Origin of the sequence: Rhizobium lentis, assembly GCF_017352135.1 — a bacterium.
GTDB classification, from domain to species: domain Bacteria; phylum Pseudomonadota; class Alphaproteobacteria; order Rhizobiales; family Rhizobiaceae; genus Rhizobium; species Rhizobium lentis.
Genome location: NZ_CP071454.1, coordinates 2902970 through 2958963, shown reverse-complemented (window position 1 = coordinate 2958963; position 55994 = coordinate 2902970). Strand labels below are relative to the sequence as shown.

Genomic DNA, 55994 nt, shown 5'->3' with positions numbered 1-55994 from the left:
GGATATGGGCCGGCGGGTTCGGCGCGCCCCCGGTGAAGAGCGCCTTGAGCCTGCTCCACCGTTCGGGCGCGAAGTTCGACGCACGGCGAAGGGCTTCCGCCATTTGGGGCACGCAGAAATAATGGGTGACGCCGAAGTCGGGATTGCCCAGCCGCTCATTGGTCAGTTCGGGATCGAAGCCGGGCGAGACGATGAAGGTGCCGCCGCGCAGCATCGGCGGCCAGATCTGCGTGACGATGCCGATGACATGGAACATGGGGCTGTCGCAGAGGAACACGCAACCGGTGTCCACCTCGCCCAGAATATTGAAGTTCACCGCCGTCGCCAGCAAGAATTGCGAGGTCAGCATCGCACCCTTCGGCACGCCTGAGGTGCCGGAGGTATAGAGAATGATGCAGGTGTCGTGACCGGAGTGCGGCGTGCATCGCGGTCCCGGCTTCGCGACCGCGGCATCGGAGGCGAAATTGCGAAAGCTCTTCGCGCGGCAGCCGGGCGGCAGTTCCGGGATATCCTCGTCGGTATAGAGGATCGACGGCGTGCAGTCCCTCAGCAACTGCCCGAGTTCCTGCTGTGACAGGCGCCAGTTGAGCGGAACGAAGATCGCGCCGAGCCGCATCAGCGCCTGCTGCAGGATGACCTGATGCACGTTGTTGCGGGCAAGCACAGCCACCCGGTCACCCTTCACGATGCCTTCGGCGCCCAGCACGGTCACGGCGCGCTGGATATCCGTGTCAAGCTCCCGGTAGCTCCACTGCCGATTGCCGGCAAGATCGACGCAGGCCGTCGCCGCCGGCCGGAGGCGCGCGTGAAGCGCCACCGGATCGGGTGAAATGAAGTCCAGCATTTTTCCTCCTCCCTTTCTCCTCCTCGGGATTCAGCGAACCTTGCGGTCCTTGTCATAGGCCCCGAGGCCCGGCTTGTAGGATTTTTCGTCGATGAACTGCCGGATGCCCTCCTTGCGTCCCTCGTTGTCGAAGGAGTTTGCGGCCTCCTGGGCGCGGACGAGATAATCCTCCGCCTCGTCATAGGTCATCACGCCGACGCGGCGGATGGCGTCCTTGGTGGCTTTGAGCGCGACCGGGTTCTTTGCGCGCAGGATCTTCGCCACCTCGGTCACCCGATCCTTGAGCTGGGCAAGCGGCACACTTTCGTTGACGAGGCCCCACTCGGCAGCCGTCTTTCCGTCGATCGGCTCACCCAGCAGCGCATGATACATGGCCTTGCGGAAGGGCAGCAATTCCACGGCGACCTTGGTCGCTCCGCCGCCCGGCAGGATGCCCCAGTTGATTTCCGAGAGGCCGAACTTCGCTTCATCCGCCGCGAATGCGAGATCGCAGGCGAAGAGCGGACCGTAGCCGCCGCCGAAGCACCAGCCGTTGACCATGGCGATGGTCGGCTTCTGGTACCAGCGCAGCCGACGCCACCAGCCATAGCTTTCCCGCTGTGACCGGCGGACCCCCTTGAGCCCTTCGGCCTCCGTTTCCCGGAAATATTCCTTGAGATCCATGCCGGCCGTCCAGGCGGCCCCCTCCCCGGTCAGGACCAGCACGGCGACATCGGAACGGAACTCGAGTTCGTCGAGTACCTCCATCATCGCCCGGTTGAGCGTCGGGCTCATCGCATTGCGTTTGCCGGGACGGTTGAAGCGCACCCATGCGATGCCATCGATGACATCAAATGCGACAGTCTCGGTATCGTTGGCCATGTGGCCCTCCTTGGAAATGCATCAATCGGGTTGTTGCGGCGACGCGCGCCGCCGGACTTTCTTTCGGGCGGGCGCTGCCCCAGCCTGTCAGAGCGGGAAGTGGCCCGGCTGTGTCTCGACGGTGATCCAGCGCAATTCGGTGAACTCGGCGATACCCGCCTTGCCGCCGAAGCGCCCATACCCGGAGGCCTTAGTCCCGCCGAAAGGCATCTGCGCCTCGTCATGCACGGTCGGGCCATTCACATGGCAGATGCCCGAGCGGATGCGGCGCGCGACCGACAGCGCGCGGGACGTATCACGGCTGAAGACGGCGGCCGAGAGGCCGTATTCGCTGTCATTGGTCAGACGCACCGCGTCGTCCTCGTCCTTGGCGCGGAGTATGGCGACGACGGGGCCAAAGCTCTCCTCGGAATAGAGGCGCATGTCGGAGGTGACCTTGTCGACCACCTGCGCAGGCAAAAGCACGCCGTCGGCTGCACCTGCACCGGTGACGGTGGCTCCCTTGGAAACGGCGTCGGCGATCAGCGCTTCGACTTTTTCCACCGTGCGGGCATCGACCACGGCGCCCAGCGGAGCCTTGCCCTCGCGGGGATCGCCGGCCTTTAGCGCCTTGGCGCGTTCCGTGAACTTCACCACGAACTCCTCAGCCACTTCGGGCACGACGATGATGCGTTCGGTCGACATGCAGATCTGGCCCTGGTTGAAGAAGGCCCCGAAGATCGCGGCCTTTACCGCCTCGTCGACATCGGCATCCTTCAGCACGAGAAGGGGTGCCTTGCCGCCGAGTTCAAGCAGGACGGGTTTCAACTGCCGGGCGGCGCGTTCCGCGATGATGCGCCCGACATTGGTCGAGCCGGTGAAGTTGATCCGGCGGATATCGGGGTGATCGATCAAGGCGCCGACGATCTCGGCTGCGTCTTCCGGCGCATTGGTCACAAGGCTGACGACACCGGCCGGAAGACCGCCCTCCTCAAGCGCTTCGACGATCAGCGCATGGGTGCGCGGGCAGATTTCCGATGCCTTGAAGACGACGCTGTTGCCGCAGGCAAGCGGCGTAGCAACGGCGCGCACACCGAGAATAACCGGCGCGTTCCACGGCGCTATGCCGAGCACGACACCGGCCGGCTCGCGGATCGCCATGGACAGGCAGCCCGGCTTGTCGGAGGGGATCACTTCGCCGGAAACCTGCGTGGTGAGGGCCGCTGCCTCGCGCAGCATGGATGAAGCCAGCATGACGTTGAACCGTGCCCAGGCGACCGTCGCTCCGATTTCCGAGGCCATGGCGGCAACGACGGCGTCGCCCTTGGCCGCCAGCGCATCGGCCGCCTTCAAAAGGATGGCGCGGCGCGCATTGGGGCCGAGAGCCGCCCAGGCGGGGAACGCCGCCGCTGCCGCATCGGCCGCCGCAACGGCATCCGCGACGGTGGCTGCCACAGCCTCGCTCGCGACCTCACCCGTGACGGGATTGAGACGCCGGAAGGTCCGGCCGGTGGTGGCGGCGCGTTCCGCCCCAGCAATACGCATGGAAACAAAAGTCATCTGGCTCCTCCCAGAGCGACCCGGCAGCGGCTACTATCTGCCGGAGGGTTAACCGCTATCCGACATAGCGGATTGACTGCTATGTCGCATAGCATTATAGACATTGCAAGAGGACATCGTGAAGGACGACGAAATGCCACTGGAAATGCCGAAGCGAGAAGAGGACGTCGAGGCTTCGATCGGCCGGCTGGAGGATCTGGTCGGCTATCACCTGCGCCGTGCGTCGGTTTTCGACCTGCAGGGCGCCGTCTCGGCGCTGGAGCCGGCCAACACGCGGCCGGTGCCGATGAGCGTGCTTCTCAGCATCATCGAGATGCCCGGCATCAGCTCGGCCGATATCTGTCGTGCGCTCGGCATGCAGCGCGCCAATATCGTCCCGATCCTGGCCGATCTCGAGGAACGCGGGCTTTTCCTGCGTGAGGCGGATTCGTCCGACCAGCGAATCCAGCGCCTTTTCCCGACCCGCCGCGGCGAGGAGGAAGCCGCCCGATGGCTGGCGCTGATCGCCGACCATGAGCGCAACATGCTTTGCCGCCTGAGCGCGGCTGAACAGAAGGAGCTTCGCCGGCTTCTGGCGAAGATCTGGCAGGAGGATGGGCCGAAGCAGGGCTAGGCCGAAACCGCGGGGAGAGGCCCCGCTTTCTGGGAGGAAGTAATGCAAACCAATATTGACCACCGCTCCGGCGGGCGGCAAGCGCTTTCGCTTGCCTTTCTCGCGGCCGTCATCGAAGGCTTCGACCTCCAGGCCGCCGGCGTCGCCGTGCCCAAGCTCGCACCGGCTTTCGGGCTGACCCCACAACAAATCGGGTTCTTCTTTTCGGCCGCAACGTTCGGCCTGATCTTCGGGGCGCTTGCCGGCGGCCGCATTGCCGACGGATGGGGAAGGCGCACCGGTCTCGTGCTTTCGCTCGTGACCTTCGGCATCTTTTCCGTTGCAACGGCCTTCGTCTCCAGCTTCGAACAGCTCGTCGTCATGCGCTTCCTGACCGGTGTGGGTCTTGGGGGCGCCTTGCCGAACCTCGTGAACATTGCAGCGGAATCCACCGATCCGGCGCGGCGCGGGCGAGCCGTCGCGATCATGTATGCCGGCGTGCCGCTCGGCGGCGCTGTCGCAAGCGGGGTGGCCATGCTCGGCCTGCATGGCGACGACTGGCACTCGATCTTTGTCGTCGGCGGTGTCATGCCCTCATTCTCGCGCCGTTCATCCATACCCTGCTGCCGCCGCTGCGGGTGCTGAAAAACGACGTGAAAACCGTCTCGGGCGCCGTATCGCGCATCTTCGCGCCGCAGACGCTCATCACCACGACGGCGCTCTGGGTGTCGTTCTTCCTCGGGCTGCTGGTGGTCTACCTGCTCCTGAACTGGATGCCGCAACTCCTCGTCGCCCGCGGTCTTGCCCGCAACGAGGCTTCGTTCGTGCAGATCCTGTTTAATCTCGGCGGCGTGGTCGGCAGCCTCATCGGCGGACGCATGCTCGACCAGAAGAACCCGGTCATGCCGGTTGCCCTCGGCTTTGCCGCCGCAGCGGGAGCCCTCCTCATGCTCGGCCTGCTGCCGGCCAATCTCGGCCTGACGCTTGTCGCCGGGGCGCTGGTGGGCGGTGCCATTCTCTGCGTACAGGCCATTCTCTACGGCGTGGCGCCGCAATGCTACCCCTTCGAGATCCGCGGCACGGGCGTCGGCGTTGCGGTTGCGGTCGGACGGCTAGGCTCGATTGCAGGGCCCCTGCTCGCGGGCTTCCTCGTGGCCGGCGGCAGCACGCCCTCCGACGTGATGTTCGCTCTCGTGCCGATCACGCTGCTGGCCGGCCTGACGACGGTTCTGCTGCTGGTGCGCCGTGGGCGCAGCCTGCAGATGGCCTGAGGAAGAGGGCGCCGCATGCTCGACCTCTCGACGCTTCGGGCCATCGATGTTCACACCCACGCCGAGGAGCCCTGCGGCTGCCACGCCGACGACGGCTATGACGATCTGCAGGCTGCCATGGCGCGGTATTTCCGCGCGCCGTGGCAGCATCCCCCGACCATCGACGAGACGGCGGCCCATTACCGGGAGCAGAACATCGCTGCCGTGATCTTTCCCGTCGATGCCGAACGCGAGACCGGCTATCGGCGCTATGCCAACGAGGAGGTCGCGGAGGCGGCTCCCTCCATCCCGATATCCTGATCCCCTTCGCCTCGATCGATCCGGCCCGCGGCCGCATGGGCGCAAGGGAGGCGCGGCGCCTCGTCGCCGATTTCGGCATCCGGGGCTTCAAGTTTCATCCGACCATGCAGGGCTTCTATCCCAATGACCGGATGTGCTGGCCGCTCTACGAGGCGATTGCGGAGGCGGGCGTTCCGGCGCTCTTCCACACCGGCCAGACCGGCGTCGGGGCGGGCATGAGGGGCGGCAACGGAATGCGGCTGAAATATTCCAATCCGATGTATCTCGACGACGTGGCCATCGATTTCCCCGATATGCCGATCGTCATGGCCCATTCCTCTTTTCCCTGGCAGGAAGAGGCGCTCGCCGTCGCCGTGCATAAGCCCAATGTCTGGATCGAACTGTCGGGCTGGCGACCGCGTTATTTCCCACCGATCCTTGTCCAATACGCCAACACCCTGCTGAAGGAGCGAATGCTCTTCGGCTCCGACTGGCCGATGATTACACCGGAAGGCTGGCTCGAGGAGTTTGCCGGCCTTCCGATCCGGGACGCCGTCCGCCCGAAGATCCTCAAGGAAAATGCCATGCGGCTGCTCGGCCTGCCTTCTGCCGATGAGAGAAGAGAAAACCCATGATCCCCTTCGAAGCACCCGCCGAGACCATCCTCTTTTCGCTGCGGCATGTCGCCGGGGCCGGGCGAATTCCAGCCTGGGACGACGATCTCGTGCAGGAGGTTATCAGGCAGTTTTCCCGACTGGCCGAGGGTGTCGTCGCGCCCGCGGATGAGGCCGCCGATCGTGACGGTTGCCGGCTTGAGGATGGACGGGTGCATATGCCGGAAGGATTGGTCGCGGCCTATGCCGCGTTCGCCGAGCAGGGATGGCCAGGACTTTCCATTCCGGAAGAGGCCGGCGGCCAGGGCATGCCGGCTCCGGTTCTCGGGGCCGTGACGGAGATTTTCGCCGGGGCCAGCCATGCGCTGCAAATGATTGCCGGCCTCGTTCCCGGCGCGTCGCGAACGCTTGTCGATTATGGCACACCCGATCAGCAGGAGCGCTGGCTGCCGCGTCTCGCCTCGGGCGAGTGGCTGGCCACCATGGCGCTGACGGAACCCGGCGCCGGTTCCGACCTCTCGGGCATCCGGACTCGTGGCGAACACGGACCAGATGGCTGGCGCGTCTCGGGCGAGAAGATCTTTATTTCCGGCGGCGATCAGGATCTGACACCGCGTATCCTTCATCTCGTGCTCGCCCGCACGCAAGGTGCCGCGGGCAGCACACGCGGGCTTAGCCTGTTTCTCGTTCCCTCCCATGACGATGCCGGCGCAAGGCTGCCGGTGACGGTGACGCGGATCGAGGAGAAGATGGGCCTGCATGGCTCGCCGACCTGCCAGATGCTGTTCGATGACGCACCGGCCGAGCTTGTCGGCAATGAGGATGAAGGGCTGAAGGCCATGTTCACGATGATGAACCACGCACGCCTCGACGTTGCCCTGCAGGGGGTTGCCCATGCCACCCGCGCGGCGCGGATCGCAACCGAATATGCCCGGGGCCGGCGGCAGGGGAAAATCGCTGGCGAGGCCGGTCCGGTGACGCTCGCGAGCCACCCGGATGTGCGGCGGATGCTCGATGAGGCCGAAGCCATCGCCATTGCCGGACGCGCGCTTTGCCATGTCGCCCTGGTCGAGCTGGAGTTGCAGGAGGCGCCCGAACTCGTCGATTTCCTCACGCCCGTCTGCAAGTTCGCCTGCACCGAAGGCGGCGTCGCCGCCGCCAATCTCGCAATCCAGGTGCTAGGCGGATACGGCTATCTGCGGGAATACCGGGTCGAGCAGATCCTGCGCGATGCCCGCATCGCGGCGATCTACGAGGGCACGAGCGGTATCCATGCGCTTACGCTGGCGACGCGACTACTGCGCCACAACGGAGGGAGCGCCGCAGATGCCTTTGCGCGGTTTGTCCACTCTTCCGGTGCGGATTTCGAGCTTTCCGTATGGCAGGAAGCGCGCGGGCACATGCTCGCCGCCACGGATCCCGCGCCGGCGGCCGATGCCTTCATGCGGCTGACGGTGGAGACGGCATACGCGGCTATCTGGCGTCGCCTGTCTGCCGTCGCCGATCATGCCCCGGCCCCTGCCCGGCTCCGCGCGCTTGCGGCACGCCAGGCAATGTTCGGTCCGTCATCTCTGCGGCACAAGGCTGAAATCGTCTCAATAATCTTGAGGATGGACGAGCCGTCCCCGGGAGCCGCCCATCTGCACGAGCCTGCCCATATGAAAGAAAAAGAGTGGAGCTGAGCCGTTGGCTGACGCGCCTGGGGCTGCTTTCGCCTGGCTGTCGCTCGTTGCCTGTCGGGGGTGTTCTCTGGGGCAATCAACACACATGAACGTCAAACCGTTCGCAGAGTTCATTGCGGAGCGCACCTACCTCTTGGTCGACGAGTAAGGCAGTCTAGAATAATCGGGGACGTAGTACACAGAAGCGGCTGAGTTGAGGTATCCACTGCTGGATTTTGGTTGCATCGCCTTGAAGGGATCTTAACCGCCGACCCCGCCATTACACGATCTTGCAGTTGAAAGGATACGAACCCACGACCCTGTTATTACGATTTTCCTTGGTGGCCTGCCTGAAATGACTGATTGGGGGCCGTCGGCCGACCATCCGTTGCTAGAGCCTTTCCTGGTCAGATTGAAGCATTCTGCCGGAGCAGAAACGTAGGTTGTTCAGGACCTCTTGAATTCCCATTAAGGTTTCTCCTTCGATATGATTGACTTGAGCACTGAGAAAAGAAGCGGCGCATCGTGCTCAGGTAACAACTGCTCTCTTCCCTCGAATAACTCTAGGTTAAACTTAGCAACGCTGTACCGGCAGTAGGCAGTTTCAAATTTAGCAAAGAATAGAATATCCGAATAACAATATAGAAACGCGGGCTCTATTCTGTCTTTCTCGTGCAGCCGGTAAAGATAATCTAAAGAGCCGGGGCTCCCAGCAGATTGGGTCCCCTGCTCCGGCTGAGATGGGCGGTCGTCCTTGGCATTTTGGGCAATCATAAGGAGGATGCGCCGAAGCCCTTCGTCGTCGCGGAAATCGAGAATCGGTTGGTTTAGGGCCTTCTGCGCCAATATGATTGCTACACGGCTACCGGGGCAGAACCTGCTTTGAAAATCACCGGTATACTCTATCGACACCACGCAATACAAATATCCACGATGCAGCGGATGGCGCGTGATGTAGGCGTATAGAGCTTTGTCCGCCGCTTCGGTCGAAGCAGTATCCGATGGCGCTGCGCGGGGTGCCGACGCGAAGGCCAATGAGGCCAGCAATGTCACGGCCGCGAACGCCACACGAATTTTAGGCGATTCTTGGAATGCCCCTGTTGCCTTTAGCGGCAGCCATCGGTTGAGCAACCCTGGAAGAATCCCAACTACCGCCACCCCATACCCCACACGTGCGACGATCAGCGTATTTTTGTAATCCGATAGTTGTATATCTTGCAAGAACGATCTTATGTTGTCCTGAACGAGGTTCAAGCTGAGTGGTCAGCCAACTTGCTAGTCACATGGCCGCCTCCAAAACTTGGCGATGATGTTCCATCCAGGAGCGCTTTTGGTGTGACTGATGTGATGGACGGCCTCCGCTCCCTGTGAAGCTTCGTAAATGTGGACAATCACTGATCTTCTACCGTGGGCATCTGCGCTGCCTCCCGCTCTCTGGGAATTGCGGAACGTGTGGAGACGGCATGGCTGGATGTTGGGAGCCTGTGCCGGCTTGATCGCCTTCGGCGGCATATTCGTCTGGGCACATGTTGTCCAGCAGTCAGTCCGCAATATGATGAGAATGAGCTATGACGCGCTAGGTGTGGTGCAGGCGCTCGGTTTGCTGGTTGGACCACCTGCCGCCGCCATTGTTATCAGCAGGAGGTCAAGCCTGGCCGCTGGAATTTTGGTCGGGGTAGCCGTTGGATTCTGCGTCTACGTCGTCACTGCCACCATTGGAATTGGGATCTACGGCGAGTAGGTAGTTCTATTCGGCTGGGCTTTGATAGACTTCGGCCATGCTGGACGCCGCCAATCAAGCGCTGGATGAAGGATTCTCATTCATTCAACGCGCTATACCGTAGGGTGCGCTGAGCCTGCTCAGGTGTTGATGCAGACGATCTATGATGGCAATGCGCGTGCCGGCCCGCCTTTCCAGGAGCCCGATCGGCCGCAAAACCTGCGGTTCGCCAAACGGCACTGAGACGATCGGAACAGCGACGTCTCTCAACGCGATCCAGGGAACCACGGACACGCCGAGACCGTGAATGACGCAAGAAACCACTGAAGCGATCGTGTCTATCTCGGCTATCAAGTTTGGCACGATGCCAGTTTTTGCCAGCTCGGTCTCGATGATCTGAGCCAATCTGAACTTACTGTTGAACCTGACGTATGGCATCGATGACAGCATCTCAAGACCGGACATTTTGGGAGTGCCAGCGGGACCGATGACCAGGAGAGGCTCGTTGATAAACGGGTGCCACCTCAATGCTGAAGGAATTCCGGAGTATTCGGCGACCATCGCGCAATCCAGGCGGCCGGACATCACATCGTTCAGCAATTCGTCCGTATTGGCGACGTGAAGCTTGATCCTGAGGTCGGGATAGTCGGCCTTGAGGGCGACGATCGCCGAAGGCAGGAGCGAAAGCGCGCTCGAGCGAACCGAACCGATCGTGAAGGTCCCGCTCACGGCTCTGCCGGAGATAGCGTCGATAATATTGTCTGCATCACGGACCAGCGTTCGCGCTGCTTCCAGCATCTGCAGACCGTGGGCGTTGAGTGTGATCGGTCTGGTAGAGCGATCGAACAGTTCTCCCCTGACTTCCGATTCCAGCGCTTGTACTTGCTGACTGACTGCGGATGGGGTCAAGCCGACGGCCTCTGCAGCTTTCGCAAAAGTTCCATGTTCGGCTATTGCGATGAAGGTTTTGAGCTGCCGCGTGTCCACAACTACCCCCGCGAATTAAGTTATTCTGTTCATATAGAGCAGAATTATTCGCTTTATACAAGGAAACCTTATGTTAAGTTCTCCTCATGGAGACGCCAGGAGGAACTTTGGCGTATGGGAGGACCACAACGGTGCTAAAAGCAGCGCCGCGTCCTCGCGCATTCCACTTCGAGGTACGCATGGGAAGCCGAAACATCCTGGTCACTGGACCAGCCATCCACGAACAAGCCGTAAGACTGATTGCCGACAAAGGCTACCAGGTGTCTTACGTCCCCCCTTACACGAGCGAAGACGATCTGGTCCGCATTGTGACGGAACTTGATCCCGTTGGCGTCGTAGTTCGCATGGGCCGTTTCGGTGAGGCGGCGATCGAGGCCGCGCCTTCGCTGCGCGTCCTGTCGAAGCACGGGGTCGGCGTCGACAATATCGATGTGGACGCCGCGTCCCGCCGCGAGATACCCGTTATCGTCGCCGCTGGTGCGAATGCCCTTTCGGTCGCTGAACATGCGATTGCACTCCTCTTTGCCGTGGTGAAGCGGATAGTTCCGCTCGACAGTGGCCTGCGAGCCGGACGCTGGGAAAAGCCGGGCTTCTCTGGAAAGGAACTCGCTAGCATGACCGTCGGCCTCGTCGGTTTCGGAGCGATCGCCCGGCATACCGCCGCCTTCGCCAGGGGGTTCGGCTTGGAGGTGCAGGCGTTCGATCCCTTCGCCGACGAAGCGGCGTTTGCCGAGGCAGGCGTTCAACGCGTGGACGATGTCGATGACCTGATCGCATCGTCGGACATCTTGAGCCTGCACTGCCCTCTGACACCCGACACGCGCAACCTGCTGGATGACCGCCGTCTTGGCATGATGAAGCCGGGCTCGTTTGTCATCAACACCGCCCGGGGCGGCCTGATCGACGAGGACGCCCTCCTTCGCGCTGTCGAGAGCGGACAGATCGCCGGGGCCGGGCTGGACACGTTCCAGACGGAGCCGCCTGCAGAAAACCACCCCTTCTGGCAGAACCAGCGCATCGTCGTGACGCCTCACATAGGTGGCGTGACGCAGGAGGCGAATGTTCGTGTCGGCGTGGACGCGGTGGAAGGCATCTTCGCCATAGTGGAAGGACGTCCCCTTGGTCGCGAGAGGATCGTGAACCACCGGGCGCTGGCCAAGTCGCCCGCCTGACGCCTCGCCAATCCAACAGCATGAGGAGACAACATTGACCATAGGATTCAGGGTTCGAAACAGGGACAGGGTGATCGATCAGGAATGGATCGACAAGTTCAGGGAATTACCGGTTGCAAACATAAGCGACAGCATGCACCGCTTGTATGCCGGGGGCGCTCAACTTCGTCCCATGCATCGCGAGGGTAAACTCGTGGGCCGTGCGCTGACAGTGAAGGCCCCCCCTGGCGATAACCTCATGCTGCACAAAGCGATGGATATGGCCGTTGATGGCGACGTGATCGTGATGGATGCCGGCGGCGACGTTACGCACGCGTTGATGGGCGAAATGATGCTTGATTACGCTCATCGCCGTGGCGTTGTCGGTTTCGTTCTCAACGGTGCGATCCGCGATGCGGACGCGTTTCTCGAGATGAACATCCCATCCTATGCAATCGGCGTCACCCACCGTGGCCCCTATAAGAACGGACCGGGCGAGATCAACACGCCCATCGCCATTGGAGGAATGGTGATCATGCCTGGCGACCTGATCGTCGGCGACGCGGACGGCGTTGTCGTTGTCCCGATCGACGATGCCGCCGAAGTCTATGACAGGACGGTTGCCAAGCACGTGGCCGAGCAGAAGCAGATCGAGGCGATCAAGGCCGGTACGCACAACCCGACCTGGTTTAACGACGCACTGGCAAAAGGCGGCTGCGAGCTGCCATCCACCAATTGACATCCATGGTCGCTCTTCGGGAGGGGAGAGCCGACTTCAATCGCCGCGCCGGTGCAACGCACAGACATTAGATCCAGCTATCCATGGGAGGATGAAATGAATCAGTTAATCCGCAATACCGCATTGGCCACGACGCTTTTTCTTGCGGCAGGTGCTGCCCATGCAGAATGGCCCGCCGACCGTCCAATCGAGTTTATCGTCGCATTCGCTCCTGGCGGCGGTACGGATGTGATGAACCGGACGCTTGCTCCCTTCATCGAGAAGGAGTTGGGCGCGAAGATCACAGTTTTGAACCGACCGGGTGCGTCCGGTGAGATCGCCTACACTGCGATGACCCAGGCTCGCCCCGATGGTTACACCGTATCGTCGTTGAACACTCCGGGCTATCTGACGATGCAGATGGACCGCAAGGTTCGGTTCGATCCAAAGAAGCTATGCCTCGTAGCGCGTATCGTTGAAGACCCCGGCTCCTTCATCGTTCAAGCCAATTCGAAGTTCAACACGCTCAAGGACCTCGTCGCCTATGCGAAGGAGAACCCAGGGGCCGTGACTGTCGGCACGACCGGCCTCGGAACCGATGAGCATCTTGCCATGCTCCAATTGGAGAAGTCTGCAGGCATCGACCTGACTGCGGTCACCTTCAACGGGGCGAACGAGGCTCGTACCGCGCTTCTCGGCGGACACGTCGATACGATCGGCATCAACGTCGGCGAGTTCGTGGGCAGCGACCATTCCGCGTTCAAGAACCTCGGTCAGTTCGCGGAGGAGCGCGCCTCCATCGCGCCCGACCTTCCTACCGCCAAGGAGCAGGGCTTCGAAGTCCTGATGAGTTCTGAACGGGGCATCGCAATGAGCTGCGAGGTTCCCGAGGAAATTCGGACCAAGTTCTCGAGTGCGGTCAAAAAAGCTCTCGACAATCCTGAATTCCAGGCAAAGGCGAAGCAGATGTCGCTTGCCCTTTCTTACCGCTCATCCGAGGAGTGGAACAAGGAGCTTCCGGTACGTGGCGAGCGCCTGGGTGCGATCTGGAAACTGGCCAAGGAACAGAAGTAATGGCCGGCCCGAGCAAACTAGGCAGAAAAGGGGATCGTCCTGATCTGCTGACTGCCGCGTTGTTCGTGGGGTTCGGCGCGCTCGGCTTGTGGGCCGGGCGTGACCTGACCCTCGGCACCGCATCCGCCATGGGTCCGGGTTATCTGCCCCGGATTGTATGCTGGCTCCTGATCATCATCGGGGTGGTCATCGGCGGATTCGGAGCGATCCACGCGCGTGAAGATATCTCCAAGCCAAAGCTGTGGCCGCTGGTGATCATTCTCGCAGCCGTCGTCGGGTTCGCGTTCATCGCCGAGTTCTTTGGGTTCGTTGCGGCTTCCGTCTGGCTGCTTCTCGTGGGCAGTATCGCAGACCGCGAGTCCCGACTTCGGGAAGTCATTCTGCTCACCGCCGGGCTTACGGCGTTCGGCGCTCTGGTCTTCATCGTCGGCCTTGGCGTGCAGATGCCGATCTGGCCGTTCTGAGGAGGAAACACATGAACTTCGTTGACCTTCTCATGCTCGGCTTCAGCGAGGCTTTGACGCCTACGAACCTCGGCTTCTGTCTTCTCGGCGCTCTGCTCGGCACCCTGATCGGGGTCCTTCCCGGTATCGGGCCGACGGCGACGATCGCGGTCCTGCTGCCGATCACTTTCTACCTGCCGCCGCTCGCGGGCCTGATCATGCTGGCGGGCATCTACTACGGCGCTCAGTACGGCGGATCAACCACGGCGATCCTCGTCAATCTTCCAGGCGAGGCGTCGTCGGTCGTCACTGCCGTGGACGGCTATAAGATGGCCCAAAAAGGAAGAGCCGGATCGGCACTTGCCGTCGCGGCACTCGGTTCCTTCTTCGCGGGAACCGTCGCCACTTTCGGCATCGCGATCGCCGGACCAACGCTCTCATCCTTCGCCCTCTCTTTCGGCCCGGCGGAATACGTGTCGCTGATGCTGTTCGGGCTCCTCGCCGCAACAATCCTCGCGCGCGGGCCAGTCCTGAAGGCGATCGGCATGATCCTTCTCGGCTTGCTGCTTGGCATGGTCGGGATCGACGCCAGCTCCGGCGAAGAGCGCCTTACCTTCGGCGCTGTCGAACTTTTCGACGGCATCGACTTCGTGGTCATTGCCATCGGGCTGTTCGGCTTCGCGGAGATCATCGAGAACCTTGAAAATGTCGAAGCCCGCGGCGTCCTGGTCAGCAAGCTCAGCCGACTGTGGCCGACGCGAGAAGACTTCCGGCGCGCATGGCCGGCCGTGCTGAGGGGATCCGGCGTCGGCACGCTCCTTGGCGTGCTTCCGGGCGGTGGAGCAACGCTGGCCTCCTTCTGCGCCTACTCGGTCGAGAAAAAGGTGTCCAAGCGTCCCCTGGAGTTTGGCGAAGGTGCAGTTGAGGGTGTTGCCGGACCGGAAGCTGCCAACAATGCGGGCGCGCAGTCTTCATTTATCCCGCTTCTGACCTTGGGCATCCCATCGAACAACATGATGGCGATGATGTTGAGCGCCTTCATCATCCACGGCATTACCCCAGGGCCTACGGTGCTGGCAACCCAGCCGGAAATCTTCTGGGGTCTCGTTGCCAGCATGTGGATCGGCAACCTGATGCTCGTCGTGATCAACCTGCCCCTTATCGGGATCTGGGTGAAACTCCTGACCGTCCCCTACCGACTGCTGTACCCGGCAATCCTTCTCTTCTGCTGTGTCGGGGTCTACAGCATCAACAACCGCATTTTCGACGTGGCCCTGGCGGCCGGATTCGGACTGCTCGGTTATGCCTTCCGCAAGGCAAAGTGCGAGCCGGGTCCTCTGCTTCTGGGGTTCGTCCTGGGACCATTGTTGGAAACCAACATTCGCAGGGCTCTGACGATCTCCCACGGAAACCCCAGCGTCTTCGTGGAGCGGCCGATCAGCCTCGTCCTCCTGATAGCGACAGCCGGAGTACTTCTCCTGATGATCCTGCCGTCATTCCGCAGAACCCGCGAACAAGCCTTCCAGGAAGAAGAAGCCTGAAGCCGGTCTACGCTGAGCGACCGCTTGAACGCAGCCGCTGTTCTCTCCTCGAAACTCGGTGTGCTCCCCAATGTCTGATGCTACCAGCAATTCTCTTCGCATCGTTCTACTCGATCGCAAGACCTTGCCCGACGACATTCACGTCCGCGCGTTCTCCTTCGCGCACGAACTCATACAGTTCGACCAGACGGCTCCAGAGGAGGTGCCCGAACGCATCAAGGATGCCGACATTGTCATCACGAACAAGGCTCCCGTGCGAGGTCCGGCGATCGCATCCGCCCCCAGGCTCAAGCTGGTCGCGGTAGCAGCCACGGGAACCGACGTCGTCGACGTCGCCGCATGCGCGCAGCGTGGAGTAACGGTCTCGAACATCCGCAACTACGCGGTCAATACGGTTCCCGAGCACACCTTCGCTCTGATCCTCGCGCTTCGCCGGAGCCTTCTGGCCTATCGCAACTCGGTACGGGCTGGTCGCTGGCAGGAAGCAAACCAGTTCTGCTACTTCGACTACCCGATCAACGATCTCGCCGGCTCGACGCTGGGCATCATCGGCGACGGTGCCCTCGGGCGCTCGGTGGGCGACCTTGGCCGTGCTTTTGGGATGAAGGTTCTTTTTTCCGACTACAAGGGCACAAAGGGAATGGGACCGCTCTATACGCCTTTCGAGAAGGTACTCGAGGTCAGCGACATCATCACCTTGCACTCCCCCTTGATGCCTTCGACCCGCAACATGATCTCAACCGCAGAGTTCGCACAGATGGCCAAGCGGCCGCTCTTGATCAATACCGCGCGCGGCGGTCTGGTCGACGAGACCGCGCTGGAGCACGCATTGAGAAGTGGCCAGATCAGCGGCGCGGGCTTCGACGTCGTCACCACCGAGCCTCCTGCAGACGATCATCCGCTGATGCGTCTGCTCGATCTGCCGAACTTCATCCTGACGCCGCATGTGGCGTGGGCGAGCCGCGAGGCGGTCCAGTCGCTCATGGATCAGCTGATCGACAACGTCGAGGCGTTCGAGCGCGGCGCACCGACGAACATCGTTGCCGCTTGATCATGGTGGCCGTACCGGACACCAGAGGTTTTTGTCCGAACTGTTTCGCGCGGCTGTCGCTGCTGCCGATCCTTACGAAGCGATCAAGGCAATCTTCCGCAGCAGCCGAAAGGGCGCACACGGCTTAAGTCCGCTGTCGGCCCAGCGCCTATTCGTCGGTGTAGGTAGCGGGAAGTCGAGGGTGTCGCGTCATTGTCCCTCTTTTCGCAATTCCTCATCCTGCTTTGTCCCAGTTATCACGTCAATGAGGTCGTCTTAGATTGTCCCGGTCGGCTTCTGAAGGTCGCGACCTACAGCTGGTCAAGCTGGAATATACTGGAGGACCAAATGACTATTAGATTGCCCAGGGCCATCGAAGCATATTTCGACGCCGACCGCAGCGGGGAGCCGAATGCTGTTGCCGCCGCTTTCACCGAGAACGGCATTGTGAAGGATAAGGGCGAAATCCACACAGGCCGCGAGGCCATTCGCGAATGGATGGTCGAGGCAGGCCAGCTCTATACCTACACAATGGAGCCTTTCCTCATCAGTACAGAGAACGGCAAAACCCAAGTAACCGCCCATGTCGTCGGCACATTCCCAGGTAGCCCTATCGACCTGAGGTTCTTCTTCGTGCTCGCAGGCGACAAGGTCGCTGAACTGGAGATCACCGTATGACCCCGTTTCTCACATTGGAAGGTCGTCGGACCCTTATCACCGGCGGCACCTCGGGTGCCGGCGCTGCAACCGTGGCGCTGTTCAAGCAGCTTGGCGCTCGCGTGCTCACGACCGCACGCACCAAGCCGGCGGACTTCTCAGGCGCGGCGTTCGTTGAAGCCGACCTGACCACCACCGCGGGGGTTCAAGCGGTCGTCGATGCTGTGCATGCGGAGCTCGGCGGTCTCGATATCCTCGTGAACGTGCTGGGTGGCTCGTCGGCCCCTTCAGGTGGCTTTGCCGCGCTCACCGACGAGGAATGGGACAAGGAGTTCAACCTCAACTTCTTTCCGGCGGTCAGGCTGGATCGTGCTCTCATCCCCGGCATGATCGCTCAGGGAAGCGGCGTCGTCATCCATGTGACCTCGATCCAGAGAAACCTTCCGCTACCGCAGGCGACGACCGGCTATGCTTCGGCCAAGGGCGCCCTCAACACCTACAGCAAGAGCCTCTCCAAGGAGGTGTCGCCGAAGGGCGTGCGGGTGGTGCGGGTTTCCCCCGGCTGGATCGCCGATCCAGGATCGAATGGTCTGGCCCTGCGCATAGCCGAGGAAGCCGGCATCGACTACGACGCGGCGGTGCAAGTGATCATGAACTCGCTCGGCGGCATACCGCTCGGACGACCGGCCAAGCCGGAAGAGGTAGCCGACCTGATCGCCTTTCTTGCCTCTGACCGGGCGACGTCCATCACGGGAACCGAGCATGTGATCGACGGCGGGACTGTTCCGACCGCTTGAACAGACGCGGCTGTTCGGCCGTTATGGGCTCCGTTGAACAGGCATACCACCACCAATGCAGGTCAGGCGGGTGCATCCCACCCGCCGATCTGGGAATAGATCGCGTCACGAAGATGTCGCACGTCGTGGTTCAAGGCAGCGAGTTCTGCCGGTGTTTGGGTCGAAGCTGCAAGCAAGGTATCGCTTAGGCAGCCTGCCCTGTGCTGCAAGGCGCGACCTTGATCCGTCAGCGCCACCAAGACCTGCCTTTCGTTGCTGAGATTGCGTGTCCGCCGCACGAGCCCAGCGGCTTCCAGGCGCTTCAAAAGAGGCGTCAGCGTGCTGGAGTCCAGAGCAAGCTGGTCGGCGATGGATACCACGGTCCGCTCGTCCTGTGCCCAGAGAACGTTCAGGACGAGATACTGCGGATAGGTTAAGCCAAGCTCATCGAGCAAGGGCTTGTAGGCGCGCTGGATCGCGATGCCGGCGGTGTAAATCGCATAGCACAGCTGGTCGCGCAGTGGCGGGGGATCGTTACGGCGTTGGGTCATTTTGAACTCCTGTCGACATCCTTATAACCTCAATTATCACGAAAACCAATATCGCGATAAGAATCAACTTGACGCACATCACGAGATATGAAAGCTTAATGTTATCGCGATAATAGTTATCGCAACATAAGAGGAGAAAACCATGCCCCGCAAGACCATCACCACCATTGCCGCGATCGCAACTGCAGCCTCCCTTTCGGTCGCCTTGCCGGCAGTGGCCGCTGACGCGCTACCGCAAGATCAATCCGTCAAAAACGTCGTGCTGGTTCACGGCGCATTTGCGGACGGTTCCGGGTGGAAGGGTGTTTACGACAATCTGACGAAACGCGGTTATCGCGTCACCATCGTGCAAAATCCTCTGACATCGCTGGCTGACGATGTCGCTGCCACCCGGCGTGCACTTGAGCGGCAAGATGGCCCGGTCATTCTCGTTGGACATTCCTGGGGCGGCACCGTCATCACGGAAGCCGGGGTCGATGAAAAGGTCAAAGGCCTCATCTATGTCTCTGCTCTCTCGCCCGATGCCGGGGAGACGACGGCTCAGCAGTACGAGGGTTTTGCGCCCGCTTCCGAGTTCGTCATCGAAACCACGAAGGATGGTTTCGGCTACGTCAGCCCTGCCAAGTTCAAGTCGGGATTCGCCCATGACGTCAGCGACGCCGATGTCGCGTTCATGAGGGATGCGCAGGTTCCGATCAACATGGCGGCGTTCGGCACCAAACTTCAGAACGCAGCATGGCGCACCAAGCCCAGCTGGGCCGTTATCGCGACAGAGGACAAAGCATTCGATCAGGCCATGCTGATCCATATGGCAGAGCGCATCAATGCCAAGATCACCAAGGTGTCGGCGAGCCATGCCCTGTTCATGACGCAGCCGGCGGTCATCGCAGATACAATCGACCAGGCTGCAAAGTCTGTCTCGGGCAAAACGAAATGAACCATTCCAGCCTCGGCAGGATGGTCAATCATTCCTGCCGAGGCGTTGGATCCAATTGGCGTTCCAGGCTTTTGATGCGTACCAGGTTCGATGCGGCATCAGCTATTGTCGTCATCGCCTCGCGCTCCGCCTCGCTCAAGGTTCGCGGCATCACGTCGATGACACAGATGGAGCCGAGGACGAAGCCGAGCGGATCGCGAACCGGGGCGCCGGCATAGAAACGAAAGCCGAAGGGCTCGGATAGTGTCGGGTTCTGCGCGAGGCTTTCGCGCTTCGAAAGGTCCTCGAGCACAGTGAACTCATTGGCAATCAGCGTCTCGTTGCAGAACGCCCAATCCCGCGGCGTCGATACACCTTCAAAACCCACGCGGGACTTGAACCACTGCTCATTCTCTGTAATCAGCGTGAACATGGCAATGGGAGCGTTGGTCGCGTGCGCGGCAAGCCGAACCAGACGATCGAAGCCAAGTTCCGGCTCGCTACCGACCAGGCCCGACCGGTCTACTGCCGCCAGTCTCGCCTCCTCACTCCAGGGAATAGGAAAGGCAAGCGGTCGAGTTGGGCTATGGCCGGTTGCACGCAAGAATTCGACAAGCGATGCCGCCTCTGCCTGAACATTATCGGCCATCTTCATCCGGATGCGGTTGCCGCCCAGTGAAACTGGTTGAGCCGCGTTTCTCCTGGCCGCGCTGACGATGGTCGTGCTGGCAAATCGAGCATCCCTTTCAAGGGTCGCCAGCAACCTGCCACGCTCATCATGATCAGTGCTTTCAATGATGATAAGCATGGGCGGGATAGTCGTCAGCCAGCCCCTGATCGTTTCCAGATCTTCGGCCACATCAACAAGCAAACCCAATGCCGGAAGGCCGACTTCACGCCATTGATTTTCGCGGCCCTCGCCGGCGAAGATAATTGCGTGGGCCCGGACCACCGGCCTCTCAGGGATGGGATTTTGGATCAGCTCCAGTACCGCCTCGCGCGGAATCCGCCGGTGTCCGCCGGGCGTTTTCCAGGACGGCAGCTGGCCACTCTCAACCCATATCTGCGCGGTCCTGGTTGACACTCCCAGCAATTCCGCAGCCTTTGCCGTGGTCAAAACATCTTTCACATCACCGTCCACTTCTGCAGACGGTGATATAGAAAAAAATGATAAATTTGCAAGAAACAGCATAATTCGAGGCGTTTGGCCACAAGATGGATCGTTAGTTTAGTTAGGTGCTCCCGATCCCGCGATGCCGGCACCCGCCTCGTAATCCGAGCCGTGATGCGCGGCGGGAGGATTTACCCGGCCGTCGCCATCCTTGTTCACCAGGTGACCCAGCATTCCGTCGCCCGGCGGACAAAGACATGGCCCATGAAGATCGGCTGCGTCTTCATCGTCAGGTTCGGTAGTCGCTTGGCCAATATATTCAGCCCTTCCTCAAGCTCGGCCCGTCCCAACGCTTCGGCAACGCATTTGTGCGCACCGCCACCGAATGCGAGATGCGAAAGCACGAGGTCCGATCGAAAGATATCGAAGCTGTCCGGCCGTTCGAACACGCGCTCATCGCGCAAGGCCGACATGGATGAAAGGATCACCATCTGCCCGGCGGGCAAGGTCCAGCCATCGACGTCGATATCATCGGTCGAGATCCTGACGACGCCCGCAATGCCCGGCTCGAAGCGAAGCGACTCGGAAACCGCGGGCGATGCGAGAGCCGGATCCTCACAAACTGCCTCCCACTGCGCACGATTGGAAAGAAGATTCGCTGTCTGCGCCACCAGGGCGGCCCGCATGGACTCGGTGCCGCCGATGATGAGCTGGACAAGCTGGATAATCACTTCCACGCCCGAAATCCGTTGATCGGCATCTGCCACAGCGAGATAGTGTGAGAGGAAGTCGGTGGCTTGGCCTGCCCGTTTGCGGGCCAGTACAGTCGTTAGATAATCCTGAACTCGTTGGGCAGCGAGCTCAGCTTCGGCCATGGCCGCGGCTGTGGCGTTCGGCCGGAAAAACTCATTCATCTGATCCACATCCCGCATGAATACGGGGACGTCGCGATCGGGAACCCCGAGCATGCCAGCCAGCGCCAGGATCGGCAGCTTGGCGGCATATCCGCTCCCCAGTTCAACTGCGCCATCTCGATGGAAACCATCTATGAGCACTTCAGCTGCATCGCGAACATAGGAGCGAAAATCATCGATGACCTGGCTTGCGAGCGCCCTCGACATGGCGAAACGTCGACGCTCGTGATCATGGCCGTTCGCCGTAAGCATTCCATGCTGGAAGATGTCGAACAGCGCTCCCTGGGTAATTCCACCATGGGCCGGTATCGCAGTCTCGGTTGCACGCAGTCTCTTGTCCCGGGACAGGCGACTGACATCAGCATGCCGCAAGACGACAGTGCCCCCCGTTTCGAGGGTTGCGATCGGGTGAATGGCACGGCAGCGCTTGAAGGCCTCGTGCGCATCTCTTTCAATCTCTGCCGATGAGATCGTCGGCACGATGCGAGTCAACTTTTCCACGTCGACATCCTTTCTGTGTTGTCAGCCGCCGCCCAGTCATGCGCACGGGGTCGGCAAGTTCCCGCGCTTTGCAAACTCCGAAAGCAGGCAGGAGCAATGTGGCGGAGCCTTCTCCGCCACAGAGGAACCAGTTCGTAAGTGATTGCTTGATTTGGGGTTCAGCCTGCCGCAACCTGCTGCACTTCCGTCAGCCCGTGCTGCGCACGGATCAAATCGGCGGCCCGCTCTCCGATGACGACGCAAGGTGCCATCGTATTTCCGGTCGTGATCCGCGGCAGGACTGAGGCATCCGCGATCCGCAGCCCCTGTATGCCGTAAACCTTGAGCTCGTTGTCGACGACCGACATGCTGTCGCGACCCATTTTGGCGGTGCAAGCCTGATGCCAGTAAGTGACTGCCGACTTGCGAATGAAGTCGATCATTCCGGCTCGATCGCGCGTGCCGGGTGCTGCCTCCCTGCTCACCATTGGGGTGAAAGCCGCACTGTTGCCTATCTCTCGGCATAGCTCGACTGCAGCCAAGGCCGCGACCATGTCTTCCGGCTCACTCAAAGAATTTGGCTCGATGTAGATTGGGTCGTTTACCTCAGGACCGCAAAGGCGAAGCCGTCCGCGACTTTTTGGCTGCGCAAGCCCGGCAAACATTGTCCAGCCATGTTCCGGAGTTGCAATCTCCGCCTCGGCAGGCGCGGGAACGGGGAACTCAAGCTGGCATTGCAGAATATCGGGATGGCTGATGCGAGCATCGCTTTTCCAATAAAGCGTCGCCTCGCAGCCACCACCGCCAACATCCTGCGGCTCGCGATACGCCCAGGTGCAACCGAATGCGAGGTGGTCCTGGTGATTACGACCAACTCCGGGAAGATGCTGGACAACGGCAATGCCATGCGGGCGCAGTTCATCTTCATGACCAATGCCGGATTGCATCAAGACTTTCGGCGTATGTATGGCCCCGAGAGACAGGATCGTCTCATGGCGAGCACGAAACTGGCGGCGCCTCCCGCCGACCAGAGCTTCAACTCCGACGACTTTCCGCCCCGCGAACAGGAGCCGCGTCACAAGTGCATCCGTCAAAATCGTCAGATTCGGCTGTGTTATCACAGGACCGATGTAGGAACGGAAGACCGTCTCACGCTTGCCGCCCTTGATTCGCAACTCTGCGATGGCGGCGCCGCCAGCGCTCTCCATCATCTCACCGTTGGGGCTGTCAAAGACCGGAATTCCTGCCATGCCGGCGGCGTCGATAAGCGCCCGGGCGATCGGCTGCGGCGCGTCTGGCTGAGCGACATGAACGGGCCCTCCTTTTCCTCGACGGAGCGGATCAGGCGTTCCCTTCCAGTCTTCGATGCGACGATAGTAGTCGAGAACCGACTTGTAGCCCCAACGCTCGTCACCTGACTCGGCTGCGAAGTGGTCCCAGTCCTCCTTGTGGCCCCGTGCCCACACCATCACATTGATGCTCGACCCGCCACCGAGCCCCTTTCCCATGCTTAGCGGCAGGCGCCGGCCTTCGAGGCCGGGGGCCGGTTCTCCGATGAAGCCCCAGTCCCGCTCCGTTCCGAGATTGAGCGGCCAATGTGCAGGGTTCGAGACGCTTTCGGCCTGGTCATCGCCTCCGGCCTCGATCAGCAGGACGCGCGCCTGACCGTCTTGCGCCAGACGGGCAGCGACCACCGATCCGCTGGTACCGGCGCCGCAGACGATGAAATCGAAATCACTCTGTTCGCCTGAACGCTGTCCACCGCGGCTTCCGCGCTGGTCGGCGACATCTCCGTCAGAGAGCCTTGTCTGTTCCATTTCCGGGTACTCCTCTTAGCTGTGGCCCGGGCTAGCTACCGGCTTTCAGTTTCAATTACAACAAAAATATCAAATTTATCAATTTCGCTGGATCAAACTTTTGAGAGTGCCGAGTTGTTAGCCATTTGAGAGTTGATGATTGACAGGGTAACCGGGACAAAGAGGGATGAGGAATTTCGATAAGAGGGACAATGACGCGATCTGTACTAGCGGACCTGGATGCGGTTCTCAGCATTGCCCGCCACGGCTCCTTTCGGGCGGCGGCGCTGGAACTTGGAATGTCCACCACCGCAATGAGCAATGTGATTGGCAAGCTCGAACAGCGCTTGGGTATCCGCCTGTTTAACCGGACGACAAGAAGCGTCTCGCTTACCGAAGCAGGACAGAGTTTTGTGGAGCGGGTGGGTCCGGCGATGACGGACATCCATGATGCCATGCTGGCCGCACAGTCGCTGCAGGCGACACCTTCCGGCACCTTGCGTATCAACACCTTCGCATCGGCAGCGCGGGAGGTAATCGTGCCCCTTGTCCTGTCGTTCCTGCGGCGCCACCCCCAGGTGCATATCGATCTGGTGACGGAAGGGCGGCTGGTCGACATCGTCGCCGGCGGATTCGATATCGGCATAAGGCCGGCAGACCTCGTGCCAAGCGACATGATCGCCATCTCGCTTGGATTGCCGCGCCGACACGTGGTCGTCGCCTCGCCGGATTTCCTGCGCTCGCACGGCCGCCCCAACGTGCCGGCCGATCTCTATCGGTTCCGCTGTATTCGGGCGCGTCTGCCCAACCACGCCATGTTCCGCTGGCGCTTCGAGAAGGAGGGAACTGCCTTACAGATCGATGTCCAAGGGGCAATCACCCTCGACGAACCGAGCCTGGTCCGTATTGCCGCACAGAATGGGATCGGACTTGGATACGTGATGGAGGCGGATGTGCGCGAGGATATCTCTGCAGGTCGGCTGGTGTCGGTTCTCGATGACTGGACCCCGCCACTTGCGCCGCTCTGTCTCTATTACCCGGGCAGGAAAAACCCACCTGCAGCGTTCAGTGCCTTCATTCAGGCCGCAAGAGAGTTCGCGAGCTCAAACAGTTAACGGTAAGCGGTGTTTTCCTCCGACATTGACCAGGCGCGACAGGTCGTTCCCATAACTACCGGTGCGAGATGGATGGTATGATGCGCCAATTGCGATCGTTGGCAACAAACCCCGTATTACCCGGAAAGGGCCGCCAGCGGTCTGACTGCATCCCGAATGCAAGAGACAAAAGCGGCCAGTCCGCGGCGGTTTGCCGAAGTCCGCAATCCGCCCGAAGCGGCCGTATCCAATTCCCGCCTCGTGGCACACGCTCGCTCCTGCAACTCAACTCGGAAGGTATTCACCACTCCAGGTCTCACTTAGCGTCCGGTTGGCAATGAGCTCATCGACGTCCGTGTCGCTAAGGCCGAGCGCCTTCATAACTTCCCGTGTCGACGCACCGTATTTTTCCGCTGACATCCGAGCGTAGATTTCGCTGTGGGTTGGTCTAACCGCGTATGGATCGAGATGGGTGACCGTGTGGCCGCTCGGATGATCCGCATAAACCGAGAAGGAGTAGCTGCCGCGCTCCGTTCCAGGTGTGCCGTCGGCAGGCCAAGCGGTCGCGACGCGGATCGTCTCAATGTTCTCGCAGATCGCCGCGCCGATATCTGCGTTTTGAAAGCGTTCTATCCAGACCTTCGCTGATGCGGTGGCGAGGATGGCGCTCAGTCCATCACTGCGCTCGTGTTCCGTCATGTCGGCCACTGCCTCCAGCCCTTCTATGCTCCTGAAGCGCGACAGGTCCTTCTCGGAGGCGGCGAGCACGATCCAGCGATCCTCCGCTCTGTAGAGGTGATGAAGCGCGTCGTATCCGCGAGCGGCAGGCCCGGAAGGTTCGTCGAATGGCGCGCGGCCCTGATAGTCGAAGCAGAAGGGTATCTGCGCCAGTCCGCTCAACGCTGAGAGCGATGTCCGCGCGCGGCCGACCCTTCCAGTCATCTGTTTCTGATAGAGGGCGGCGGCCACGCCGAGCGCTGCACCGAACCCGCACATGACGTCGATCGTGCCGACATGGGCGTGTTCCTCCGGCGTCTCCATCGAGCCGCCGAACCTGAGCATAATGCCGGTCGCCGCCTGCACTAGGTCATCGTAACCGAGATAGTTGGTCCGCGGTCCCTTTCGAACGCCGCCGAAGCAGTCCAACTGGCAGAAGATGGCATCGGGATTGAGCTTCTTGAGACCCTCGGCATCCAAGCCTTTCGACTGCACCTGGCGGTCGGTGGCGTTCCAGACCACGACGTCGACTGAACGAACGAGGTCTTCGAACAGCTTGCGCCCGTCCGGGGACCCGATGTCGAGCAGCACCGACTTCTTGCCGCGCATATGGGTCATGCCGAAGATGACGGTGTTCCAGCAGTCGAACAGCGGGGTCGCCGGGTCGATCTTGATCACCTCGGCTCCGAAACGCGAGAGGTACGAAACTGAATGCGGGCCGGCGATGACGTTGCAGAGATCGAGAACCCTTATGCCTTCAAGCCAACCTGACTTCTTCACGCTTGCGGCGACGACTTTCGGAAGCGAGGAGGATATTGCGCGCAGGTTCGATATGGCCTCGTCGAAGTCGACCTTTCGCCGGGGCGTCGGCGTCAGCATGGCCTCGCCGCTCTCCTCAAGCCAGGCCATCGGACCTGGCTGGATCATCTTCCCATAGACCGGGTCTTCAACTTCGATCATCAGGCCCGCCATGTCGGCATGGTCGTCGCTGATCCACTCCTGCAGCCACCGATGCGGCGCACCTGGGAACTGCCCCTTGCCGAAGATGCGTTCCCACTCCTTTGCCGTCCGTGTGAGGAAGACGGCCTTCATCCGCTCGGAAATCCTGTCCGCCCAGAACTTGGGCAGGGGATAGACGCCGAGCGACACGTCCGACGACCACTCCGAAGCCGGGAGATAGGTGTCGGGCTCTTCCTGAAGCCCTTCGGCGACGAGTTCGTCGTAGATGCCGAGCGTCTGCAGGCATCGCTTGGCATGGAACTTGTGGCTCGGGCAGACGACATAGAAGCTGCGGCCGTCCTTGCAGGGATAGCTACGGTAGAAAGGGTCCAGGAATGCCTGCAGGTCGTCATATGTGACGTCCATCGGCAGCCCTTCGCTTCGGCGTCTTTCGATCTCCCTTTCGCGCTGGGTCTGATAGCGCAGCGGATAGTCCTCGATCTTGATCGAATTGTAGCACAGGCCTTCCATGACGGCGCTGGCGAGCGGGACTTCGATCTGGTCACCGCGCCCAGTCTTCACGCGAGCCTGGAGCGCGAGAGCCGCTGCGGACACGGCCAGCATCGTCCCGTAGGCGGAAGCGAGCGGCAGCGGCGAGAAGGAAGGGTTCACGCCCATCAGCACGCGGTTCAGCCCCATGTCGGTGAACACGCCGGAGGACGCCGCGATAACGGATTCGAAAGCCCGCCATTCGCGCCGCAGCTCGTCATTGGAGGCGAAGCCGGGGATCGAAACGGTGATGAGTTCAGGTCGGGCCTGTTGCAGGGCGGCGAAGTCGATGCCGAGGCGTTTCATGACGCCGGGGCGGAAGTTCTCAATGACGATATCGGCCTCGGCGATCAGCGCGAGCGCCTTTGCCAGACCGTCCTCGGATTTCAGGTCGAGTTCCACCAGCAGCTTGTTGCGGTTCAGCGTTGCGTTGGCAGGGCTGGCCCAAAGGGGACCGTTCGGCGGGTCTATGTGAATGACCGTCGCGCCGAGATCGCCAAGGATCATGGCGACGGCCGGACCCGCAATGTACTGTCCGAAATCCACGACCTTGACTCCGTGAAAGGGAAGAGCCTCGCGTTTCATTTTCTACCTCGGCGAATTCGGAATGATGTGATCAAGCACGGCGCGCGGAGCGGGCGTCTTCAATGATGAAGCGTGCCGCCTTTTCCGCGATCATGAGCGTTGGTGAATTGGTGTTTCCGCTGACGATCGTCGGCATGACGCTCGCGTCCACGACCCGGAGGCCATCGACGCCGAAAACGCGGAGCCGACTGTCCACGACCGCGGTCTTGTCTGAGGCGACCCCCATCTTGGCCGTGCCGGCCGGATGGAAGATGGTGCTTGCGATGTCCCCGGCGAGCTTGAGAAGCTCGGCGTCCTTCTCGTATTGCGGTCCCGGCTTCCACTCCTGCGGCCGATACTTTGCCAGCGCGGGTTGGGAGGCGATCCGTCTCACCTGGCGCAGGCTTGCCACCGCGACGTTGCGATCCTCGTCCGTGCTGAGATAGTTGGGCTTGATCACGGGAGCGTCCTCCATTCGGCTCGAACGGACACGCACCGAGCCCCGGCTCGTCGGATTGAGATTGCAGACGCTGGCGGTCAAGGCCGGGAAGCTGTGCAGAGGTTCGCCGAATGCATCCAGACTAAGGGGCTGGACATGATATTGAAGGTTGGCGTGCGGTCGGGATGGATCGGATTTCGTGAACGCGCCGAGTTGTGACGGCGACATGCTCATGGGGCCCGTTTGTTTCAGGGCATACTCCAAGCCGATCATCGCCTTTCCGACGAGGCTGTTTGCCATGGTGTTGAGCGTCCTGGTACCGTCGACCTTGTAGACCGTTCTGATCTGGAGATGGTCCTGGAGGTTCTCACCCACTCCCGCCATGTCACGCAGCACGGGGATGCCATGTCCCTGCAGAACGGCCGCGGGACCCAGACCCGAAAACTGCATGATCTTGGGAGTGTTGATCGCGCCCGCGGAAAGGATCACCTCGGCGCGCGCACTGAACTTCGTCGCGCGACCGTCGCGGACGATCTTCACCCCTCGGCAAGCGGGGCGACCGGATGCGCCTTTTTCGAAAATCAGCCCGTAGACATGAGTCTCGGTCACGATCTGAAGATTCTTGCGACCCCGCGCTGGTCTGAGGAATGCCTTTGAGGCGTTCCAGCGCCAACCGGAGCGCTGGTTCACCTCGAAGTAGCCGACACCCTCGTTGTCGCCGCTATTGAAGTCATCACTGCGTGGAATTCCCGCCTGGACCGCAGCCTCGGCAAAGGCTTCCAGGATGTCCCATCGGAGGCGCTGCTTTTCGATTCTCCACTCACCGCCATGGCCGTGCATGTCCGAGAAACGGCTGTTGCCTCCCGTGGCGGGATCGGCACCGAAGTCCATTCGATAATGATCCTCGTGTGCCTTGAAGTCTGGAACGACGTTCTCCCAAGACCAGGCATTGTCACCCGTCGCCATGGCCCAGGCGTCATAATCACGAGCCTGCCCGCGCATGTAGATCATGCCATTTATCGATGAGCATCCACCGAGAGTCTTGCCCCGGGGATAGCGGAGTGACCTTCCATTGAGGCCCGGATCGGCTTCAGTGCTGTAGAGCCAGTCGGTCCGAGGATTGCCGATACAGTAGAGGTATCCGACGGGTATGTGAATCCAGGGATAATTGTCCTTCTTCCCAGCTTCGAGAAGCAGGACCCGCTTGGAAGGATCGCGACTGAGGCGATTGGCTAGCAGGCAGCCGGCCGTACCCGCGCCAATAATGATGTAGTCGAATGTATCCTCAAGCATGATAGGGAAACCCAGATATCCACCGCCGAATAAGCGGCCTCCTCACGGGTCATATCTGCCACAAAACACGTTCACGCGGTATGTTGGAAAATCTCATGTCGCCATTACTTTTTTCGATGGTAATGTCCGAGGAGTTCATCGCCTACGGGAGTTTTTATGCGTGGTATGCCGCCTCTCAAAGCCCTCCGTGTATTCGAGGCATGTATCCGGTTGGGAACGTTCACAGCGGCTGCGCGCGAACTCAACGTCGGCCAGCCCGCGATCAGCCATCAGATTCAAGCATTGGAAAACGACCTGGGCTTGACGCTGTTCGAGCGGAATGGCGGGGTTATCAATCCAACCGCCGAGGCACTTGCGTATCATGCCAGAATCGCGTCCGCCCTGACCGACATCGCCATGGCTACACGTTCGTTGCGAGAGCGCGCCAGCGGCCCCAGCCTGACACTCGGCACCTATCCCGGTCTGGCCATGTTCTGGCTGATGCCGAAGCTCGCGAACCTGCGGAGTAGCGACAGCGAGCTGTCCGTCAGGGTCGTGACCGCCGAGCGTGACGAGCACATCTCATTGGACAGCGTCGACTGTGCGATCCTCTTTGGAGACGGCCGGTGGAATGGGATGGAGGCCAGAATGCTGATCCCCGAAGTGGTGGTGCCAGTCGCGGCTCCGTCGGTCGCCGCGAAGCTCGCCTCCCTCTCAAGAGAGGACATCTTCGGACAGGGGCCTCTGATCCACCTCGAGGACCCGGAAAGGCGATGGTTCAACTGGGATGATTGGAAGTCGCACCGCGCTCGAAATGCGACAGTGGCCTCTGCCGGCATCAACGTGTCCAATCACGGCATAGCCATCCACGAGGCGCTCATGGGTCATGGCGTCACACTCGGATGGCGGGGTGTTATCGATGACTTGGTGTCGAATGGCTTGCTTGTCGAAATGGACGACGAGCCGCTGACATCCGAGCGCGGCTACTATCTTGTCGGACCGGGGGACTTTATCAAATCGCGCCTCGGGACCGAGCTTCTGACGGCGCTTACTGCCGAAGTTTCTCTAGTTTCGCCGAAATAGCACGGGGCTTCTGCCGCCTGGAATAGGGCGGGACGTAGGACCGGCCGAAACCTCGTTGACGTCTCCTATTGGCGCAAAGCGGTCATATTGCTGCTCTTGATGGGAGCCGAACCTCCCCGTCATTCTTCGTCCGAAGCAGCTTCGCATTCGCCCAATCGACACCAAAAATGCGGTGGCGTTAAACCGAGCTTACGACGCCATAACGAAATAGACTCCGGGCCGTATCGATGATGGTTTCCTCCTGGCGTCGAGGACGCCATCCCAGCACTCGCATAGCCTTCTCGCTGGTGCTCCGGCGAACGGGCGCGCTTGCTACCTTTTCCATCTCCGGTGTTTGCACAATCGAAGCGAGTTCGCCCAACTTCTCCCTGAGGGTCTTCGCGATATCGAAGAGCGTGACGACGTCGCCGCTCACAGCGATGAAGCGCTGTCCCCTAGCCGCCTGCGCCGTCATCGCAAGAATGTGGAGGTCCGCCAGGTCGCGGACATCGACCGTGCCGAAGCTCAAGCCAGGCAGGGGCGGAGCGCCTTCGAGTAACCGTTTGATGAAGGCGATCGAAGCAGAAATGTGCGGCCCCAGAACCGGCCCGAAAATGCCCACCGGGTTGACGACCGACATTTCCAGAGAGCCGCCTTCCCTGTCGATGAAGTCCCAGGCGGCTCGCTCGGCAAGGACCTTGGATTTGATATAGGGCTGCACATCTGGTCCGTTCGGGTCCGTCCAGTCCTCCTCGTCAAAGACTGTGTCGTAGTTGGTGTGGCCGTATCCGATGGCTGCAAAGGAAGAGGTCAATACGACACGCTTCACGCCGGCGTCTCTGGCGGCGCGCAAAACGCGCAACGTACCGTCACGCGCCGGAACGATCAGTTCATCCTCGTTATCGGGAGCTTGCTGTGGAAACGGCGAAGCCACATGCAGTACATAGTCGCATCCGCTAACGGCAGCGGCCCAGCCATGATCAACAGTCAGATCGGTCTGGCTGAAAGAAAGCTCCTGGTCGGATTCGGCACCACCATTGCGCACCATCGACCGAACTTCGGCTTCGCGCCGGGCGCTCCGTATTGTGGTACGAACCTGATGACCTTCCTTCAGAAGCTTTGCGGCGACGTGGCTGCCGACAAAACCAGAACCACCTGTGACCAAAATCTTGCTCATTACATCACTCTGATTGTTTGCTTTACCGCAACATCGAGCTGTTATATGGAATTATCAAGTAGGATGGATTTTCGGACCCAGTATGAAAAATCAGACCATTGAGCCACGTGTCTACGACGAAGACGAATGCGCCGGATGTACAGGCCCGGAGCCGATCGATATCCTGCGCTTCCAGCGAGCCATTCGCGCCATCACGGGCAAGTGGAAGATCGAAATCGTCTGCATCCTGGTCGAAGGGCCGCTCCGGTTCGGCGAATTGCGCCGACGGCTACCGGGGGTAACCCAGCATATGCTGACTGAACAGCTGCGAGATCTCGCCAACAACGGCATCGTGATCCGCAACGCCTTCGCGGAGATTCCGCCGCGTGTGGAATATGAGCTGTCGCAGGCCGGCATCGACCTGATGCCGATGCTCCGCGAGATGCGCGACTGGATGCTCAAATATGAGCATCAATTGACAGCCCCCTGACCGGCTACCGGGAGGAGGCTGGCGGTCGCAGAGCCGCAGCAGACCCTCATTCGTCGAAGGGGGCGTTCAGGACGAGATCCACGACCGAGGGAGCTTCGTAGCCCTGAACGAAGCGTTCGCCGAAATCCCGCGCGAAGTTGTCATATGTCGTCTCTGGATTCCTCTCGATAATGCAGCAAAAGCACTTCGTCATCTTTCGCTTCATTCCCAGTCTGGGAAACTCCGAAACGATCCTCGCCATCTCGGCAGGGGGAAGAGCGTCGTAGCGCCAACCGATGACATCGAGGCCGATTCCAGCGGTGCAGAGCGCGACCTCCGGTTCCTTGTACAGACCGATCGAAGGCGTCGAGTTGAGAGCGACGCTGTCCCAGATCAGTTGCGCGCGACGACCATCGACACCGCTTTGAGTCGCGAATGTTCGCGCAAGATCCGCTCCTTTCACCTCAAAACGGCGGGGTCCGGCGAACCTTTCGTTCAGCGTGATGTCGTGGAGCAGTGTCCCGACGGCAACGACTTCCGCATCGTGGCCGATGCTATCGATCTGCCCAAGCCGCGCCGCGAACAGCCAGGAACGGATTACGTGGTTGAACAGATAGGGCTCGCAGTTTTCACGCGCGTAGTCGATCGCCTTGTTTACGAGCGGTGTGTTGGGAACGGACACGCCGGCAAGCATCCGACTGGCAGTCTCAGTCATGGTCTACTCCGGTTCTTGCTGGATGGGGCCGCCCGCTGGATGGCGAGCGGCGGCTGCAGGTCACTTCCGATCCGGGATGGTCAGCACCTTCTCGTCGGTATTGACGACGAACACCGCCAGCAGTTTAGACGGCTCATTGTCACTGGCATTTGCACTGACTCCGTGGTGGTCGCCCGGCAATTCCGTGAAGCTCTCGCCGGCCTTGAAGCTCCGAACCGGCCCTCCGTTGATCTGGCTCTTCACGGCGCCTTCCAGGACCGTCGCATAGATGATCGCCGACTTCGCATGCGTGTGTGCCGGAGAGTAGCCGCCGGGACCATATTCGACGAGAACGCCCCGAATGCTTTTGCCGGGCACATCTGGCAGCGCATGCTCGTAGACAAGCGTAATCTTTGCGTTCTTGGCGCCTTGCACATCATCGGCGAATGCAGGCACAGCGTAGCCGGCAGCCAAGAGCAATGGGAAAAGATAGTATTTCATCGGATATCCTTGAAGTTGCAAGCGTCAGGTGGGTCGGTGGCCGTGCAGCCAGTCGTCGAGCGAGATGCGACCGAGTCTCGCTTCGCCAAGCGGCACCAGCGACGTCTCCACGACGGTGCCGCCGAAATATCGCGCTTGCGGTTCGCTCACGACGCGTCGGCCGTCGCCGATCGCCTCGAGATAGCGCGCAATGATCCGGTCGAAAGGCGCCCGGTCGGGGCCCGCGATATCGAAATGCTTGCCACGCGGAGCGCCGGTAGCCGTTTCTGCCATGATAGCTGCCACATCGTCCGCGGCAATCGGCTGGAACAGACCGTCCGGCAGGCGGACGGTTCCATCGACAACACTGGTATCGGCGATGGCGCCGAGGAATTCCATGAACTGGGTGGCGCGCACGATGCTGAAGGGAATGCCCGAGCCTTCGACAAGCTTCTCCTGTGCCACCTTAGCCTGGAAATAGCCATTGTCGGGCATGCGGTCTGTGCCGACGATCGACAGAGCCACATGGTGGCGCACACCAGCCGCGCGTTCAGCCGCCAGCAGATTCCGGCCTGAGGTTTCGAAGAAGGTGAGCACCGCCTGTGGTTCGAACGAGGGCGAGTTGGCAACATCGACCACCACCTCCGCGCCGGCAAGGGCTTCCGAGAGCCCTTCGCCGGTGAGCATGTTGACACCCGTGCTGGGCGAGGCGGCGAACACTTCGTGACCCGTTTGGCGCAGCAGAGTGACGGTGCGCGACCCGATCAGTCCGCTGCCGCCGATAACGACGATTTTCATGAACTTGTCTCCATTGAAACGCTGGCGAGAGGCCGGCGTCCCGGACGCCGGCCTCCACTGACTCAAGCCTTCACAAAGGCCAGGAGATCGGGATTCACCACATCGGCATGGGTCGTGCACATGCCGTGGGGGAACTTCTCGTAGACCTTCAGCGTGCTGTTCTTCAGCAGCTTTGCCGACATAAACGCGGAGTCCGCGATCGGCACGATCTGATCGTCGTCACCATGCATAACCAGGGTAGGTACGGTGATGATCTTCAGGTCTTCCGTGAAATCGGTCTCGGAGAAGGCCCTGATGCCGTCATAATGCGCCTTGGCGCCGCCCATCATGCCCTGTCGCCACCAATTGTTGATGACGGCCTGGATCGGCTGCGCGCCAGGCCGGTTGAAGCTGTAGAAAGGACCCGACGGCAGATCGACGTAGAATTTGGAACGGTTGTCGGCCAGCGCCTTGCGCAGTCCGTCGAAGACATCGATCGGCAAGCCGCCGGGATTGGCTGCCGTTTTCACCATGATCGGGGGGACCGCACCGATAATGATCAGCTTGGCGACCCTGCCTTGCGGCTGCCCGTGCTGGGCCACGTAATGCGTCGCCTCGCCGCCGCCGGTGGAGTGGCCGATATGCACGACATTCCTGAGGTCGAGATGCTCGACGACCGCTGCTGCGTCGGCGGCATAATGGTCCATGTCATGGCCCTCGCTCACCTGTGCCGAGCGCCCGTGCCCGCGCCGGTCGTGCGCCACGACGCGATAACCGTGCTGCAGGAAGAACAGCATCTGCGTGTCCCAGTCATCGGACGATAGCGGCCAGCCATGGTGGAACATGATGGGCTGGGCGGTCTTCGGACCCCAGTCCTTGTAGAAGATCTCGACGCCATCGCGTGTGGTGACGGTGGCCATGCTTTGGTTCCCTTCAAAGATTGAGTTTTGGGCTGGGGTTGATTGGGCTGCGGCCGGCGAGCTCGGCAATAGGGCCAGCGTCGTCGCTCCGAGCCCAAGGGCAAGCAGGTCGCGTCGGCCGGGATCGGCCAGTTCATGTGATTTGGTTTCTGTCATCGATTATCCCCGTATCCGTTCATGGCGGACGATTGTTATTCGGCTTGCGCCGATGGATGGGTGATCGTTTTGGTTCACAATTGGCGGCTAAAATGCCAGTGAATCCACAATCAATTTTCGGGAATCCCTTCAAATCTCACCAGTAAAATTCGTCTTAACTTAATTGTATCTACATATTTCTCCTTATATCCGCAAAGCAGAGAATCTTTATTATATGTATACTCAGCATACCCTGTGCTACATCTGCATCCTTGAGTATTTTTTACAAAGCGGCAAGTAGGATGGATATTGTGACTTGGTCTGGAGAACCAAACCATTGGCGAGTAGACCAGTGGTCTCGCCATGCGATTTCTCGAAACAGCTCCTCGCACCCGCGGCCTCGCCGCTCCGTTTCGCTCACGGCAGAGCCATCCCTGTCAATCTGCTCTGAGATCCGCCAGAGGCGCGCGGCAAGCTCGGTATCTGCCGCTCAAGGCTTCACGCCCGGCTGGCTGGGATCACCAGTGTGCAAGGCCGCCACGTCGCAATCCTCGCAATAGACTCCGCCCATGGCGTTCATCATTGGGCTTGTAGCGCACCAGACGCTGGTCGCAGCGCCCTGATGGACGGTCTTCATGCCGCGGGCGGGGTCGATCCGCGGACGCCCATGGCTGCCGATGGCATCGAAGCCGGCGATCTCCTCCGCGCTCTTCGTCGCATCGACGGGTGCAAGGCGACAGGCTTTGCAATGATCCGTCTCTCGGATAATTTGAATCGATGAAAAGACCCTACTTTATGGAAGCGTTGAGCCGGATAAATCTTCTGGAAACCTTGGCTCCATTCGATCCCCATGTGGCGGGTACGCCGCCACTCGGCCTCGATCTGCCCACCAGCGATATAGACGTCCTCTGCTATGCTCCAGATCCACAGCTATTCACCCGAACCGTTTGGGACGCCTATTCCACGTGCGATGAATTTTCTGTCCGGCAGTGGACCGGTAGAGAAAGGCCGATCATCGCCGCGTTTGCAGCCGCTGATTGGACGTTCGAACTGTTTGGTCAAGCTCTGCCGGTGCCCGAGCAGCACGGCTGGAAGCATTTTCAGGTCGAGCATAGGCTCCTTGGTATCGGCGGAAGCCGCTTCCGCGCGGCCGTCATGCAGCTTCGAGACGGCGGCATGAAAACCGAGCCCGCATTTGCAGCTACGCTCGGCCTCGAGACGAGCGATCCTTATGAGGCGCTGTTCGAGATGGCGGGTTGGCCTGACGAGGCTTTGGCCGCCTTGCTGCAGGAGCGTGGATTCTAGACGGCGCGGGAGTCCCTGGCTGCGCTGTTCCGCAGCCCTATAGTCGACGGCCGCCGTCGCGTCCGCGTCGACAGCAGCCGAGATAGCGATTCAGGTTTCTTAGGCAATGCATGCTCTCCAATGTCAGGCTGGAACCAAGCCACGCACCATACGGAACATCATAGGAAATGACCGGGGTCCATCGGGCAAGCCAACCAGATATCCGGCACGAACATGCTTTTCGATCGAACCGCGGGCGTCGTCTGAAAGTGCCATCAATACGCTTGTGGTGCTGCCTGGGCCGTCGGTGAAGGTAGCCCAATAATCCGCGAAGGACGCATACTCGCAATCCACGACAACGGGAATCTCGGTCACGTCGACGAGGCCGATCTTCCGCCACAACGTCGCCTGACCATCAGGCCAGAAGAGCTGGCGCCCCGCCCGCATGGATCTCAGCCTTGCGAAGTCGCTCTCAAGCACGGCGCCGGTGTTGATGACTAGGTCGAAGGCGGGCATGCCACCAAAGAACTGGGTAACGGCGGACGCGACAACGCCGCCTGGACGGGTCACCCGCTTCATCTCGGCAACTACCTGTTCGATTTCCGGAATAACGTCGAGGGCCAGGGTGGAAACTGCCGCATCGAAAGAGTTGGCGTCGAACCGCAGTTGCCGGACATCGCCGTGTTCATATGCGATATTGGGGTGGGATCGTCGACGGCGGGCTCCTTCCAGGTATCCTTCCGATGCGTCAACACCGATCACATGCGCTCCCGCCTCGGCCAGGGCTTTCGACAAGACACCCGTCCCACATGCCACATCGAGCACGCGACTGCCCGGAGCAATATTGGCACGGGTGAGAAATGGGCTTGCCAGATGTTCGCTCCAGCGCCCTATGAATGACTCGTAGACGTCGGGATCAGCCCAATTATATCGCAGTTCCGCGCTTTCCATGGCTCGCCATCCTCCCCTCGATCAAGAATGGACCGTAGCACGGCCATTTAGGTCACCCCTATCGCCGTCACACCGGGCAATTCAGCGGAACCTTATTAACGCTTCTCAAGAAAACATGACATAGCGGAAACCCCTGAAATCATACTGGCCTTCCCGTCGACCGGTGCTCCGAGGTCCCGCTTGTCGGTTTGACTAATGTGATTGCGCTGCCCGCCGACGGTGGCGGATAGCGTGTCATCACCGGCACCAGCGCGCTGGAAGCGATATCGTCATAGGTTACGCCAGCGGGGGCCCAGGTCATGCCGAACTCCGTGAATGCGGCGGCTGCGCACTGAGGCTCCAACGAACACGATCAGCGCAGGCAGCATCGGATTGGCCGTCGAGATGCCAGGTGCAAGCTGCCGTCCGAGAACAGCGAGACGACAAAAGAATATTTCCCCTGGTTCGGTCAAAGCGCGTGTGTCGTTTGCAACCGGCAAGGTTCAATCAACGATTCCGGGGCTCGACGATCCCTGCAATCAACGATCCCTGGCTTCAATGCGAAACTGCTGCGGTCCCAGAGATCGGCCGTCGCGGGCCGCAAGCTGAAGCTTCTGCAAGGGCTGCCGGTTCAGGCTGTCGACGACCGCGTAATTGAGTTCTCCGGGCTCAAAGCAATGCTCCTCCCCCCATTGCCAGAGGGCGACCAGCACTACGCTCAGCTCGTAGCCTTTCGGTGTCAGAAGATAGAGATGGCTGAGCGCGGAGTCAGGGTCCGGCTCTATCGTAAAGATCCCCTCCTCCACGAGCTTTCGCAGGCGAACCGACAAGATGTTCTTCGCAAGCCCGAGGCTCTTCTGAAATTCTGAAAATCGCCGAAGCCCTTTGAAAGCCTCCCGGACGATGAGGAGCGACCACCAGTCCCCGACTGCCTGCAGAGAACGCGCGATCCCGCACTGGGCGTTTGCCATATCCGTTCGCTTGCCCCTCATTTTCCGCCTTTCGTCTGAATTATGGTTGCAAAGTTAAACCGAATGGAGATAGAAGTCGATAGGTTTCAAAGTTAAACCTTTATGATCATCACGAACCGGAGGGTCTTGACGTGACCGACCTATTGGATCTCGCAATTCAAGCGCATGGCGGCCTGCAACGCTGGCAGCAGATCGAGCGATTGCGCGCACATATCAAGGTTGGCGGTGCGGTCTGGCATGTGAAGGGCTGGCCGGATGTCTATGCCGACATCCGCACCTCGGTCTCCGCCCGCCATCCGCGTACCGAATTCAGTCCCTTCCTGGAGAAAGGGCAGCATTGCGTCTGGGAGCCGGAGCGAACGGCTGTTGTCGCTGATACGGGCGAAGTCATCGAGCAACGCCTCGCGCCGCGCTCGTTCTTCGAAGGACATACGATCCCGACGCCCTGGGACCGGCAGCATCTGATCTATTTCACCGGCTATGCCATGTGGACCTATCTGACGACGCCGTTCCTCTTCAAGCTTCCCGGTTTTGGGACGGAAGAGATCGAGCCGTGGCAGGAGGAAGATGAAATCTGGCGGCGGCTGAAGGTAACTTTCCCCTCGACAGTCCCCAGCCATTCCACCGTCCAGACCTTCTATTTCAATCTGGATGGCCTGTTGCGGCGCCACGACTACAGCGTCGATATCATGGGCGGCACCAGCAGCGCCAACTATGCAAGCGACCACAAAAGTTTCGGCGGTTTGACGATTCCGACGAAGCGCAGGGTCTACGCGACCGGTCCGGACAACCGGCCGATCCTCGACCGCGTCGCGGTCTCGATCGATCTGCTCGAGGTCGGCATCGAGCCGTAGCCGCTGCACCGGCAGCCGCCTGAATTGGGCGGAGCCATCATGCCTCGTCAGAGCGAATGCCTCGATTTGCGGTCAGGCATGGATGCACTCATCCACAAGGGGTATTACACTCTGGCGCGGTCAACTTTCATGGCGCTACTCGTCTGGCCTTCCCGGTAGCGCCACCCGAGCCCGCAACACTACTGTCCGGCAAACACCACCTCGTCCCAAGGTGGGCGCGCCGGGAAAACCTCATCGAGAAATGTCAGAAATGCTTTGACATTCGGATTGGCGCGGCGGCTCTCCGGCCAGAGCGCCATCATGCTGGAGCGGTCGACGGCGAAGGCGGCGAGGATCGGCACGAGTTCGCCGCGTTTCACATATGGCGCGGCGATGTAGGTTGGAGAGATGCCGACGCCGCCGCCGGCGACGAGGACAGCGGCGACACCATCGCTTGTGTCCACCGTAATCCCAATCTCTGGCGTGGCCTCGAAGACTCGTTTTCCTGATGCAAAGGGCCAGCGAAGTGTCTGGCCCGAGCTCTGGAAGCGAAAATTGACGCAGTCATGCCCCGCCAGTTCGTCAGGATGCCGGGGCGTACCCCGTCGTCTCAGATACTCGGGCGAAGCAAAGGCGCAAAGGCGATGCGACGCAAGCCGTCGGGACTTCAAACGGGAGTCGGCCAGTGCTCCAACCCGAATGGCGACATCTATACCCTCCTCGATCATGTCCACGAACTGATCTCCCAGGCGCAGATCGATTGCGAGTTTCGGATGGCGTGCGCGCAAGCGAGGAAGCGCCGGGCCGAGTATATGCACGCCGACCGGCAGTGGTGCGGATATCCGGAGAATGCCCGACGGTTCGGCGCGGGCGGCCATCGCGGCCTGCTCGATATCCTCGGCCTGCCGCAACAGACGCAGCGCCCGATCGTGCAGATCGCGGCCCTCCGGCGTAAGCGTCAGAGAGCGCGTGGTACGGAGGAACAGGACAATGCCGAGCTGCTGCTCGAGCCGCTGGACGCTCTTGCTGACGGCCGACGGTGACACCGCCAGCGCGCGGGCTGCCGCCGTGTAGCTTCCAAGCGATGCGGCCCGCGCAAATGCAATCAGGCCCGTGAGACGTTCTATACCGATTTGTGCCATGATGGCATGAGTAAAGCGAATATCGGGCCAATTATCAATCGAGGGAGTTGGAATTACTTTCTGGCCATCGGCGCAATCGAGCGCCTCCAAAACGGAGCCAGAGCGATGGGCGCTCAATCGAACATCTCGGATACCCTTTCAGGCAAAACCATACTCATCGTCGGCGGCACCTCCGGCATCGGCCTCGCCGCAGCCACTCAAGCCAAGTCGTTCGGCGCAAAGGTCATCGTGGTCGGATCTGATGCCGGACGGGCAAAAGAAGCCGCAGAACAACATGGCCTCAGTGGCTGGAGGGCGGCTGATGTGACCAAGCGCACGGCCATCGAATCCGCGCTCGCTGATATCGACCATGTCGATCACCTCGTCTTGCTGGCCGGAAGCTTCGTCGTCGGCAAGGTGGTGGAAGCCGACGTCGACCATCTGCGCCGCGCGTTCGAAGAGCGCGTCTGGGCGGCGATATATACTCTTCGGTCGCTTGGAGACCGCCTCGCCGCCGACGGTTCGGTGACATTCATCTCCGGAGCACTCAGCGACCGGCCGAACGCCTATGGGACCGCCGTTCTCGCTGCCGCTTCGGCCGCGATGGAAGCATTGGCACGCGGCCTTGCGTTGGAACTCGCGCCGCGCCGGGTGAACACCCTTTCGCCGGGTCCGATCGATACTCCACTGCTCGGCAAGGCACTTGGCGACAATCGTGACGCCTTTGTCGAGGGCCTCAGGGCAACATTGCCATTACATCGTCTCGGGAGCGCTGAGGAAGCCGGGGCGGCAGTCCTGTTCTTGATGGCGAATGGCTGGATGAACGGCGCGACGCTCAACCTCGACGGTGGATCGCGGCTGGTCTGAAGGCTTTTTAGCTTTGCGAGCCAGAACTCTCTGAAATTTGTCGCTCGGGTTTTCGAACCCTTCAAGAAGGAATTCACTGAATGTCGACTGACCCAATCAAGACAGCCCTCACCTTTTTCGGCCACTGGAATACCGGCCACATCGACGAGGCGATCGCCATGCTTTCCGAAGAAGTGCTGTATGACAACGTACCGTTCCCCAATATCATCGGGCGCGAGAACGTCCGAAAGTTTCACCGGGATTTCGGAATTGGAACGACATTCACGGTTGATTGGACGGTGACACAGATCGCGGCGGCCGGAAATGTCGTCCTTAACGAACGGCTTGATGTGTTCCTGCATGAGGGCGGTGGAAAAATCATACTTCCGGTCATGGGGACGCTGACGGTCGTGGAGGGAGCGATCACCGTATGGCGCGACTATTTCGATCCCTCTGATTTCGATCGGCAGTTGGCTCTCATCGGGAAATAACTCGATGGAATATATTGGCTGCTTAGGGACGACAACGTCTCAGCATCAGGGCGACACCGGCAGAATTAGCTGAACAACGGTGAAATCATTTTCTCGTCGAAAAAGCAGTGAGCCGTTGTGCGCTTTCGCGACCTCGGACGCGATTGTCAGGCCCAATCCCGAGCCGCGGGATCTGGGCCCTTTTTCGAACGGAGCAAGCAGCGATTGTGGATCTGTATCGAAACCGTCTCCGTCGTCACGGATGATGATGCTCACGCCTCCTGCAAGCGGTTTGACCTCCACTTCCAGCTTGGAGGTCGCTCCGTGAGCCAAGGCATTATTGATGAGGTTGGAGATTGCCTCCCGGAGGCTGACTGGATCGACGGAAAGCACGATATCGGGGCTCGTCGGCTTGAAGCTGACGTCGATCTCTCTCGACATCGAAAGTGGCACCGCTTTCGACATTACAAGCTTGACAAACTCGTTGATATCCACCGGCTCAAGTCGGGCCGCATCGATGCGGTGGAGGATCATGGCATGATCGAGCAATTGCCCGGTGAGGCGCCCCAGTTCGTTGTTCCTGTCCCTTATCCGTGAGATTGAGTCCTTTACTGCAGCATCTGACTTCGCATGTGAAAGCATCTCGACCTGTGCGTCGAGTGCAGCGAGCGGTGTGCGCATCTGATGTGCGGCATCTCCGATGAACCTCTGGAACATCGCGATTCGCTCGGACAGTCGGCGCATGAACTCGTCGATGGACTGGACGAGGTTGCGTATCTCGACCGGAGGCTCGGCATGAATGGGTGACAGATCGTCAGGATCGCGCGACTGGATCTCGTGCTCGATCTGCATGAGCGGTTTCAAGGCGAATCGCAGCGAGAGCGTGGTCGCCGACACGGCGAGCAAGAACATCACACCGATCACAACGAGCGCCTCGTATGTCAGCCTACGGGCGAGGCCGGTGCGAGCATGTATCGTCTGTGCGACCGTGATCTCTGCCCAGCCGGTAACGGCGGGATTTTCGATTTTCTTCGAAATGGTGGCCATGCGCACGGGCTGATCCGCATAGACGCCATCCTCGAAGACCAACTCTTTCTGCGTCTGCTGAGGCAACGCCGTGTGGGAAAGGTCCTCACTCCCTGCAACGACAATACCCCGTGGGTCGACAATGCGATAGAAGACAAGATCGTAGGCAGCAAGGGATGAGATGGCCGAGGCCGGAGGGTCCAGCGTCACGACACCGCCTTGCACAAAGACGTTTTCTGCAAACTGGACTGCACCGCTTCCAAGCAGCCGGTCATAGGCCTCTTGCGCTGCGGTATTGGCAGCATAGGACGCCATGCAGCCTAAAATGATAGCTCCCCCAGCAAGAACAGCTGCAACGAGCCCGAGTATCCTGACCCTGATCGATCGGCTGAATTCACGTAGAGACAATTTGATACCCAAGGCCGCGCAACGTTCGGATCTCCACGGAAGAGCCACTGAGCTTTCGCCTTATCCTGGCGACAAATTGCTCGACGGCGTTGGAGCTGGGATCCTGATCGAAATTGAAAAGCTGATCGACCAATTCTTCCTTGGAGAAAATTCTCTCCGGCCTTGAAGCGAGTATTTCAAGAACGGTCAACTCCCTTCGTGTGAGGCTGAGCGGCTGGCCATCAACCGCTGCCACTCGCGCCTTGCGGTCCACCACAAGAGCGCCGAAAGAAATGCGATTATCCGCCAGCCCGTCGTTGCGTCTCATCAAGGCTCGCGCTCTCGCTTCCAGTTCTCCATAGTCGAACGGTTTGGTCAAATAGTCATCGGCACCCAGATCGAGAGCGCTGATCTTCTCGTTGACTTCGGAGCGTGCCGTCAGCACGAGAACCGGCGTTTTCACGCGGCGGGAGCGAATGTTGCGCAGAACCTCGAGCCCGTCGCAGCCAGGCAATGTCAGGTCGAGAATAACCAGATCGTAGGTCTGAACATTCAGGAGATCGATGGCATTGGCTCCATCGGCTTCCAGATCCACGGCGTGCCCCGCATTTTCCAAACGGATAGAGATCGCTTTCGCAATGTCTTCGGTATCCTCCACGATTAAAACTCGCACGCTCCCACGCCTCCCCGCCGACTGAGTCAGACAAGAGTCAGAATAGCTTGCTAGCCTCCAAATCGCACTAGAGGAGTTGCAGACTATATCTTGGGAGGATTGATGGACACGCTATCCACTGGCGTGACGCCGGCACCTTTGCTGCGCGTCGAAGGCGTCACGATACAATATAAAACACCTGACGCGTTGATCACCGCGACCCGCCGCGTGAGCTTCGATGTACACAATTCCGACCGCTTCATTCTTCTTGGCCCTTCGGGCTGCGGCAAATCCACTCTGTTGAAGGCGATCGGTGGCTATCTTCCTGTAACGGAAGGTAAAATCACGATCAAGGACCGTCAGGTTGCCGAGCCCGGTCCAGACCGCATGATGGTCTTTCAGGAGTTCGACCAACTGCTTCCGTGGAAGACGGTTCTCGAAAACGTCATGTTCGCGCTCACCGCGTCGGGTCGCCTTTCGGGTGCCGAAGCGCGTGACCGTGCAGAGTCTTACATCGAAAAGGTGGGGCTGGCGAAGTTCATGAACAGCTACCCGCACATGCTTTCTGGCGGGATGAAGCAGCGCGTGGCAATTGCACGCGGAATGGCTATGGAGCCCGATGTCCTTCTCATGGACGAGCCTTTCGCCGCTCTCGATGCGCTGACGCGCCGCAGGATGCAGGACGAGCTTCTGCGTCTGTGGGACGATACCAAATTCACCGTGCTTTTTGTCACGCACTCGATCGAAGAAGCGATCCGCGTCGGTACACGCATTCTGCTGCTGTCGCCCCATCCTGGCGAAGTCAAGGCCGAGCTCAACAGCATCGGGCCGGATCAACTCGGAACTGCCAGACAGGCGGAACTCGAGAGCCGCATCAACGACATGCTGTTCGCATCACACTGACGGGGTGACCAAAATGACCGATCTTTTCACATTCAGACCGGAATTCATAAACGACGTGAATTCCGGCAATGCTCCGATTGTCGCCAAGCCTGTCAGTGCGTTCGAACGCGTCTATCGCCTCGGTTTTCTGCGAAAAGCCTTCATTCTCCTGGTTCTGGCCGTCATGTGGGAAATCTATGGCCGCTGGCTTGCCAATCCCCTTCTGTTCCCGACATTCGGGCAGACGGTTGAAGCCTTTGTCTCCAATATCGTCAACGGCGTCATTCCCGATCGTATGATCGTATCGCTCAGAACGCTGGTCACCGGTTACGGCATCGGTATCGTTCTCGCCGCATTGCTGACCACCCTTGCAATTGGATCACGGCTGGGTGCGGACCTGCTCGAGACATTGACCTCGATGTTCAATCCGCTCCCGGCGATTGCGCTTCTGCCTCTGGCACTTATCTGGTTCGGCCTTGGTTCCGGCAGCGTCATCTTCGTTCTGGTTCACTCGGTCCTGTGGGCAATTGCACTCAACACCCATGCCGGATTCCGCTCCGTCTCGCCCACACTCAAGATGGTCGGCCAGAACTACCACCTCAAGCGCCTCAAGCTTGTCCGACTCATCCTTATTCCCGCAGCCTTTCCCGCCATTCTAACCGGCTTGAAGGTGGGCTGGGCGTTCGCCTGGCGCACCTTGATCGCAGCGGAACTGGTTTTTGGTGTGTCGTCCGGTTCAGGTGGACTTGGCTGGTTCATTTACGAAAACCGCAATCAGCTTGAAACGGCAAATGTGTTCGCGGGCCTGTTCACCGTCATTCTGATCGGCCTTTTTGTAGAAAATATCATCTTTGCGGCCATCGAGCGTAAGACGGTTCGCCGCTGGGGCATGCAACACTAATCGGCAAATGAAGAATTCATGTTCACAAGGAGGAGGAATACATGAAACTGAAACAAGGATTTTTTGGTCTTGTTGTCGCTGGCTTGCTCGCGACGACTGCGCATGCAGAGGTCAACGAAGTGAGGATTTCCAAGGGCTTCGGCATTCTCTATCTGCCCTTGATCGTCATGGAGAATCAGAAACTTCTCGAGAAGCATGCCAGGGAAGCCGGTCTTGGCGACGTCAAGGTTTCCTGGCTCTCGCTTGATGGCGGCAATGTCATCAACGACGCCATGATGGCCGGTACCTTGGATTTTGCCGGAACGGGTGCTCCGGGCTTCGTTACGCTGTGGTCCAAGGCGAAAGGCATCCCCAACGTCGAAGTCGTTGGCGTTTCGGGCATGAGCTCCACGTCGCTGTGGCTCAACACGAACAAGTCCGAGATCAAGTCGCTGAAAGACTTTAAGACTAGCGATAAGATCGCACTTCCAGGCATCAAGACATCGCTTGCCGCCGTCGTGCTGCAGATGATCGTCGCGAAGGAGTTCGGCGAAGAGAACTACGCGAAGCTCGATCCTCTCACGGTCAGCCTTCCTCATCCCGAAGCATTGGCCGCTCTCGTCAGTGGGAAAACCGAAATCAACGCCCACTTTACGTCCCCTCCCTTCCAGTACATCGAAGCCAAGTCGCCAAACGTTCACCGGGTGCTGAGCTCGACGGATTATCTCGGCAACATTACACTCGACGTCACCTTCGCACCGAAGAAGTTTGTCGATGCCAATCCCAAGATGACGCAGGCCTTCATCGATGCACTCGATGAAGCCAACGGCCTGATTGCCAAGGACAAGAAGCAGGCGGCGGAAATCTTCTCCAAAAGCTCCAAGGTCAAGGTCGAGCCCGCGGATGCGCAGGAGATGATCGAGGACAAGGACGCGAAGTTTGATACGACCCCGAACGGGATCATGAATTTTGCCGATTTCATGCACCGTGCCGGCCTGATCAAGAACGTGCCAAGCAAGTGGAGCGATATGTTCGTGCCACAGCTTGCGGCTCGCAAAGGCAGCTAAGGTTCTCCCAGCGAGGGTCGAGACATTCCGATGTCTTGGCTTTCGTCAACTTTCTCAGTGCGTTTGGTAGGATTGTCGCAAATGACATCGGCGGCAATCGCATCGAAACTCGGTCCGCGCCGCCGGCAAGTTGGGCGGAAAACGTACCCCCAAACCTCCGTCATTCCAGGCCTTGAGCCTGGAATCCATGGACACAGCCGATGTGGCCAGCGTGGGTCCTCGGGTCAAGCCCGAGGACGACGGAGGGTCGGTGGACCGGTATCCGAGTATGCGCGCTGAAGAAGCGCGCGCTTTTCACTCCCATCTCAGCGGAAGCCGCCGCTCTCCACCAGCCGCCCGCCGCCCGTCACCGGACGTTCAAGAACCGTCGGCCTTCCGTGGATCCTCATTTCCGTGGCGTCCACTTCGACGCCGGCGGTCACAAAGAGGGATTACGGCTCGATGGAGGTGGAGGTCGACTGGGCATTACTTCTTACGATTTGTTGACTCACCCGCGCTTGACCAATAATTTGGGGAGTTGGTCGTGGGGCTTGTCCTCAAATGACGGATCATTCTCTTCAGCGTCACCTTGCCGCCATCGTCGTTGCCGATGTGGTGGGATATTCACGCCTGATGGAGGCTGATGAAGTCGCAACGCTTGAAAACCTCAGGGAACTCCGTTCTGGCGTTATCGAGCCGGCTGTGATGCGTCACAAGGGTCGCATCTTCAAGGTCGTGGGCGACGGCTTCCTGATCGAATTTGCTAGCGCGGTGGACGCGGTCGCAGCAGCGTTGGAAATGCAACGGGCCACCACTGCCGTTGAGGCTTCCGGAGACCGGCGCCTGCTTTTGCGCGTGGGCGTCAATCTCGGAGATGTCATCGACGAGGCTTCGGACGTCCTCGGCGACGGGGTCAATGTCGCAGCGCGCCTCCAGACGCAGGCCGCGCCGGGAGGTATCTGCATATCAGCCAGCGTTCACGGCGAGATCGTCGGTAAGATCGCCGACCAGTTCTTCGATGCAGGCGAACGCTACCTGAAGAACCTGACCCGCCCAGTCCACGTGTGGCATTGGCCGGATGCGCTGCCGAGCATATTGCCGCTGCCGGAAAATCCCTCGATCGCTGTATTGCCGTTCACGAATATGAGTGGGAATGAAGCTGACGAGCCTTTCGTCGACGGATTGACCGAAGACCTGATCACCGACCTTTCCCGCACGGCTGGCCTGTTCGTCATCGCGCGCAATTCCGTGTACGGCTACAAGGGCAAGCCGGTCGACGTACGGCTCGTCGCCCAGGAACTCGGCGTCCGCTACGTCCTCGAGGGGAGCGCCAGACGCGCAATGGGCCGTGTCCGCATCAATGCTCAATTGGTCGACGCGCTTGGCGGCCAGCACCTGTGGGCCGAACGGTTTGACAGGACGTTGGAAGATGTTTTCGAGTTGCAGGATGAGGTCAACGCCAAGATTGTCGAAGCTCTCGTCGGCCGGCTGACCATTCCGACGCCGCGCAATCGGCCGAAGAACTTCGAGGCCTACGATCTGTGTGTGCGCGCCCGTCTGCTGACGGAAGAGTCGCCGCAAACCGAGCGTGAGGCCTATATTCTGCTCCAACGCGCGGTCAAGCTCGAGCCATCATATGCCGAGGCGCTCGGTCTGCTCGCCTATAACCGTTGGCTTGCCTGGACTCATTTCGGCGAGCCCGAAGATCCTAACCGTCGGATGGCGGTGACATCAGCGCAGAAGGCGGTCGACCTCGATCCCAACGATGCCGGATGCCGTTACGTTCTGGGGACCATTTTGGCTTACGAGCGGCGGTGGGAGGAATCCGAGGCCGCCTTCGCCATGGCCCTGAAACTCGACCCCAACCACGCCGACACCTGGGCCGCCATGTCTGATATGTCCGTGCTGGACGGCAGGATTGCCGACGGACTGGCGCAGATCGAAAAAGCGCTCCGGCTCAATCCTTATCCGGCCTGCTGGTATCTTTGTCACCTGGGGCAGGCGCAATACGCTGCGCGTGACTATGAGGCGGCAACCGCTACACTGCGCAGGAAAGAAACGTATCGTACCAACTCACGCAAATTCCTGGCTGCTGCGCTTGCGCAGTTGGGCCACGGTGAGGAGGCGAGGCGAGAAGCAGAATTGTTCCTGATCGCCCACCCTCATTTCACGATCGGTCATTGGCTCAGCTCCCAGCCGCTGCGCGACGCATCGGTACGAGACCACTTTGTCGACGGCTTCCGAAAGGCTGGCCTGCCGGAGACGTGACGGCGCGCGGGGACAATCCCCACGCGTTCGAGACTTGATCAACGGATATGCGCTGCGCGGGATCGCTGAAGCTGCCATGGCGTTTTCATCAACCGCGTTCGACCAGTTTGCGGATAGCCGTCTCAAAGGTCGTCGTGCCCTTGCGCGATCGGGCCTCGCCGCCTTCGAACTCGATCCAGCCTTCGTTGAAGCCGTCAAGCATGCGCATACGGGGTCGGGGGTTCTGCATGCCCTGGCTCAAAAATAGCGCTTCCCATGTCTCTCTTGGAACCGGCTCAGCACGGACCGTCCTGCCGAGCACGGCAGAGAAGGCCTCCGCCATCTGCAGCGGCGTGATGCGGAAAGGGCCCTCGAGCTCGACGATGCGTTGACCGGTCCAATCCTCCTGCAGCATTTCAGCCGCAACGGCGCCGACATCGCGCACGCAAACCATTTGCACGGGTTTGGCGAGCGGCTGCAGGAAACTTGGCATGATGCCGCTCTCCCTTGCAGGCGCGATGTCCCAGGCTGAATTCTCCATGAACCAGCCGGCGCGCAGGAAGGCTACCGGCATCGGAAGTGTCGACAGAGCCTGCTCGACGAGGCCGAGCTGGCTCAACAGGTTCTCCTCCTTTGCCTGAGCGCCGATCGTCGAAAGGCAGACCACCTTCTTCGGTGCCGCCCTTGTGAGCGCCGTCGTCAGTGCTTGGATGATTGCCTTTACCTCCGGGAAACCCGGCGCAGGATCGAAGCTTGGCGGCAGAAGCAGGAAGACGCCCTCGGCGCCTTCGAAGGCTAGGGCGAGGTCCGGCGCGTCCGTCATGTCGGCAATGGCGATTTCCGCACCGCGACCCCGCCAGGCGCCTGCTTTTTCCGCGTTGCGCAGGACTGCCCGGACAGGAAGCCCCTGATCTATCAAATTCGCGCCGACCACGGCGCCGACTTGGCCTGTTATTCCAGTCACAGCAAACATTCTCGGCCTCCTATTGGCAGCGGCCTGCGCCGCGATGAATGAAAGATGCGGCAAAATCGCTTTTGACTGAATTGCCCTTTTGTCAGATATTTCATGACAAAATATCAGGAATTGGATGATGTTCGACGGACGTTTGCTGAATGGGGTCAGCGTGCTGGCCGCCGTGGTTGAGAGCGGCAGTTTTGCGCGGGCGGGCGAGGCGCTGGGGCTGACAGCTTCTGGTGTCAGCCGGGCGGTGGCGCGGCTTGAGAGCCGTATCGGCGTACGCCTGCTCGAGCGGACGACGCGTTCCCTGAGGCTCACCGATGAGGGCGCGCGCTTCTACCAACAGGTCGTGCCGCTCCTTGGCGGTATCGAAGAAGCCGTTGCCTATGCGGCCGGTACGACGCAGACGGTGCGTGGGAGGCTACGGATCAATGTCGATCCCTATTTTTCGCGGCTGATCCTCGGTCCGAAGCTCGGCACGTTTCTTCACCGCTATCCCGATCTTCAGATCGAGGTGGTCACAAGGAACGAGATCGGCGATCTTGCCGCCGACGGCATGGATGTGGCGGTGCGCTTTGGCGAAATCCCGGCGAAGAGCTCGCTGATTGCCCGGCAGCTTTTTCGCACGAGGGTGATCACGGTTGCCGCGCCGTCCTATCTTGCGAGGCACGGCACGCCGAAGCTGCCTGCCGACCTAACCGATCATACCTGCATCCAATATCAGGACCCTTTGACGGGGAGGCCTTTCAAATGGGAGTTGCGACGCGGAAAGAAGGTGGTGCCGATCGAAACTCGTGGCCGCGTCCTCGTCAATGATGCAGGCACTGCGCTTGCCACCTGTCTCGCCGGAATCGGCATCGCCCAGGTCTTCTCGCTCGGCATGAAGCCCTATCTCGACTGCGGTCAGTTGGTCGATCTCTATCCGGATTGGCCCGATGAGACCTTTCCACTGCACTGCTTCCACACCTCCCGCCATCATGTGCCTGCCAAGGTTCGCGCCTTTATTGATTTCTGCGTCGAAATCGCCGGCTAGATGTCTCTGCCTGCCTTTTTCCTTACGATCAGCGATCGCAGACAGAAGTACAAGGTCCTCGGGAGCTGTGTGGCGACGTTGCTCGGTCCGGAGCTTGCGCACATGCTAGCTGATTATCCCGACATCAGTGTTGAGGTCGTGATCGACTATGGGCTGACCGACATTATCGTAGAGCGTTTCGATGCATTCTCGGTCCTGCTGAGCCCCAAACCCATGGCCATAGCCGATGATGCCGACGTGGGTCCTCGGGTCAAGCCCGAGGTCGACGGTGGGGTGGGTGGACCAATATCCGAGTATGCGCGCGCTCAAGAAGCGCGCGCTTATCACTCAGCTCTTAGCGGAAACCGCCGCTGGCGACCAGTCGTTCGCCGGTCAGCCAGCGGGCATCGTCGGAGGCGAGGAAGACGGCAATGTCGGCGATGTCGTCCGGCTGGCCGATGCGGCCGAGCGGCGTCTGGGCGGCGATGCTCTGTTCGAGCTCAGAGCCGATGACGCCGGCCGAGTGGGTTCCCTCGGTCTCGACCATGCCGGGCAGAATGGCGTTGACGCGGATCTTGCGCGGGGCGAGCTCCTTGGCGAGCACGCTGTTGATGCCCTCGACGGCGCCCTTGGTGCCGGTGTAGACGGCCGAGTTCGGAAGACCCAGGCTGGTGACCACCGAGGAAATGTTGATGACGCTGCCGCCCTCGCCGAGGTGCCTGGTCGCAGCCTGGGTGGTCAGGAGAACGCCGAGAACATTGACGTCGAACATCCGGCGGTAGTGTTCCTCGGTCACCTCGCCGATCGGGGAGAATTCATAGACGCCGGAATTGTTGACCAGCACGTCGAGCTTGCCGAATTCCTTGACCGCGGCATCGACCACGCCCTTGGCCTGCTCGGCCTTGGAAACATCGCCCTGCACCGCGATGGCCTTGCCGCCGGCCGCGCCGATCGCCTCGACCACGGCGTCGGCTCCCGCCTTGCTCGAGGCGTAATTGACCACCACTTGCGCACCTTCAGCCGCCATCGCCTTGGCAATCGCAGCACCGATGCCCTTGGAGGCTCCCGTCACCACTGCGACCTTCCCTGTGAGCTTAGCCATGTCTTGTTCCTTCTGAACCGGACGGCCGCCGGAATTGGCGACCTTGTTCCGTAGTTCAGAAATTCGGAACTGTTGATCTCGATGTCAAGTAGCCCTATATAAATTTCATGCGACCGCTTTTTCACCCAGCCCTGGAGGACATCAAGCCCGAGGCGATCCTCTATGCGCTGTCCGATCCGGAGCGCGTCGCGATCTTCGCCAAGCTCGCCGGCACCGCCTGCGGCGGCACCTGTTCGGCGCTCGCCGATCTCGGCGACCGCGTCATCCCAAAATCGTCGCTGTCGAACCATTTCAAGGTGCTGCGCGAATCCGGCCTGATCCGCAGCGAACGCCAGGGCGTGGAGATGCGCAACCAGACCCGCTGTCCGGAGCTGGACGAACGCTTCCCCGGGCTGGTCAGGGCTATTCTGATGGCCTACGGCCAGTTTCCCGGTGAGCTGAAGACGGGTTGATGCTCTTGGAAGATAGGCGTCACCGACGGAGGCTGGGTCCTCGGGTCAAGCCCGAGGACGACGGAGGGTGGGGGGCGCTCTGCGGCAATAGGGTGAGATTCGGCAAACCTGATGCAATCACACTTTCTGATCTCGCTGCCTGACTTCGTCATTCACGCTACCCAATGCCCATCCGCTGCGCCGACGGCAGCGTTTGGCAAGAACGCCAACCCACTCTCCGTCATCCCAGGGCTTGACCCTGGGATCCATACTCGCGACTTGCCGACGCATGTTGGGAGGACAGTTAGTTATAAGGTTTTGGCGGAAACTTATAACTGGCAACCACATGGTCAAAATAAGTTATAAGGTTTTGGCAGAACCTTATAACAGGCGTGTGAGGTGAGTGACGCCACTGCGCCTGCAGCGACGCCCCATCTGCGACCGATTAAAATACTCCGTCGGCTCGGGAACAACAGGCTTCGTTGATCGTAAGTATTATGGGCCGTGCGGAGGTGCTTACAACGCAGCCATGCACTTCGATACTCTGTGCGGCCCACTCCAGTCAAAGCCAGGGCGCTTCCATATGTTTGGAAGCGCCCACGCCATTGCCCAGTTCCGATCGGATCGCGATGGGAGCGGCAGCTCAGAGGGAATGTCTGGACAGATGGATCCTCATTGGCGCTGTGCCGTGGGCCCCCTCATCCGACCCTTCGGGCCACCTTCTCCCCGCTGGGGAGAAGAGGGAAAATGCCGTCCCTCCTTCGACTCCATTGTATGGAGTGCCTTGCACAGCGGCTTCATTTGGGCAAGGCAGGCCCGACTTGCTCCCTCTTCTCCCCTCGGGGAGCAACCATGTTTCATTTTTGCTGGTATTGTGGCGTCCATTCGGTTTTTCGAGAGAGGACGGTGTTGGCGAGAACGATGAGTTTGCGGGCGACGGCTATGACGGCGCACAGGTGATCCTTTCCGTTCTGACGCAAGCGGGCGTAGAAAGAGGCGAGATCCGGATTGTGCCGGGTTGCCGTAAACGCGCACATGAACAGGCTCTTTCGCAGGCGTTCGCGACCACCCTGGATGCGGCGTCTGCCATGATATTTACCGCTATCGTCGTCATAGGGTGCGACGCCGGCAAGGGCGGCGATTTCGCCGCGGCCAGCATTGCCGAGCTCGGGCAGCCGAATGATCAGGCACAGGGCGCTGCGCAGCCCGATGCCTTTGATAGAGGTCAGCAGATCGAGCCGTTGCGAAAGGTCACAATCGTCGCGAACCGTCTTTTCGAGCCGCAGCAGATGGGCCTTTCGGCAGGTTTCCAGGCGGGCGACCTCGCGCGCATGACGGCGCTTGATCGCCTCCGACAAGGCGGTCTCGGCAAAGGTCTTGACCAGGGCGATCTGCTGCTCGATCTGTTCCAGATAGGTCAGTTCGGCGGCCAGTTTGTCGAAGCGTGCGTCCGGCAGCGCCGGCAACTGCTCGAGGCTTGCCGTGAAGAGCGCAATCAGCACGGCATCGAGGCGATCGTTCTTGGCTCGCTTGAGCCGGCTCTTGGCGAAGAAGCGCAATTGCGCCGGCTGCAGACGCGCCGCCGGCCGCTTGCCGGCCCGCAGATGCGCCAGCAGCCGCCATTCATAGCCGCCGGAGGCTTCAAAGCCGATGCGGCTGACGTCATGCTCTCGAAGAAAGGCGTCAAGCGCCTTCAGGCCAGCAGCGTCATAAGTGACCCTCAGCCTTGCCTTACCGGGATGGAGGGCAATGTCGAGATGGCTTTTGCCGACATCGATTCCGGCACAAATCATGCTATTATCGGTCATCTTCGTCGTCCCTGTCTTGGATACGAACCCCAAGGTTCCTGCAACCACACGGGCCAGATGAAGAGCCGGTTGCGATCCTGCTCCCCACAGCCCAAAACGGCTAAGAAGGTGACGATCCGACAACCAGCTGCCGGGCGGGCGGCCACCCGCCCGGCAAGCACCAGTATCCTACATTTTGCTCATCCAAGAAGGTGGCCCGAAGGGTCGGATGAGGGGGCCGCACGGCACAGCATTCCATAGGGCGATCTGGTCAAAGCTAGGGTACATCGCGCCAGTTCGAAGCGCGCGTCCACACCCCCTCGCCTCCATCACCCTGCCTTCGCCTTCCGCAGCGCGATCAACCCGCGTCGCAGCCACAGCAGTTGCTGCGGCGACATCTGGCGCAGATGGTCGTAGTCCATCACCGCGACGTTATAGACGGTGCTGCGCACCTGCGGTCCGTCCTCGCAGCGCAGAAGGACGGCCTGCAGTTCCATCATGCGGTTGCTGGCCTTGCGGGCGCGGTCGGCGAGGCTTTCGGTCACCTCGCCTTCATGACCCTTGACGGCAAAGAGCGATTGCGCCCTTGGGCTCGGGGCCGGAATGCCCGTCGTCTTGTGATAGCGGGCCATCACCTCGGCATAGTCGTCGCCGGCCTGGCGCTGCTCGTCTGATATCAGCCCGTCGAGGAAGATGCGGCCGAGGGTGTAACCGGCATAGGGGCTTCTGACCGTCTCGTCATCAACCGTCTTGCCGAAACCGTGGATACGCCGGCGCGCCGCCATCGCCACGCTGATATTCTCCTTCTCGGTTTCGAAGGGCTTGATCTTGCCGCAGGGGAAACGCTCGACATTGGCCTTGCGCGGCCGGCCGGCGCCCTTGTTAACCCGCTGTATCTTCACCTTGGTGGCCTTGCCGCCCATGCTGATTATCCTTCTTATCGAATGATGCCGTTTCGCAGCGCGGCGGCGACCAGGGCGGTCTCCTTGAACACGCCGAGTTTCGCCTTGGCATTGGCAATGTGGGTGTTGACGGTGATCGGCGAGATGCCGAGGATGGTGCCGATCTCGGCGGCGGTCTTGCCTTCAGCCATCCAGCCGATGATCTCTCGCTCACGCGGGGTCACGGCACTGGTCACGGCACTCATGGCGCCGGCCCGTCGATCGTGGGCACGCGCGGCATCGTCACCTCGGCGCCGGACAGCGTCACCCGCCGCACCCGGTCGGGATGGCTTATCGGTGCGGGCGCCTCGACAGCCTCCGCCAGCGCCTTGCGCGGGTCCTGCCGCGGCGGAAACCGGTCGCGGTTGCGATGCGCCATGTTGATGACGGTGTTCTTCTTCGAGCCGAAGAGTTCGGCGATTTGACGTGCCGACAACCCCTCCTGCCAGAGCTTCTGCGCCTTGACGATCTTGTCTTCCGTCCAGAACAGACCTCTCATCCCATTGCCTCCTGTGCGTCTCGTGCGGCCCTTGCGATGACCGGATTGTCGGGAAACATCTCAGCCAGCGCCCGCTTGGCGCTGCGGCTGCCGTTTGCCGCCTGTCTCAGCAGCCGCATCTTGTGGGCGGCGACCTTCGGCTGCGGCGGCTGTTCGGGTGGCGCCTCGACGCGCGGGCGGCGTTGCGCCGTCATCACCGCCTGCTGCTGGCGGGCGATTTCGGCAAAACTCGCCGCGCTCGGGGCGAAGGCGCGGTTATGATCGCGGACCTTGCCGGAGAGGAACAGCTTGGCGGCCAGCCAGACCGCCTCTGCCGGAATGCCGTCGATGGCGACGAGATAGGCGCGAATCTGCATGTCGGGATCAATGCCGGCGCAGGCCGGAAAGCCCGAAAGCATCCCCGCTATGATCTTGACCGGAGAGGAAATCTCTTGCGGCATCGACCGTTGTCCTTCTGCCCGTGCTTGCATTGCTCGACCCGGTTTCCCTCGCCTTTTCATTGAAATACCAATCGGATTTGATCGCCCGCCAGCCGCGCAGGATCTGCATCTCGGCAGCCTCGACCGGGTTGCCGGTCTTCAGGTACTCCCTGACCTGGATCCGCGCCGCATAGGCCGTCAGCGGCTTTTTCAGCGTGCGGCTGCGATGCTCGATGATCGCCGCCGCCAGTTCCTGCCCCAGCACGGGGCTGAGGATCTCCATGATGTCCTTGCTCATCTCTGTCTTTTCCATGCGATTGCTTCTCGCCGTCCTTAAACCGGGAGCTTCAGCCGCCCTCGGGCGAAGTTGACGAGGGCGCCAAGCCTTACGGCGCGGCCGGGAAAGCGCCGGACCGCGCGGCCGTCATGATCCTGCTGGGCGGTGTCGCCCTTCTCGGCGCTGCGTCGACGGTGAAT

General features: G+C 60.4%; 58 protein-coding genes and 1 pseudogene (2 of these 59 running past the window's edge). 28 read left to right on the top strand and 31 right to left on the bottom strand.

Annotated elements, in window-relative coordinates; translation table 11 throughout:
- The 3 genes from J0663_RS14165 to J0663_RS14155 all read right to left on the bottom strand — a co-directional run.
- A protein-coding gene (locus J0663_RS14165) for an AMP-binding protein (protein WP_207240960.1) crosses the window boundary here: on the bottom strand, window positions 1-844 show its 5' portion. The gene continues 656 nt to the left of window position 1, outside the view; the window shows 844 of its 1500 coding nt (coding positions 1-844); its start codon is at window positions 842-844; its stop codon lies beyond the left edge, outside the window.
- A gap of 30 nt (window positions 845-874) precedes the next feature.
- Window positions 875-1705 (bottom strand): p-hydroxycinnamoyl CoA hydratase/lyase, encoded by an 831-nt coding sequence (locus tag J0663_RS14160; RefSeq protein WP_207240959.1) that lies wholly within the window; start codon window positions 1703-1705, stop codon window positions 875-877.
- Between the two features lie 87 nt (window positions 1706-1792).
- A complete protein-coding gene (locus J0663_RS14155; protein ID WP_207240958.1) occupies window positions 1793-3244 on the bottom strand; it encodes an aldehyde dehydrogenase in 1452 nt (483 codons plus the stop codon).
- Between the two features lie 118 nt (window positions 3245-3362).
- Between J0663_RS14155 and J0663_RS14150 the strand changes: the two genes are divergently transcribed.
- From J0663_RS14150 to J0663_RS14135, 5 genes and pseudogenes are all read left to right on the top strand, one after another.
- On the top strand, window positions 3363-3857 hold the full coding sequence (locus J0663_RS14150; protein WP_207240957.1) for a MarR family winged helix-turn-helix transcriptional regulator: 495 nt from the start codon (window positions 3363-3365) through the stop codon (window positions 3855-3857).
- 42 nt (window positions 3858-3899) lie between these two features.
- Window positions 3900-4481, top strand: a complete 582-nt coding sequence (locus tag J0663_RS31265) for an MFS transporter (RefSeq protein ID WP_246590288.1) — start codon at window positions 3900-3902, stop codon at window positions 4479-4481.
- 8 nt (window positions 4482-4489) lie between these two features.
- A complete protein-coding gene (locus J0663_RS31260; RefSeq protein ID WP_246590287.1) occupies window positions 4490-5107 on the top strand; it encodes an MFS transporter in 618 nt (205 codons plus the stop codon).
- A gap of 15 nt (window positions 5108-5122) precedes the next feature.
- Window positions 5123-6021, top strand: a pseudogene (locus J0663_RS14140) (amidohydrolase family protein).
- The gene (locus J0663_RS14135; protein ID WP_207240956.1) at window positions 6018-7682 is read left to right on the top strand and encodes an acyl-CoA dehydrogenase family protein; all 1665 of its coding nucleotides are present in this window, start codon (window positions 6018-6020) and stop codon (window positions 7680-7682) included. The pseudogene J0663_RS14140 and the gene J0663_RS14135 overlap by 4 nt, the downstream one beginning before the upstream one ends.
- Window positions 7683-8129: 447 nt before the next feature.
- On the opposite strand, the gene J0663_RS14130 is transcribed toward J0663_RS14135, so the two are convergent.
- Window positions 8130-8882: a hypothetical protein gene (locus J0663_RS14130; protein ID WP_207240955.1), complete on the bottom strand. Its 753-nt coding sequence runs from the start codon at window positions 8880-8882 to the stop codon at window positions 8130-8132.
- A 271-nt stretch (window positions 8883-9153) separates the two neighbouring features.
- Between J0663_RS14130 and J0663_RS14125 the strand changes: the two genes are divergently transcribed.
- Complete coding sequence (locus J0663_RS14125) at window positions 9154-9402, top strand: hypothetical protein (RefSeq protein ID WP_246590286.1); 249 nt, start codon at window positions 9154-9156, stop codon at window positions 9400-9402.
- Between the two features lie 84 nt (window positions 9403-9486).
- Here J0663_RS14125 and J0663_RS14120 read toward each other — a convergent pair whose 3' ends face one another.
- Window positions 9487-10368 carry a LysR family transcriptional regulator gene (locus J0663_RS14120; protein ID WP_207240954.1) on the bottom strand — a complete coding sequence of 294 codons (882 nt, stop codon included), beginning with the start codon at window positions 10366-10368 and terminating at the stop codon, window positions 9487-9489.
- Between the two features lie 179 nt (window positions 10369-10547).
- Between J0663_RS14120 and J0663_RS14115 the strand changes: the two genes are divergently transcribed.
- From J0663_RS14115 to J0663_RS14080, 8 genes are all read left to right on the top strand, one after another.
- A complete protein-coding gene (locus J0663_RS14115; RefSeq protein ID WP_207240953.1) occupies window positions 10548-11540 on the top strand; it encodes a hydroxyacid dehydrogenase in 993 nt (330 codons plus the stop codon).
- Window positions 11541-11574: 34 nt separating this feature from the next.
- On the top strand, window positions 11575-12258 hold the full coding sequence (locus J0663_RS14110; RefSeq protein ID WP_207240952.1) for an RraA family protein: 684 nt from the start codon (window positions 11575-11577) through the stop codon (window positions 12256-12258).
- 51 nt (window positions 12259-12309) lie between these two features.
- Window positions 12310-13311, top strand: a complete 1002-nt coding sequence (locus J0663_RS14105; protein WP_246590285.1) for a tripartite tricarboxylate transporter substrate binding protein — start codon at window positions 12310-12312, stop codon at window positions 13309-13311.
- Window positions 13311-13775 (top strand): tripartite tricarboxylate transporter TctB family protein, encoded by a 465-nt coding sequence (locus J0663_RS14100; RefSeq protein WP_207240951.1) that lies wholly within the window; start codon window positions 13311-13313, stop codon window positions 13773-13775. The genes J0663_RS14105 and J0663_RS14100 overlap by 1 nt, the downstream gene beginning before the upstream one ends.
- 11 nt (window positions 13776-13786) lie before the next feature.
- Window positions 13787-15295 (top strand): tripartite tricarboxylate transporter permease, encoded by a 1509-nt coding sequence (locus J0663_RS14095; RefSeq protein ID WP_207240950.1) that lies wholly within the window; start codon window positions 13787-13789, stop codon window positions 15293-15295.
- 70 nt (window positions 15296-15365) lie between these two features.
- Window positions 15366-16346: a D-2-hydroxyacid dehydrogenase gene (locus J0663_RS14090; protein WP_207240949.1), complete on the top strand. Its 981-nt coding sequence runs from the start codon at window positions 15366-15368 to the stop codon at window positions 16344-16346.
- 327 nt (window positions 16347-16673) lie between these two features.
- The gene (locus tag J0663_RS14085) at window positions 16674-17003 is read left to right on the top strand and encodes a nuclear transport factor 2 family protein (RefSeq protein WP_207240948.1); all 330 of its coding nucleotides are present in this window, start codon (window positions 16674-16676) and stop codon (window positions 17001-17003) included.
- Window positions 17000-17779 (top strand): SDR family oxidoreductase, encoded by a 780-nt coding sequence (locus J0663_RS14080; protein ID WP_207240947.1) that lies wholly within the window; start codon window positions 17000-17002, stop codon window positions 17777-17779. Before J0663_RS14085 ends, J0663_RS14080 begins: the two co-directional genes overlap by 4 nt.
- Before the next feature lie 62 nt (window positions 17780-17841).
- Here the strand turns inward: J0663_RS14080 and J0663_RS14075 are convergent, their stop codons facing one another.
- On the bottom strand, window positions 17842-18309 hold the full coding sequence (locus tag J0663_RS14075; RefSeq protein WP_207240946.1) for a MarR family winged helix-turn-helix transcriptional regulator: 468 nt from the start codon (window positions 18307-18309) through the stop codon (window positions 17842-17844).
- Window positions 18310-18451: 142 nt separating this feature from the next.
- Between J0663_RS14075 and J0663_RS14070 the strand changes: the two genes are divergently transcribed.
- Window positions 18452-19246 (top strand): alpha/beta fold hydrolase, encoded by a 795-nt coding sequence (locus tag J0663_RS14070; protein WP_207240945.1) that lies wholly within the window; start codon window positions 18452-18454, stop codon window positions 19244-19246.
- A 28-nt stretch (window positions 19247-19274) separates the two neighbouring features.
- Here the strand turns inward: J0663_RS14070 and J0663_RS14065 are convergent, their stop codons facing one another.
- From J0663_RS14065 to J0663_RS14055, 3 genes are all read right to left on the bottom strand, one after another.
- Window positions 19275-20354: a helix-turn-helix domain-containing protein gene (locus J0663_RS14065; protein ID WP_207240944.1), complete on the bottom strand. Its 1080-nt coding sequence runs from the start codon at window positions 20352-20354 to the stop codon at window positions 19275-19277.
- 197 nt (window positions 20355-20551) lie between these two features.
- A complete protein-coding gene (locus J0663_RS14060; protein WP_207240943.1) occupies window positions 20552-21751 on the bottom strand; it encodes a cytochrome P450 in 1200 nt (399 codons plus the stop codon).
- 158 nt (window positions 21752-21909) lie between these two features.
- Complete coding sequence (locus J0663_RS14055) at window positions 21910-23547, bottom strand: GMC family oxidoreductase (protein WP_207240942.1); 1638 nt, start codon at window positions 23545-23547, stop codon at window positions 21910-21912.
- Between the two features lie 191 nt (window positions 23548-23738).
- Here J0663_RS14055 and J0663_RS14050 point away from each other — a divergent pair, with 191 nt between their 5' ends.
- Window positions 23739-24641 (top strand): LysR family transcriptional regulator, encoded by a 903-nt coding sequence (locus J0663_RS14050; protein WP_207240941.1) that lies wholly within the window; start codon window positions 23739-23741, stop codon window positions 24639-24641.
- Between the two features lie 264 nt (window positions 24642-24905).
- On the opposite strand, the gene J0663_RS14045 is transcribed toward J0663_RS14050, so the two are convergent.
- The gene (locus tag J0663_RS14045; protein WP_207240940.1) at window positions 24906-27410 is read right to left on the bottom strand and encodes a CoA transferase; all 2505 of its coding nucleotides are present in this window, start codon (window positions 27408-27410) and stop codon (window positions 24906-24908) included.
- Between the two features lie 31 nt (window positions 27411-27441).
- Complete coding sequence (locus J0663_RS14040) at window positions 27442-29121, bottom strand: GMC family oxidoreductase (RefSeq protein ID WP_207240939.1); 1680 nt, start codon at window positions 29119-29121, stop codon at window positions 27442-27444.
- Between the two features lie 156 nt (window positions 29122-29277).
- On the opposite strand from J0663_RS14040, the gene J0663_RS14035 reads away from it, so the two are divergent.
- Window positions 29278-30183 carry a LysR family transcriptional regulator gene (locus J0663_RS14035; protein WP_207240938.1) on the top strand — a complete coding sequence of 302 codons (906 nt, stop codon included), beginning with the start codon at window positions 29278-29280 and terminating at the stop codon, window positions 30181-30183.
- A gap of 178 nt (window positions 30184-30361) precedes the next feature.
- Here the strand turns inward: J0663_RS14035 and J0663_RS14030 are convergent, their stop codons facing one another.
- On the bottom strand, window positions 30362-31339 hold the full coding sequence (locus tag J0663_RS14030) for an SDR family oxidoreductase (RefSeq protein WP_207240937.1): 978 nt from the start codon (window positions 31337-31339) through the stop codon (window positions 30362-30364).
- Window positions 31340-31421: 82 nt separating this feature from the next.
- On the opposite strand from J0663_RS14030, the gene J0663_RS14025 reads away from it, so the two are divergent.
- Entirely contained in the window at window positions 31422-31808 is a 387-nt protein-coding gene (locus tag J0663_RS14025; RefSeq protein ID WP_064709443.1) for a winged helix-turn-helix transcriptional regulator, read from the top strand.
- A 46-nt stretch (window positions 31809-31854) separates the two neighbouring features.
- Here J0663_RS14025 and J0663_RS14020 read toward each other — a convergent pair whose 3' ends face one another.
- The 4 genes from J0663_RS14020 to J0663_RS14005 form a co-directional block, all read right to left on the bottom strand.
- A complete protein-coding gene (locus J0663_RS14020) occupies window positions 31855-32481 on the bottom strand; it encodes an HD domain-containing protein (RefSeq protein ID WP_311043610.1) in 627 nt (208 codons plus the stop codon).
- 81 nt (window positions 32482-32562) lie between these two features.
- Window positions 32563-32982 carry a cupin domain-containing protein gene (locus J0663_RS14015; RefSeq protein WP_207240935.1) on the bottom strand — a complete coding sequence of 140 codons (420 nt, stop codon included), beginning with the start codon at window positions 32980-32982 and terminating at the stop codon, window positions 32563-32565.
- Window positions 32983-33006: 24 nt separating this feature from the next.
- Entirely contained in the window at window positions 33007-33759 is a 753-nt protein-coding gene (locus J0663_RS14010) for an SDR family oxidoreductase (RefSeq protein WP_207240934.1), read from the bottom strand.
- A gap of 62 nt (window positions 33760-33821) precedes the next feature.
- Window positions 33822-34658, bottom strand: a complete 837-nt coding sequence (locus J0663_RS14005) for an alpha/beta fold hydrolase (RefSeq protein WP_207240933.1) — start codon at window positions 34656-34658, stop codon at window positions 33822-33824.
- A gap of 912 nt (window positions 34659-35570) precedes the next feature.
- On the opposite strand from J0663_RS14005, the gene J0663_RS14000 reads away from it, so the two are divergent.
- Window positions 35571-36098 carry a DUF4269 domain-containing protein gene (locus J0663_RS14000; protein WP_207240932.1) on the top strand — a complete coding sequence of 176 codons (528 nt, stop codon included), beginning with the start codon at window positions 35571-35573 and terminating at the stop codon, window positions 36096-36098.
- Between the two features lie 123 nt (window positions 36099-36221).
- Here the strand turns inward: J0663_RS14000 and J0663_RS13995 are convergent, their stop codons facing one another.
- Window positions 36222-37028, bottom strand: a complete 807-nt coding sequence (locus J0663_RS13995; protein WP_207240931.1) for a class I SAM-dependent methyltransferase — start codon at window positions 37026-37028, stop codon at window positions 36222-36224.
- Window positions 37029-37546: 518 nt separating this feature from the next.
- On the bottom strand, window positions 37547-37999 hold the full coding sequence (locus J0663_RS13990) for a winged helix-turn-helix transcriptional regulator (protein WP_207240930.1): 453 nt from the start codon (window positions 37997-37999) through the stop codon (window positions 37547-37549).
- Window positions 38000-38109: 110 nt separating this feature from the next.
- On the opposite strand from J0663_RS13990, the gene J0663_RS13985 reads away from it, so the two are divergent.
- The gene (locus tag J0663_RS13985; protein WP_207240929.1) at window positions 38110-38832 is read left to right on the top strand and encodes a hypothetical protein; all 723 of its coding nucleotides are present in this window, start codon (window positions 38110-38112) and stop codon (window positions 38830-38832) included.
- Between the two features lie 179 nt (window positions 38833-39011).
- On the opposite strand, the gene J0663_RS13980 is transcribed toward J0663_RS13985, so the two are convergent.
- The gene (locus tag J0663_RS13980) at window positions 39012-39953 is read right to left on the bottom strand and encodes a LysR family transcriptional regulator (protein WP_207244501.1); all 942 of its coding nucleotides are present in this window, start codon (window positions 39951-39953) and stop codon (window positions 39012-39014) included.
- A 105-nt stretch (window positions 39954-40058) separates the two neighbouring features.
- On the opposite strand from J0663_RS13980, the gene J0663_RS13975 reads away from it, so the two are divergent.
- Window positions 40059-40799, top strand: coding sequence for an SDR family oxidoreductase (locus tag J0663_RS13975; RefSeq protein ID WP_207240928.1), 741 nt, complete (start codon window positions 40059-40061; stop codon window positions 40797-40799).
- Between the two features lie 80 nt (window positions 40800-40879).
- A complete protein-coding gene (locus tag J0663_RS13970; protein ID WP_207240927.1) occupies window positions 40880-41269 on the top strand; it encodes a limonene-1,2-epoxide hydrolase family protein in 390 nt (129 codons plus the stop codon).
- A 45-nt stretch (window positions 41270-41314) separates the two neighbouring features.
- Here J0663_RS13970 and J0663_RS13965 read toward each other — a convergent pair whose 3' ends face one another.
- Window positions 41315-42682, bottom strand: a complete 1368-nt coding sequence (locus J0663_RS13965) for a sensor histidine kinase (RefSeq protein ID WP_246590284.1) — start codon at window positions 42680-42682, stop codon at window positions 41315-41317.
- The gene (locus J0663_RS13960; protein ID WP_168297504.1) at window positions 42669-43334 is read right to left on the bottom strand and encodes a response regulator transcription factor; all 666 of its coding nucleotides are present in this window, start codon (window positions 43332-43334) and stop codon (window positions 42669-42671) included. Before J0663_RS13960 ends, J0663_RS13965 begins: the two co-directional genes overlap by 14 nt.
- A 102-nt stretch (window positions 43335-43436) precedes the next feature.
- Between J0663_RS13960 and J0663_RS13955 the strand changes: the two genes are divergently transcribed.
- The 4 genes from J0663_RS13955 (at window position 43437) to J0663_RS13940 (ending at window position 48389) form a co-directional block, all read left to right on the top strand.
- Complete coding sequence (locus J0663_RS13955) at window positions 43437-44216, top strand: ABC transporter ATP-binding protein (RefSeq protein WP_207240925.1); 780 nt, start codon at window positions 43437-43439, stop codon at window positions 44214-44216.
- Between the two features lie 13 nt (window positions 44217-44229).
- On the top strand, window positions 44230-45096 hold the full coding sequence (locus tag J0663_RS13950) for an ABC transporter permease (protein WP_207240924.1): 867 nt from the start codon (window positions 44230-44232) through the stop codon (window positions 45094-45096).
- Window positions 45097-45137: 41 nt separating this feature from the next.
- Entirely contained in the window at window positions 45138-46142 is a 1005-nt protein-coding gene (locus tag J0663_RS13945) for an ABC transporter substrate-binding protein (RefSeq protein WP_207240923.1), read from the top strand.
- Window positions 46143-46682: 540 nt separating this feature from the next.
- Entirely contained in the window at window positions 46683-48389 is a 1707-nt protein-coding gene (locus tag J0663_RS13940) for an adenylate/guanylate cyclase domain-containing protein (protein WP_207240922.1), read from the top strand.
- A gap of 88 nt (window positions 48390-48477) precedes the next feature.
- Here J0663_RS13940 and J0663_RS13935 read toward each other — a convergent pair whose 3' ends face one another.
- The gene (locus tag J0663_RS13935) at window positions 48478-49341 is read right to left on the bottom strand and encodes an NmrA family NAD(P)-binding protein (RefSeq protein WP_207240921.1); all 864 of its coding nucleotides are present in this window, start codon (window positions 49339-49341) and stop codon (window positions 48478-48480) included.
- Window positions 49342-49459: 118 nt separating this feature from the next.
- Between J0663_RS13935 and J0663_RS13930 the strand changes: the two genes are divergently transcribed.
- Window positions 49460-50359 carry a LysR family transcriptional regulator gene (locus J0663_RS13930; protein ID WP_207240920.1) on the top strand — a complete coding sequence of 300 codons (900 nt, stop codon included), beginning with the start codon at window positions 49460-49462 and terminating at the stop codon, window positions 50357-50359.
- 105 nt (window positions 50360-50464) lie between these two features.
- Here the strand turns inward: J0663_RS13930 and J0663_RS31805 are convergent, their stop codons facing one another.
- The gene (locus J0663_RS31805; protein WP_207240919.1) at window positions 50465-50668 is read right to left on the bottom strand and encodes a hypothetical protein; all 204 of its coding nucleotides are present in this window, start codon (window positions 50666-50668) and stop codon (window positions 50465-50467) included.
- A gap of 25 nt (window positions 50669-50693) precedes the next feature.
- Window positions 50694-51440, bottom strand: coding sequence for a glucose 1-dehydrogenase (locus tag J0663_RS13920; protein WP_207240918.1), 747 nt, complete (start codon window positions 51438-51440; stop codon window positions 50694-50696).
- Between the two features lie 107 nt (window positions 51441-51547).
- On the opposite strand from J0663_RS13920, the gene J0663_RS13915 reads away from it, so the two are divergent.
- Window positions 51548-51892 (top strand): ArsR/SmtB family transcription factor, encoded by a 345-nt coding sequence (locus tag J0663_RS13915; protein ID WP_207240917.1) that lies wholly within the window; start codon window positions 51548-51550, stop codon window positions 51890-51892.
- An 836-nt stretch (window positions 51893-52728) separates the two neighbouring features.
- Here the strand turns inward: J0663_RS13915 and J0663_RS13910 are convergent.
- From J0663_RS13910 to J0663_RS13880, 7 genes are all read right to left on the bottom strand, one after another.
- Window positions 52729-53679, bottom strand: coding sequence for an IS110 family RNA-guided transposase (locus tag J0663_RS13910; RefSeq protein WP_207240916.1), 951 nt, complete (start codon window positions 53677-53679; stop codon window positions 52729-52731).
- Window positions 53680-53987: 308 nt separating this feature from the next.
- Entirely contained in the window at window positions 53988-54581 is a 594-nt protein-coding gene (locus tag J0663_RS13905) for a hypothetical protein (protein ID WP_207240915.1), read from the bottom strand.
- Window positions 54582-54595: 14 nt separating this feature from the next.
- Entirely contained in the window at window positions 54596-54805 is a 210-nt protein-coding gene (locus J0663_RS13900; RefSeq protein ID WP_207240914.1) for a response regulator transcription factor, read from the bottom strand.
- A complete protein-coding gene (locus J0663_RS13895; protein WP_207240913.1) occupies window positions 54802-55098 on the bottom strand; it encodes a GcrA family cell cycle regulator in 297 nt (98 codons plus the stop codon). The genes J0663_RS13900 and J0663_RS13895 overlap by 4 nt, the downstream gene beginning before the upstream one ends.
- A complete protein-coding gene (locus J0663_RS13890) occupies window positions 55095-55496 on the bottom strand; it encodes a hypothetical protein (RefSeq protein WP_207244500.1) in 402 nt (133 codons plus the stop codon). Before J0663_RS13890 ends, J0663_RS13895 begins: the two co-directional genes overlap by 4 nt.
- On the bottom strand, window positions 55462-55830 hold the full coding sequence (locus J0663_RS13885) for a hypothetical protein (protein ID WP_207240912.1): 369 nt from the start codon (window positions 55828-55830) through the stop codon (window positions 55462-55464). The genes J0663_RS13890 and J0663_RS13885 overlap by 35 nt, the downstream gene beginning before the upstream one ends.
- Before the next feature lie 20 nt (window positions 55831-55850).
- A protein-coding gene (locus J0663_RS13880) for a sigma-70 family RNA polymerase sigma factor (protein WP_207240911.1) crosses the window boundary here: on the bottom strand, window positions 55851-55994 show its 3' portion. It continues 123 nt past the right edge of the window; the window shows 144 of its 267 coding nt (coding positions 124-267); its start codon lies beyond the right edge, outside the window; it ends in the stop codon at window positions 55851-55853.

Bases quoted from the DNA above. Each gene is read 5' to 3' on its own strand.
- J0663_RS14025 (WP_064709443.1), top strand. From the start codon at position 31,422: ATGAAAAATCAGACCATTGAGCCACGTGTCTACGACGAAGACGAATGC.
- J0663_RS13910 (WP_207240916.1), bottom strand. From the start codon at position 53,679: ATGACCGATAATAGCATGATTTGTGCCGGAATCGATGTCGGCAAAAGC.
- J0663_RS13975 (WP_207240928.1), top strand. From the start codon at position 40,059: ATGGGCGCTCAATCGAACATCTCGGATACCCTTTCAGGCAAAACCATA.
- J0663_RS14015 (WP_207240935.1), bottom strand. From the start codon at position 32,982: ATGAAATACTATCTTTTCCCATTGCTCTTGGCTGCCGGCTACGCTGTG.
- J0663_RS13940 (WP_207240922.1), top strand. From the start codon at position 46,683: ATGACGGATCATTCTCTTCAGCGTCACCTTGCCGCCATCGTCGTTGCC.
- J0663_RS13920 (WP_207240918.1), bottom strand. From the start codon at position 51,440: ATGGCTAAGCTCACAGGGAAGGTCGCAGTGGTGACGGGAGCCTCCAAG.
- J0663_RS14000 (WP_207240932.1), top strand. From the start codon at position 35,571: ATGAAAAGACCCTACTTTATGGAAGCGTTGAGCCGGATAAATCTTCTG.
- J0663_RS13955 (WP_207240925.1), top strand. From the start codon at position 43,437: ATGGACACGCTATCCACTGGCGTGACGCCGGCACCTTTGCTGCGCGTC.
- J0663_RS14030 (WP_207240937.1), bottom strand. From the start codon at position 31,339: ATGAGCAAGATTTTGGTCACAGGTGGTTCTGGTTTTGTCGGCAGCCAC.
- J0663_RS14075 (WP_207240946.1), bottom strand. From the start codon at position 18,309: ATGACCCAACGCCGTAACGATCCCCCGCCACTGCGCGACCAGCTGTGC.
- J0663_RS14005 (WP_207240933.1), bottom strand. From the start codon at position 34,658: ATGGCCACCGTCACCACACGCGATGGCGTCGAGATCTTCTACAAGGAC.
- J0663_RS31265 (WP_246590288.1), top strand. From the start codon at position 3,900: ATGCAAACCAATATTGACCACCGCTCCGGCGGGCGGCAAGCGCTTTCG.
- J0663_RS14085 (WP_207240948.1), top strand. From the start codon at position 16,674: ATGACTATTAGATTGCCCAGGGCCATCGAAGCATATTTCGACGCCGAC.
- J0663_RS14095 (WP_207240950.1), top strand. From the start codon at position 13,787: ATGAACTTCGTTGACCTTCTCATGCTCGGCTTCAGCGAGGCTTTGACG.
- J0663_RS14080 (WP_207240947.1), top strand. From the start codon at position 17,000: ATGACCCCGTTTCTCACATTGGAAGGTCGTCGGACCCTTATCACCGGC.
- J0663_RS13980 (WP_207244501.1), bottom strand. From the start codon at position 39,953: ATGGCACAAATCGGTATAGAACGTCTCACGGGCCTGATTGCATTTGCG.
- J0663_RS13905 (WP_207240915.1), bottom strand. From the start codon at position 54,581: ATGGGCGGCAAGGCCACCAAGGTGAAGATACAGCGGGTTAACAAGGGC.
- J0663_RS14035 (WP_207240938.1), top strand. From the start codon at position 29,278: ATGCGTGGTATGCCGCCTCTCAAAGCCCTCCGTGTATTCGAGGCATGT.
- J0663_RS14155 (WP_207240958.1), bottom strand. From the start codon at position 3,244: ATGACTTTTGTTTCCATGCGTATTGCTGGGGCGGAACGCGCCGCCACC.
- J0663_RS14040 (WP_207240939.1), bottom strand. From the start codon at position 29,121: ATGCTTGAGGATACATTCGACTACATCATTATTGGCGCGGGTACGGCC.
- J0663_RS14115 (WP_207240953.1), top strand. From the start codon at position 10,548: ATGGGAAGCCGAAACATCCTGGTCACTGGACCAGCCATCCACGAACAA.
- J0663_RS13900 (WP_207240914.1), bottom strand. From the start codon at position 54,805: ATGAGTGCCGTGACCAGTGCCGTGACCCCGCGTGAGCGAGAGATCATC.
- J0663_RS14045 (WP_207240940.1), bottom strand. From the start codon at position 27,410: ATGAAACGCGAGGCTCTTCCCTTTCACGGAGTCAAGGTCGTGGATTTC.
- J0663_RS14070 (WP_207240945.1), top strand. From the start codon at position 18,452: ATGCCCCGCAAGACCATCACCACCATTGCCGCGATCGCAACTGCAGCC.
- J0663_RS14135 (WP_207240956.1), top strand. From the start codon at position 6,018: ATGATCCCCTTCGAAGCACCCGCCGAGACCATCCTCTTTTCGCTGCGG.
- J0663_RS13950 (WP_207240924.1), top strand. From the start codon at position 44,230: ATGACCGATCTTTTCACATTCAGACCGGAATTCATAAACGACGTGAAT.
- J0663_RS13970 (WP_207240927.1), top strand. From the start codon at position 40,880: ATGTCGACTGACCCAATCAAGACAGCCCTCACCTTTTTCGGCCACTGG.
- J0663_RS13895 (WP_207240913.1), bottom strand. From the start codon at position 55,098: ATGAGAGGTCTGTTCTGGACGGAAGACAAGATCGTCAAGGCGCAGAAG.
- J0663_RS13915 (WP_207240917.1), top strand. From the start codon at position 51,548: ATGCGACCGCTTTTTCACCCAGCCCTGGAGGACATCAAGCCCGAGGCG.
- J0663_RS14160 (WP_207240959.1), bottom strand. From the start codon at position 1,705: ATGGCCAACGATACCGAGACTGTCGCATTTGATGTCATCGATGGCATC.
- J0663_RS13945 (WP_207240923.1), top strand. From the start codon at position 45,138: ATGAAACTGAAACAAGGATTTTTTGGTCTTGTTGTCGCTGGCTTGCTC.
- J0663_RS14100 (WP_207240951.1), top strand. From the start codon at position 13,311: ATGGCCGGCCCGAGCAAACTAGGCAGAAAAGGGGATCGTCCTGATCTG.
- J0663_RS13990 (WP_207240930.1), bottom strand. From the start codon at position 37,999: ATGAGGGGCAAGCGAACGGATATGGCAAACGCCCAGTGCGGGATCGCG.
- J0663_RS14090 (WP_207240949.1), top strand. From the start codon at position 15,366: ATGTCTGATGCTACCAGCAATTCTCTTCGCATCGTTCTACTCGATCGC.
- J0663_RS14050 (WP_207240941.1), top strand. From the start codon at position 23,739: ATGACGCGATCTGTACTAGCGGACCTGGATGCGGTTCTCAGCATTGCC.
- J0663_RS14055 (WP_207240942.1), bottom strand. From the start codon at position 23,547: ATGGAACAGACAAGGCTCTCTGACGGAGATGTCGCCGACCAGCGCGGA.
- J0663_RS14020 (WP_311043610.1), bottom strand. From the start codon at position 32,481: ATGCTTGCCGGCGTGTCCGTTCCCAACACACCGCTCGTAAACAAGGCG.
- J0663_RS13935 (WP_207240921.1), bottom strand. From the start codon at position 49,341: ATGTTTGCTGTGACTGGAATAACAGGCCAAGTCGGCGCCGTGGTCGGC.
- J0663_RS14010 (WP_207240934.1), bottom strand. From the start codon at position 33,759: ATGAAAATCGTCGTTATCGGCGGCAGCGGACTGATCGGGTCGCGCACC.
- J0663_RS13890 (WP_207244500.1), bottom strand. From the start codon at position 55,496: ATGCTTTCGGGCTTTCCGGCCTGCGCCGGCATTGATCCCGACATGCAG.
- J0663_RS13995 (WP_207240931.1), bottom strand. From the start codon at position 37,028: ATGGAAAGCGCGGAACTGCGATATAATTGGGCTGATCCCGACGTCTAC.
- J0663_RS13885 (WP_207240912.1), bottom strand. From the start codon at position 55,830: ATGGAAAAGACAGAGATGAGCAAGGACATCATGGAGATCCTCAGCCCC.
- J0663_RS13930 (WP_207240920.1), top strand. From the start codon at position 49,460: ATGTTCGACGGACGTTTGCTGAATGGGGTCAGCGTGCTGGCCGCCGTG.